This window comes from Corynebacterium sp. HMSC064E08, assembly GCF_001811805.1.
Lineage (GTDB): Bacteria > Actinomycetota > Actinomycetes > Mycobacteriales > Mycobacteriaceae > Corynebacterium > Corynebacterium jeikeium_D.
Genome location: NZ_KV806691.1, coordinates 57,672 through 114,270 on the forward strand (window position 1 = coordinate 57,672; position 56,599 = coordinate 114,270).

General features: G+C 60.1%; 49 protein-coding genes and 3 tRNA genes (2 of these 52 only partly in view). 27 read left to right on the plus strand and 25 right to left on the minus strand.

Annotated features, from left to right (window positions below; genetic code table 11):
- On the plus strand, positions 1–1,671 hold the 3' portion of the coding sequence (locus HMPREF2820_RS00280) for an alkaline phosphatase family protein (protein WP_070602167.1). It extends 282 nt beyond the left edge of the window; the window shows 1,671 of its 1,953 coding nt (coding positions 283–1,953); its start codon lies beyond the left edge, outside the window; it ends in the stop codon at positions 1,669–1,671.
- Positions 1,672–1,684: 13 nt separating this feature from the next.
- Here the strand turns inward: HMPREF2820_RS00280 and HMPREF2820_RS00285 are convergent, their stop codons facing one another.
- Together HMPREF2820_RS00285 and HMPREF2820_RS00290 are read right to left on the minus strand one after the other, a co-directional pair.
- Positions 1,685–2,023, minus strand: coding sequence for a hypothetical protein (locus HMPREF2820_RS00285; RefSeq protein WP_070595880.1), 339 nt, complete (start codon positions 2,021–2,023; stop codon positions 1,685–1,687).
- The gene (locus HMPREF2820_RS00290; protein ID WP_049170125.1) at positions 2,020–2,247 is read right to left on the minus strand and encodes a hypothetical protein; all 228 of its coding nucleotides are present in this window, start codon (positions 2,245–2,247) and stop codon (positions 2,020–2,022) included. The genes HMPREF2820_RS00285 and HMPREF2820_RS00290 overlap by 4 nt, the downstream gene beginning before the upstream one ends.
- Before the next feature lie 257 nt (positions 2,248–2,504).
- Between HMPREF2820_RS00290 and gyrA the strand changes: the two genes are divergently transcribed.
- From gyrA to HMPREF2820_RS00310, 4 genes are all read left to right on the plus strand, one after another.
- Positions 2,505–5,021, plus strand: a complete 2,517-nt coding sequence (gene gyrA, locus HMPREF2820_RS00295) for a DNA gyrase subunit A (protein ID WP_246822173.1) — start codon at positions 2,505–2,507, stop codon at positions 5,019–5,021.
- A gap of 4 nt (positions 5,022–5,025) precedes the next feature.
- Entirely contained in the window at positions 5,026–5,358 is a 333-nt protein-coding gene (locus HMPREF2820_RS00300) for a DUF3566 domain-containing protein (RefSeq protein WP_049189406.1), read from the plus strand.
- Between the two features lie 203 nt (positions 5,359–5,561).
- Positions 5,562–5,635, plus strand: a tRNA-Ile gene (locus HMPREF2820_RS00305).
- Between the two features lie 31 nt (positions 5,636–5,666).
- Positions 5,667–5,739 (plus strand) — tRNA-Ala (locus tag HMPREF2820_RS00310).
- A 278-nt stretch (positions 5,740–6,017) separates the two neighbouring features.
- Here the strand turns inward: HMPREF2820_RS00310 and HMPREF2820_RS00315 are convergent.
- Complete coding sequence (locus HMPREF2820_RS00315; protein ID WP_070602171.1) at positions 6,018–6,911, minus strand: hypothetical protein; 894 nt, start codon at positions 6,909–6,911, stop codon at positions 6,018–6,020.
- A gap of 304 nt (positions 6,912–7,215) precedes the next feature.
- Between HMPREF2820_RS00315 and HMPREF2820_RS00320 the strand changes: the two genes are divergently transcribed.
- Entirely contained in the window at positions 7,216–7,752 is a 537-nt protein-coding gene (locus tag HMPREF2820_RS00320; protein WP_369707163.1) for a peptidylprolyl isomerase, read from the plus strand.
- 698 nt (positions 7,753–8,450) lie between these two features.
- On the opposite strand, the gene crgA is transcribed toward HMPREF2820_RS00320, so the two are convergent.
- On the minus strand, positions 8,451–8,720 hold the full coding sequence (gene crgA, locus HMPREF2820_RS00325) for a cell division protein CrgA (protein WP_005511903.1): 270 nt from the start codon (positions 8,718–8,720) through the stop codon (positions 8,451–8,453).
- Positions 8,721–8,855: 135 nt separating this feature from the next.
- Here crgA and HMPREF2820_RS00330 point away from each other — a divergent pair, with 135 nt between their 5' ends.
- Complete coding sequence (locus HMPREF2820_RS00330) at positions 8,856–9,527, plus strand: aminodeoxychorismate/anthranilate synthase component II (RefSeq protein ID WP_048731900.1); 672 nt, start codon at positions 8,856–8,858, stop codon at positions 9,525–9,527.
- 3 nt (positions 9,528–9,530) lie between these two features.
- Here the strand turns inward: HMPREF2820_RS00330 and pknB are convergent, their stop codons facing one another.
- From pknB to HMPREF2820_RS00365, 7 genes are all read right to left on the minus strand, one after another.
- The gene (gene pknB / locus HMPREF2820_RS00335) at positions 9,531–11,594 is read right to left on the minus strand and encodes a Stk1 family PASTA domain-containing Ser/Thr kinase (protein WP_070602173.1); all 2,064 of its coding nucleotides are present in this window, start codon (positions 11,592–11,594) and stop codon (positions 9,531–9,533) included.
- Positions 11,595–11,647: 53 nt separating this feature from the next.
- Positions 11,648–13,132, minus strand: coding sequence for a serine/threonine-protein kinase (locus HMPREF2820_RS00340; RefSeq protein WP_070602175.1), 1,485 nt, complete (start codon positions 13,130–13,132; stop codon positions 11,648–11,650).
- Between the two features lie 2 nt (positions 13,133–13,134).
- Complete coding sequence (locus tag HMPREF2820_RS00345) at positions 13,135–14,571, minus strand: penicillin-binding transpeptidase domain-containing protein (RefSeq protein ID WP_070602177.1); 1,437 nt, start codon at positions 14,569–14,571, stop codon at positions 13,135–13,137.
- Positions 14,572–15,933 (minus strand): FtsW/RodA/SpoVE family cell cycle protein, encoded by a 1,362-nt coding sequence (locus HMPREF2820_RS00350; RefSeq protein ID WP_069358904.1) that lies wholly within the window; start codon positions 15,931–15,933, stop codon positions 14,572–14,574.
- A complete protein-coding gene (locus HMPREF2820_RS00355; RefSeq protein WP_049193413.1) occupies positions 15,930–17,264 on the minus strand; it encodes a PP2C family protein-serine/threonine phosphatase in 1,335 nt (444 codons plus the stop codon). The genes HMPREF2820_RS00350 and HMPREF2820_RS00355 overlap by 4 nt, the downstream gene beginning before the upstream one ends.
- Entirely contained in the window at positions 17,261–17,722 is a 462-nt protein-coding gene (locus HMPREF2820_RS00360; protein WP_016421758.1) for an FHA domain-containing protein FhaB/FipA, read from the minus strand. Before HMPREF2820_RS00360 ends, HMPREF2820_RS00355 begins: the two co-directional genes overlap by 4 nt.
- A gap of 149 nt (positions 17,723–17,871) precedes the next feature.
- On the minus strand, positions 17,872–18,771 hold the full coding sequence (locus tag HMPREF2820_RS00365; protein ID WP_070602178.1) for a DUF3662 and FHA domain-containing protein: 900 nt from the start codon (positions 18,769–18,771) through the stop codon (positions 17,872–17,874).
- 309 nt (positions 18,772–19,080) lie between these two features.
- Here HMPREF2820_RS00365 and HMPREF2820_RS00370 point away from each other — a divergent pair.
- A tRNA-Leu gene (locus HMPREF2820_RS00370) sits at positions 19,081–19,164 on the plus strand.
- Positions 19,165–19,540: 376 nt separating this feature from the next.
- Here the strand turns inward: HMPREF2820_RS00370 and HMPREF2820_RS00375 are convergent.
- On the minus strand, positions 19,541–19,957 hold the full coding sequence (locus HMPREF2820_RS00375) for an iron chaperone (RefSeq protein ID WP_070602180.1): 417 nt from the start codon (positions 19,955–19,957) through the stop codon (positions 19,541–19,543).
- A 59-nt stretch (positions 19,958–20,016) separates the two neighbouring features.
- Between HMPREF2820_RS00375 and HMPREF2820_RS00380 the strand changes: the two genes are divergently transcribed.
- Entirely contained in the window at positions 20,017–21,399 is a 1,383-nt protein-coding gene (locus HMPREF2820_RS00380; RefSeq protein ID WP_070602182.1) for a DHA2 family efflux MFS transporter permease subunit, read from the plus strand.
- Here the strand turns inward: HMPREF2820_RS00380 and HMPREF2820_RS00385 are convergent.
- Together HMPREF2820_RS00385 and HMPREF2820_RS00390 are read right to left on the minus strand one after the other, a co-directional pair.
- Positions 21,383–22,075, minus strand: coding sequence for an AAA family ATPase (locus HMPREF2820_RS00385; RefSeq protein ID WP_070602184.1), 693 nt, complete (start codon positions 22,073–22,075; stop codon positions 21,383–21,385). The two genes, HMPREF2820_RS00380 and HMPREF2820_RS00385, sit on opposite strands and share 17 nt — an antisense overlap.
- Positions 22,072–23,085, minus strand: a complete 1,014-nt coding sequence (locus HMPREF2820_RS00390; protein WP_070602186.1) for an App1 family protein — start codon at positions 23,083–23,085, stop codon at positions 22,072–22,074. Before HMPREF2820_RS00390 ends, HMPREF2820_RS00385 begins: the two co-directional genes overlap by 4 nt.
- Positions 23,086–23,178: 93 nt before the next feature.
- On the opposite strand from HMPREF2820_RS00390, the gene HMPREF2820_RS00395 reads away from it, so the two are divergent.
- A complete protein-coding gene (locus tag HMPREF2820_RS00395; RefSeq protein ID WP_005511827.1) occupies positions 23,179–23,505 on the plus strand; it encodes a transglycosylase family protein in 327 nt (108 codons plus the stop codon).
- Here the strand turns inward: HMPREF2820_RS00395 and HMPREF2820_RS00400 are convergent.
- A complete protein-coding gene (locus HMPREF2820_RS00400; RefSeq protein ID WP_070602188.1) occupies positions 23,502–24,731 on the minus strand; it encodes an HNH endonuclease signature motif containing protein in 1,230 nt (409 codons plus the stop codon). The two genes, HMPREF2820_RS00395 and HMPREF2820_RS00400, sit on opposite strands and share 4 nt — an antisense overlap.
- Before the next feature lie 281 nt (positions 24,732–25,012).
- Between HMPREF2820_RS00400 and HMPREF2820_RS11100 the strand changes: the two genes are divergently transcribed.
- Positions 25,013–25,171 carry a GNAT family N-acetyltransferase gene (locus HMPREF2820_RS11100; RefSeq protein ID WP_371455570.1) on the plus strand — a complete coding sequence of 53 codons (159 nt, stop codon included), beginning with the start codon at positions 25,013–25,015 and terminating at the stop codon, positions 25,169–25,171.
- Positions 25,150–25,389 carry a GNAT family N-acetyltransferase gene (locus tag HMPREF2820_RS00405; protein ID WP_371455572.1) on the plus strand — a complete coding sequence of 80 codons (240 nt, stop codon included), beginning with the start codon at positions 25,150–25,152 and terminating at the stop codon, positions 25,387–25,389. Before HMPREF2820_RS11100 ends, HMPREF2820_RS00405 begins: the two co-directional genes overlap by 22 nt.
- On the opposite strand, the gene HMPREF2820_RS00410 is transcribed toward HMPREF2820_RS00405, so the two are convergent.
- Positions 25,346–26,263, minus strand: coding sequence for an NAD(P)-binding domain-containing protein (locus HMPREF2820_RS00410; RefSeq protein WP_070602190.1), 918 nt, complete (start codon positions 26,261–26,263; stop codon positions 25,346–25,348). The genes HMPREF2820_RS00405 and HMPREF2820_RS00410 overlap by 44 nt on opposite strands.
- A 54-nt stretch (positions 26,264–26,317) precedes the next feature.
- Here HMPREF2820_RS00410 and HMPREF2820_RS00415 point away from each other — a divergent pair, with 54 nt between their 5' ends.
- The gene (locus HMPREF2820_RS00415; RefSeq protein WP_070602192.1) at positions 26,318–27,316 is read left to right on the plus strand and encodes an LLM class oxidoreductase; all 999 of its coding nucleotides are present in this window, start codon (positions 26,318–26,320) and stop codon (positions 27,314–27,316) included.
- On the opposite strand, the gene HMPREF2820_RS00420 is transcribed toward HMPREF2820_RS00415, so the two are convergent.
- Positions 27,300–28,337 carry an aldo/keto reductase gene (locus HMPREF2820_RS00420; RefSeq protein WP_070602194.1) on the minus strand — a complete coding sequence of 346 codons (1,038 nt, stop codon included), beginning with the start codon at positions 28,335–28,337 and terminating at the stop codon, positions 27,300–27,302. The genes HMPREF2820_RS00415 and HMPREF2820_RS00420 overlap by 17 nt on opposite strands.
- 145 nt (positions 28,338–28,482) lie before the next feature.
- Here HMPREF2820_RS00420 and HMPREF2820_RS00425 point away from each other — a divergent pair, with 145 nt between their 5' ends.
- From HMPREF2820_RS00425 to HMPREF2820_RS00435, 3 genes are all read left to right on the plus strand, one after another.
- The gene (locus HMPREF2820_RS00425) at positions 28,483–29,811 is read left to right on the plus strand and encodes a PepSY-associated TM helix domain-containing protein (RefSeq protein ID WP_070602196.1); all 1,329 of its coding nucleotides are present in this window, start codon (positions 28,483–28,485) and stop codon (positions 29,809–29,811) included.
- 79 nt (positions 29,812–29,890) lie between these two features.
- Complete coding sequence (locus tag HMPREF2820_RS00430) at positions 29,891–30,295, plus strand: hypothetical protein (protein WP_083308381.1); 405 nt, start codon at positions 29,891–29,893, stop codon at positions 30,293–30,295.
- 108 nt (positions 30,296–30,403) lie between these two features.
- Positions 30,404–30,739, plus strand: a complete 336-nt coding sequence (locus HMPREF2820_RS00435; protein WP_049189837.1) for a YciI family protein — start codon at positions 30,404–30,406, stop codon at positions 30,737–30,739.
- A gap of 1 nt (position 30,740) precedes the next feature.
- Here the strand turns inward: HMPREF2820_RS00435 and HMPREF2820_RS00440 are convergent, their stop codons facing one another.
- A complete protein-coding gene (locus tag HMPREF2820_RS00440; protein ID WP_070602200.1) occupies positions 30,741–31,592 on the minus strand; it encodes an SDR family NAD(P)-dependent oxidoreductase in 852 nt (283 codons plus the stop codon).
- Positions 31,589–32,806 carry a saccharopine dehydrogenase family protein gene (locus tag HMPREF2820_RS00445; RefSeq protein ID WP_070547004.1) on the minus strand — a complete coding sequence of 406 codons (1,218 nt, stop codon included), beginning with the start codon at positions 32,804–32,806 and terminating at the stop codon, positions 31,589–31,591. The genes HMPREF2820_RS00440 and HMPREF2820_RS00445 overlap by 4 nt, the downstream gene beginning before the upstream one ends.
- Positions 32,807–32,912: 106 nt before the next feature.
- On the opposite strand from HMPREF2820_RS00445, the gene HMPREF2820_RS00450 reads away from it, so the two are divergent.
- Positions 32,913–34,121 (plus strand): MFS transporter, encoded by a 1,209-nt coding sequence (locus HMPREF2820_RS00450; RefSeq protein ID WP_049172559.1) that lies wholly within the window; start codon positions 32,913–32,915, stop codon positions 34,119–34,121.
- Between the two features lie 200 nt (positions 34,122–34,321).
- Positions 34,322–35,536: a Fic family protein gene (locus tag HMPREF2820_RS00455; protein ID WP_065421712.1), complete on the plus strand. Its 1,215-nt coding sequence runs from the start codon at positions 34,322–34,324 to the stop codon at positions 35,534–35,536.
- A 14-nt stretch (positions 35,537–35,550) separates the two neighbouring features.
- On the opposite strand, the gene HMPREF2820_RS00460 is transcribed toward HMPREF2820_RS00455, so the two are convergent.
- Both HMPREF2820_RS00460 and HMPREF2820_RS00465 read right to left on the minus strand, forming a co-directional pair.
- Positions 35,551–35,937 carry a Rieske (2Fe-2S) protein gene (locus HMPREF2820_RS00460; RefSeq protein WP_049172555.1) on the minus strand — a complete coding sequence of 129 codons (387 nt, stop codon included), beginning with the start codon at positions 35,935–35,937 and terminating at the stop codon, positions 35,551–35,553.
- 30 nt (positions 35,938–35,967) lie between these two features.
- The gene (locus HMPREF2820_RS00465; protein WP_049189826.1) at positions 35,968–36,690 is read right to left on the minus strand and encodes a YggS family pyridoxal phosphate-dependent enzyme; all 723 of its coding nucleotides are present in this window, start codon (positions 36,688–36,690) and stop codon (positions 35,968–35,970) included.
- 84 nt (positions 36,691–36,774) lie between these two features.
- Between HMPREF2820_RS00465 and HMPREF2820_RS00470 the strand changes: the two genes are divergently transcribed.
- Positions 36,775–37,941 (plus strand): glycosyltransferase 87 family protein, encoded by a 1,167-nt coding sequence (locus HMPREF2820_RS00470; protein WP_224784082.1) that lies wholly within the window; start codon positions 36,775–36,777, stop codon positions 37,939–37,941.
- Positions 37,942–37,953: 12 nt separating this feature from the next.
- Here the strand turns inward: HMPREF2820_RS00470 and HMPREF2820_RS00475 are convergent, their stop codons facing one another.
- On the minus strand, positions 37,954–40,371 hold the full coding sequence (locus tag HMPREF2820_RS00475) for an ATP-dependent RNA helicase (protein ID WP_070602204.1): 2,418 nt from the start codon (positions 40,369–40,371) through the stop codon (positions 37,954–37,956).
- A 43-nt stretch (positions 40,372–40,414) separates the two neighbouring features.
- Here HMPREF2820_RS00475 and HMPREF2820_RS00480 point away from each other — a divergent pair, with 43 nt between their 5' ends.
- From HMPREF2820_RS00480 to HMPREF2820_RS00495, 4 genes are all read left to right on the plus strand, one after another.
- The gene (locus HMPREF2820_RS00480) at positions 40,415–41,308 is read left to right on the plus strand and encodes a cation diffusion facilitator family transporter (protein WP_070602206.1); all 894 of its coding nucleotides are present in this window, start codon (positions 40,415–40,417) and stop codon (positions 41,306–41,308) included.
- A 109-nt stretch (positions 41,309–41,417) separates the two neighbouring features.
- Positions 41,418–42,365, plus strand: a complete 948-nt coding sequence (locus HMPREF2820_RS00485; RefSeq protein ID WP_049189819.1) for an alpha/beta hydrolase family protein — start codon at positions 41,418–41,420, stop codon at positions 42,363–42,365.
- Between the two features lie 12 nt (positions 42,366–42,377).
- Positions 42,378–42,878: a methylated-DNA--[protein]-cysteine S-methyltransferase gene (locus tag HMPREF2820_RS00490; protein WP_070602208.1), complete on the plus strand. Its 501-nt coding sequence runs from the start codon at positions 42,378–42,380 to the stop codon at positions 42,876–42,878.
- A 3-nt stretch (positions 42,879–42,881) separates the two neighbouring features.
- On the plus strand, positions 42,882–43,544 hold the full coding sequence (locus HMPREF2820_RS00495; RefSeq protein WP_070602210.1) for a nitroreductase family protein: 663 nt from the start codon (positions 42,882–42,884) through the stop codon (positions 43,542–43,544).
- Between the two features lie 11 nt (positions 43,545–43,555).
- Here HMPREF2820_RS00495 and HMPREF2820_RS00500 read toward each other — a convergent pair whose 3' ends face one another.
- Positions 43,556–45,616 carry an oxidoreductase gene (locus tag HMPREF2820_RS00500; RefSeq protein WP_049193381.1) on the minus strand — a complete coding sequence of 687 codons (2,061 nt, stop codon included), beginning with the start codon at positions 45,614–45,616 and terminating at the stop codon, positions 43,556–43,558.
- 183 nt (positions 45,617–45,799) lie between these two features.
- On the opposite strand from HMPREF2820_RS00500, the gene HMPREF2820_RS00505 reads away from it, so the two are divergent.
- Both HMPREF2820_RS00505 and HMPREF2820_RS00510 read left to right on the plus strand, forming a co-directional pair.
- Positions 45,800–46,561, plus strand: coding sequence for an SDR family oxidoreductase (locus HMPREF2820_RS00505; protein ID WP_049193380.1), 762 nt, complete (start codon positions 45,800–45,802; stop codon positions 46,559–46,561).
- 24 nt (positions 46,562–46,585) lie between these two features.
- Positions 46,586–47,317 carry an SDR family oxidoreductase gene (locus HMPREF2820_RS00510; RefSeq protein WP_016421787.1) on the plus strand — a complete coding sequence of 244 codons (732 nt, stop codon included), beginning with the start codon at positions 46,586–46,588 and terminating at the stop codon, positions 47,315–47,317.
- A gap of 82 nt (positions 47,318–47,399) precedes the next feature.
- Here HMPREF2820_RS00510 and HMPREF2820_RS00515 read toward each other — a convergent pair whose 3' ends face one another.
- A complete protein-coding gene (locus HMPREF2820_RS00515) occupies positions 47,400–49,097 on the minus strand; it encodes an AMP-binding protein (protein WP_016421788.1) in 1,698 nt (565 codons plus the stop codon).
- 539 nt (positions 49,098–49,636) lie between these two features.
- Positions 49,637–50,482: an HNH endonuclease family protein gene (locus HMPREF2820_RS00520; protein WP_049172614.1), complete on the minus strand. Its 846-nt coding sequence runs from the start codon at positions 50,480–50,482 to the stop codon at positions 49,637–49,639.
- 326 nt (positions 50,483–50,808) lie between these two features.
- Between HMPREF2820_RS00520 and gltB the strand changes: the two genes are divergently transcribed.
- Positions 50,809–55,431, plus strand: a complete 4,623-nt coding sequence (gene gltB, locus HMPREF2820_RS00525; RefSeq protein WP_070602275.1) for a glutamate synthase large subunit — start codon at positions 50,809–50,811, stop codon at positions 55,429–55,431.
- A protein-coding gene (locus HMPREF2820_RS00530) for a glutamate synthase subunit beta (RefSeq protein ID WP_070602212.1) crosses the window boundary here: on the plus strand, positions 55,424–56,599 show its 5' portion. It continues 366 nt past the right edge of the window; 1,176 of the gene's 1,542 nt are visible here — the first part of the coding sequence; its start codon is at positions 55,424–55,426; the stop codon falls past the right edge of the window. Before gltB ends, HMPREF2820_RS00530 begins: the two co-directional genes overlap by 8 nt.

Below are 56,599 nucleotides of genomic sequence, written 5' to 3' on the forward strand. Positions count from 1 at the left end.
AGTCCATACCTGATTCGCAACGCCGCTAATCGCGGTGATCTCTCGGTGGAGTACATTGCAAGTTTGCCGCACGGTTGGGAAGACGGGCAGGTTGCACTAAATGGCGGCCGCTGTAACGGCTGGATCGAGGCCAAGGGTAAGGGCACGATGGCCTGTTATGACCGCCAGGACATCGCGTTCCAATTCGCTCTCGCAGAGACGTTCACTATCTGCGATGGTTACTTTTCCTCGATGCCTACGTCGACAAGCCCGAACCGCAACTACCTGTTTTCAGGTGATACCCGAAGGGAACCGTGGGGGACTGGAGCGGTTGGCAATGCGGCGTACGAGCCGACGCACCCGGGGTACAGGTGGCGCACGTATGCCGAGGATCTCTCGGCGGCTGGGGTGCCATGGCGCGTTTACCAGGAGTGGGATAACTACACGGACAACAACCTGGATTTCTTCGCCGCGTTTCGAAATATTGGCCGCAAGGTCATTCGTGAGGCCGGGCTGCCTGGGCTCGACATGACGGGTTTCCACGAGAAGCTGCTGGAACTGGGCGATGGGATGCCGCCAACTGCAGAGCAGCAGGAGATGGTCGACCGCCTGAATGCCGCTGTGGAGAAGCTGCCTGAGGCGGAACGGGATCTCTATGATCGCGCGCTGGACCGCCGCCAGCCGGGCACGCTAACCGACGCTTTCCGACGGGATGTTGAATCCGGGCAGCTGCCAAAGGTGTCCTGGATTGTGCCTTCGTCTGCGGAAAGCGAGCACCCGGGAGCGTCCTCGCCGATTCAGTCGGCGAATATCACTTACCGCCTGTTGGATGCGTTGGCCTCCAACCCGGAGGTGTGGGCCAAGACCGTCTTCCTGATTAACTTTGACGAGTTTGATGGTTACTTCGACCATGTGGTGCCGCCGTTGCCGCCGAAGAATGAGCCGGGGGAGTGGTACCTGGGCAAGCCGAAGGGGCTCGGTTTCCGCGTCCCGATGACTGTCATTTCACCGTGGTCGGTGGGTGGTTTGGTGTCCTCAGAGATCTTCGATCACACTTCGGTGATCCGTTTCCTGGAGCAAGTCACCGGCGTGAGCTGCGGAAATATCACTGATTGGCGTCGTCGGGTATGTGGTGATTTGGTATCCACACTGGACTTCTCGGCGTCTACGGGAATGCAGCTTCCAGAGCAGCCGGGACCAGCGCCGGAGTTTGTGAAGCGCTGGGAGGCGGAGCCGGCCGGTGACTATCCTGTGCAGGAGTCCGAGCAGGCGACCGCGCTGCCGACACCGTACCGGCTGCACGCCTACCTCAAAGACGGCAATCTTGTACTGGTCAATGACGGTTCCCGTGAGGCTGTTTTTGCTGTTTACAGTGGCAATAGGGTGGAGCATCACACGGTGCTCGGTACGTTAGAGCTGCGAATTGGACTCCTGGAGCGCGAACTTACCGTGTGCGGCCCGGACCGCTTCCTGCGTGTATTCAGCAAGACGGCGAAGGCGTTGCCGGAAGTCACTTTGGAGCACGCGGCGGGACGTGTTCTGGTTGGCGGGCAAGACCGGACGGCTGATTATGTCCGTGATGGCTGGTACGAGGTCGAGCTGACTGAAGGTGAGGCCACGGCGTATTACACGGGCCGGCTGGAGTCCGGCAATCGCATTCCGACGAGCCCGTTTACCCGAAAGGGTGACTAGGCCCTGTCCCCGGCTAAGTGCCACCTTTGACTAGCTCCCACGTCTCTGCGAATGACAGCTCTTCGCCGTTGGTGGTGAGGAGTATGTGTGCAAGTAGTGCGCCCAGTGCGGTGTTGCCAAAACTTAGTGGTTTCACGTGAAACGTTGCGTAAGCGACCGCCTGCGCTGCCGCAGAAATCGCGGGAAAGCTACGGTGACCAGCAATGACTCCTGAGCTGGCGGCGACAATAGCGCTGATTGTCCACGGCCTCGCAAGTGTAGCGTCGGCCAATTCCGGCACTGTGGCCACCAGTTCATCGGTAGCCGCCAGGATAGCGGCCTCGCTGAGAGGCTGAATCTGGGGCGCGCTCATTCTTGTACTCCGCGGGGCCTTGGGGAGCTCAACTTTCGCAGCAGCGCCATGTCGGTATCAATTACGCTTGCCGTAATTTCCCGGGCCTGACCTTGTTGAAGGGCTCTCGTGGCGGCGGATTCGATGGCGCGAATGACGGCCTCGTGTTTAGACACGCCCTCCATGTGCGCCAGCAGCGCCAGAGCGGTGTCCTGTTCTTTCGTGAGTCTCAAGGTCATCGCCATCGCATTTGCTCCTTGCTGCCTAGCTTGTGCCGTCTTATTCGTCTCTACTAGGCCTAAAACCCCAGATTTGATACCACAATGGTATCGAAAAGTTGCACACGGCGTCGTAAAGCGGGCTCTAAAGCCCTGTAGAATGGATGCGAACCTCTTTTAAGTAAAGGAAGCAGTCATTGAGCGACGATAACAACAACGACGGCTCATCTTTCGGAAGTGGAGTATTGGGCCACCAGGTTCGCCCGATCGACATCAATGAAGAGATGCAGTCGAGCTATATCGACTACGCCATGAGCGTGATTGTTGGCCGTGCGCTGCCGGAGATCCGTGATGGTCTCAAGCCGGTGCACCGCCGCATTCTCTACGCCATGTTCGACAACGGCTACCGCCCGGAGCGCGGCTATGTGAAGTCCGCAAAGCCGGTTTCGGACACGATGGGTAACTACCACCCGCACGGCGACAGCGCTATTTACGACACCATGGTGCGCATGGCGCAGCCGTGGTCCATGCGCTATCCGCTTGTCGACGGTCAGGGTAACTTCGGCTCCCGCGGTGACGACGGCCCCGCAGCTATGCGTTACACCGAGGCTCGTCTGACGCCGTTGGCCATGGAAATGGTGCGCGACATTCGCGAAAACACCGTCGATTTCCAGCCGAACTATGACGGTCGTACGACAGAGCCGGTTATTCTGCCGTCGCGTGTCCCGCAGCTGTTGATGAACGGCTCTGGCGGTATTGCCGTCGGTATGGCCACCAATATCCCACCGCACAACCTGCGTGAGGTCGCGGATGCCATCAACTGGTGCCTGGACAACCCGGAAGCGGATGAAAAGACCACGCTGGATGCGGTCATGGAGCGCATCAAGGGCCCGGATTTCCCAACTGCCGCCCAAATTGTCGGCGATAAGGGCATCAAGGAGGCCTACACCACCGGCCGTGGTTCGATTCGCATGCGCGGTGTGACCTCGATTGAGCAGGAGGGCACTCGTCAGTCGATTGTCATCACTGAGCTGCCGTACCAGGTCAACCCGGACCGCATGATTGCCAACATCGCGGATCAGGTCAAGGACGGGCGTCTGCAGGGCATTGCCTCGATTGATGACGAATCTGACCTGAAGTGGGGCATGCGTATCGTCGTCAAGCTCAAGCGCGACGCCGTACCGCGTGTGGTGCTGAACAACCTGTACAAGCACTCCCAGCTGCAGACCAGCTTCGGTGCGAACATGCTCGCCATCGTCGACGGTGTGCCTCGTACGCTGCGCATTGACCAGATGGTGACGCTGTATGTCGCCCACCAGATTGAGGTCATTGTTCGACGGACCCAGTTCCGCCTGGACGAGAAGGAAAAGCGCGCCCATATCCTGCGCGGCCTGGTCAAGGCTCTGGATATGTTGGACGAGGTCATCGCCCTGATTCGCCGGTCCGCCACGGTTGATACCGCGCGCACGGGCCTGATGGGTCTGCTCGACATCGACGAGATTCAGGCTGACGCCATTTTGGCGATGCAGTTGCGTCGCCTGGCTGCTCTGGAGCGCCAGAAGATCATTGACGAGTTGGCTGAGATCGAGCTCGAGATCGCCGACCTGAAGGACATCCTGGCCAAGCCGGAGCGTCAGCGCGCCATCGTTAAGGAAGAGCTGGGCGAGGTCGTGGAGAAGTACGGCGATGACCGTCGTACCCAGATCGTGGCCGCTGAGGGCGACGTCACCGAAGAGGACCTCATCGCCCGCGAAAACGTGGTCGTGACCATTACCTCCACGGGCTACGCCAAGCGCACCAAGGTCGATGCCTACAAGGCACAGCGCCGTGGTGGCAAGGGCGTGCGCGGTGCGGACCTGAAGCAGGACGACATCGTCCGCCACTTCTTCGTCTGCTCCACGCACGACTGGATTCTGTTCTTCACCAACAAGGGGCGCGTCTACCGCCTCAAGGCCTATGAACTGCCGGAGGCCACTCGCGCCGCCCGCGGCCAGCATGTCGCCAATCTGCTGGAGTTCCAGCCGGAGGAGCGCATCGCCGAGGTGCTGCAGATTCAGAGCTACCAGGACAGCCCGTACCTGGTGCTGGCTACCAGCGAGGGCAAGGTCAAGAAGTCTCGCCTGGAGGACTACGAGTCCGCTCGCTCCGCTGGCCTGATTGCCATCAACCTGCGCGAAGGCGACTCCCTCATCGGTGCTCGTCTGTGCTCTGCTGACGATGACCTGCTGCTCGTCTCCGAGCGTGGCCAGGCCATTCGCTTCACCGCCTCCGACGACGCGCTGCGCCCGATGGGCCGCGCCACTGCCGGTGTCCAGGGTATGCGCTTCAAGGGCGACGACAAGCTGCTCAGCATGGTCGTGGTCGAGGAAGAGCACAACCTGCTGGTCGCCACGACCGGTGGCTTCGGCAAGAAGACCAAGCTCAGCGAGTACACCCCGCAGAACCGTGGCGGTATGGGCGTGCTGACGCTCAAGTACGACCCGAAGCGTGGTCCGCTGATGGGCGCCCTGGTGGTCGACAACGACGACGAAATCTTCGCTGTCACCTCCGCCGGCGACATCATCCGCACCAACGTCAACGAGATTCGCGCCACCTCGCGTGCCACTAAGGGCGTGCGCCTGGTCAACCTCGCTGACGGCGTGGAACTGCTGGCTATCGACCGCAACGTCGAGGATGAGGGCGAAGAGACCGCTTCTAAGGTCTCTGAGGCCGGAACCTTGGACGTAGTCCCGAAGCGCACCGGCGCGACCAAGAGCACCGGTGCCGCTGAGTCCGGTGACTCGGAGGCGGAGAAGGAGTAAGCGTATGGCCGAAACTAACTTGGTAGTCGACAAGGTGAGCCCCTGGTCCGCCATGCGCATTACGGCGGCCACTGGTTTCATTGGCTTCCTCGTCTGGCTTGCCGCGGTTGGCCTGCTCTACCTCTTGCTCTCCGGGATGGGATTGCTCGCTCCGATTAGTGAAATGGTCGGCGGGGAGGATTCCATCAGCGCGGGTCTCGTCCTTGGCCTGGCGGCCGCTGTAGGAGCGCTGTGGTGGGTGCTGTCGATTGGGCTCATGGCCCTCGGCGCGGTCATCTACAACGCTTGCGGCGGTCTCGTCGGAGGTCTCAAGATTTCGCTTGCCGACGACGACTAGGCTGCCTAGCCTCCCGCTGGCCCCGGTGTCACCCCCGTTCGGTGGCCCCGGGGCCGCGTTGGTTCAGAGGTGTTTTCAGTGATCTGGTTATGGAGTAGCCGTAATGACTACTTAATGACTGCTTTTTAACTCAATATTTAGGCCTCTGACCAGGCGATTTGTGAAGTGTCATGGTTACGGGTTAAGTTATATCTCGTTCCACGGGGCCTATAGCTCAGGCGGTTAGAGCACTTCGCTGATAACGAAGGGGTCGGAGGTTCAAGTCCTCCTAGGCCCACTGCCGAACAAGGTATAATTGCTCGGTGTACGGGGCTTTAGCTCAATTGGTAGAGCACCTGCTTTGCAAGCAGGAGGTCAGGGGTTCGATTCCCCTAAGCTCCACAAGGAACAAAATCCCCCGGTCGTAAGGCCGGGGGATTTTTGCGTTTTGGGGATGTAGACGGGGAGGGGGCAAGAACGCCGAGTTACTGACTGCGTTTATGACAAAAATGGCGTGAAAAATGGCTTGAAACTGTCATAAACTTGCACAGTTTCACATTTGCAGCCCGTCTTTCTGAAGTTGTCAGGTTTGCTGCTTAACCAAAAACGCCCGACCGCCTGCGCATCAACTGCACAGAACAATCGGGCGTGAAAAGGCTTTTGGCTATCTAGCCGCCTATTTACTTCTTGCGAGCCTGACCCGGCTTCGGAGCCGGCTTGGACGGCTTGGAAGAGATCTTCTTAGCGTCGTCAGCGTTCTTCTTCTCGGTCTTGACCTCGTCGACCTTGATTTGAGCCTGCTTGGAAGCCTCTGCGGCCTTCTCCTCAGTGGTCTCCTTGGCCTCAGCAGCCTTGTCCTTGGCCTCGTCGGCCTTGTCGGCTGCCTTGCCCTTTACCTCTTCAGCCTTTTCCTTAGCCTCAGAAGCCTTCTCTTCAACGGTCTCCTTGACCTCTGCGGCCTTCTCTTCGACCTTGTGCTTAACTTCCTGGGCCTTCTGCTGGTATGGAGCTGGGTCAACCGGGAGCTTGTCGTCCTTGCGCAGCTTCCAAACGATGACACCGACGATTGCTGCAACAACAGCGAAGACCAGGGAAGCGGTTGCGATGCGACCGTTCTTGGCGCGCTGCTCTTCCTTACCGGTTACCTTGTCGATAGCCTTCTGGGTGCGCACCTCGAGGTCCTTGCGAGCCTTCTTGGCCTTCTTTTCAGCCTTCTTAGCCTCGCAGCGAGCCTTGCAACGGGTCTTCTTGCCCTTGCGCTTAGCGTCCTTCTCGGCCTGCTTCGCAGCCTTCTTAGCCTGCTTCTTGGTCTCCTTGGACTTCTTCTCAACCTTGCCGGTCAGTTCTTCGGCCTGCTCAGCGAGCTGATCGCGGGCGTCGGAAACCTTTTCCTTAACGTCTTCCGCCCAATTGGTTGCTGCGTCCTTTGCTGCCTCGTTCTGTGCAGCTGCCACCTTCTTAGCCTCCTGCATCGTGTCGTAGAGCTCTGCAGCCTTCTTGTCCCGGTAATCCGAGTAGCTGTCGTAAGCGGACTTCAGTCCCTTGACAGCCAGCGAGATTGCGTTGGGGTTCATGACTCTCCTTTATTAGTGCGTCGCCAACAGGCATCGCCTTTAATTCTCAATCAATGATTAATACTGCTGCGGCGCCAGTGCCTCTGAGACCAAGATGCTTCTAAGTCCAAGAGCTAGGGCCCAGTTAGGCCTAGCGCCGAAATATTTGCAGCAGGCTCACATTCCAGCTTAGGCACTATTTGGCCTCCATGGGGGTCAACGAAGAACTCTTTTCCTTATCTTGAGAAACATTTTCGCTGGTTTCTGCCACGGAGAAACTCACCAGTAGGAGCAATTGGCCACCAAGGTCGGTATCCTAAGGAACGTGACTATTAAGACTGCTACTGCAACTGTGCACACCAACCATGGCGATATCGTGATTGACCTGTTCGGCAACCACGCGCCGAACACCGTCGACAACTTCATCGGCCTGGCAGAAGGCACGAAGGAGTACAAGGGTCAGAACGCCTCTGGCACCGAGTCCGGCCCGTTCTACGATGAGGCCATCTTCCACCGCATCATCGCTGGATTCATGATTCAGGGTGGTGACCCGCTGGGCACCGGCACCGGCGGCCCGGGCTACATGTTCGACGACGAGATCCACCCGGAGCTCCAGTTCGATCGTCCGTACCTGCTCGCTATGGCAAACGCCGGCAAGCGCGGCGGCCGTGGTACCAACGGTTCCCAGTTCTTCATCACCGTTGTTCCGACCCCGCACCTCAATGGCGCTCACACCATCTTCGGTGAGGTCGCTGATGACGCCTCGAAGAAGGTTGTCGACGAGATCGCTCGTGTGGCTACGGATCACTGGGATCGCCCGTTGGAGCCGGTCGTGATTACCTCCATCGACATCGAGAAGTAATCCGCTAGCTTCTACGCTCTTTAACCCGTCCGGTTGTTCCGGGCGGGTTTTTTCATGCCCATTTTCGCTTTACGACGGCCCGTAACCTCAATGTTGTGTTTAGGGGTAGTGGGGGTAGTAGCAAATCGTGTTGATTCTCCACATGTCCACAGCCCTGTGGACAAAATACTCCACTGTTCACCTAGGTGAACACGGGCCAAGAAGCACGTTACGGGTCCCAATTTTCACAAATTACAACAATTCACAGTTGTCCACAGACTTGTGCACATGTGTGGATAATTCCATTCTTGTAATTTACGAACCAGCGTTCGAAAGTGGTCGAACTCCGCAGAATATTGGAGTTACGCACAACTTGACTTGCAACTATGTTACTTGTTCACAGAGTTATCCACAGGCTGTGGATACTGTGGACACAGGGGATAGAACCAAAGTTGTCATGCTTTACGGTTTCTGTTACGTAACCCGTGAGAAATTTGGGACGAAATCTCTCCACAGTTATCCACAAATTACATGATTGTTACACAGGTTTCTGTGGATAACTTTTTTGCGCGATCAGTAGGAGGGAAATCCTCATTCGTCGAAAAACGTGTGGGAAACGGGTGTATTGACGGGGGTGAATTGACCTGGGTTTTTAGGTATGAGAAAAAGGCGCATCCAAAAGTGGATGCGCCTGAGGGGGTGCGATGTATTAGAGCTGACTAACGCCAACCCATAGTCATCAGCAGACCAACAATGAAAAGACCAAAGCCGATGACGTAGTTCCATGCGTTCAAAGTCACCATGAACGGAATATGCGGACCCGCGATGTAGTTGACCAGCAGCCAGCCCAAACCAATCAGCATGAACCCGAACATCAGCACCTTGTACCACACTGGTGTCTGAGTGCTATTGATTTTGACCGGGGTACGGCTGACAGAGGAGCCACCGGATTGTGGTGAATTAGTGCTTTCAATCTTTGCCTTAGGCATAGCGCTTTAAACTCCTTAGGTTGTGGTCAGCAGGTTGCGATCAGCGCGGTATCTACACTCCCGCGGTATATGCATAATTGTAAACTTTGCATCCGAACTTACCAGTGAAGTTCGCAGGCAGTAGAATTCCCAGTTATGCAGATTCTCGTCGTCGATAACTATGACAGCTTCGTATTCAATCTGGTCCAGTACATAGGCCAGCTCGGCGAAACGGTTACTGTCTGGCGCAATGATGATGCGCGTCTCCGCGATGTTGACGACGTCGTAAAGCAATTTGATGCAATCCTACTGTCGCCCGGTCCCGGTGAGCCGTCCAATGCGGGATGGACAGAGGACATTATTCGCGCGGTGAGCAGGCAGGACGAGCCGACACCGGTGTTGGGTGTGTGCTTGGGTCACCAGGCGATTGGTGAGGTCTTTGGTGCGCAGGTCGTGCGTGCCGACGAGCTGTTGCACGGCAAGACCTCCCCGGTCACTCATGACGGCACGGGTGTTCTGGCCGATGTGCCCAGTCCTTTTATTGCCACGCGCTACCACTCGTTGACGGTGGATCCGAAGACGTTGCCGGAGGAACTCATTGCCACGGCATTCACCGATTCGGGCATGCTGATGGCGATGCGCCACCGCGACCTGCCGATTCACGGCGTGCAGTACCACCCGGAGTCGGTACTCACCCAGTACGGGCACCGCATGCTGGTCAATTGGCTGCGACTGGCCGGCGGCGAGTACACCGAGGAACTCCTGGCGGAGTTGGAAGAGCAGCAGGCGGTGTACCAGCGCGCCTTCTCAGACGTGCTGGCACACTAGCCGTTAGTTAGGCAGCAGATCCGGCAGCCTTATGGGAGGTTCCGGAGCAGGCCGTTCCTCTGAAGAGCTCTCCGGGGCGACCCCCAGCCGGTAGACGCGTAGGGTGACCTCGCCGTCCTTGTTGAGCTTGGATCCGGCCGACGGGTTGGCTTTCTCCACGTGGTCGACCTTGGACAGATCCAGCGTGGTGACTTCCTCGGTGCGGATAGTTCCCTCGAAGCCGGCATCGGTGAGTGCCTTCTCCGCATCACTGCGAGTCTGGCCCTCAACTCGTGGCATCTTAATTTGGTTGCCGCGCGAAACGTGCAGCTCGACAGTCGTTCCGACGGTGAGCTCCGTGCCCTTCTGGGGAACCTCAACAACGGTTCCCTGTTCCTCAGTGGAGTCAACCTCCACCACCTCGACAACGAAACCAGCGGATTCGAGGGTCGTGCGGGCGGAATCCAACCTCTGACCAGTGACATCCGGAACAGTCTTGGTCTCGATACCGGAGGAGACAGTCAAAGTTACGCGGGTTCCCTTCGACACCTGAGAACCGGCAGCTGGAGACTGCTCGATGACATTGCCGCGCGGAACGTCCTCACTCGGTTCCTCTTGCAGCTTCGGATTGACGACAAGCCCCGCCTCCTCGAGCAGGCGGCGAGCTTCCTCTGCCTGTTTGTCGCGTACATCCGGCACATTGGTCAACTCTGGGCCCGAAGATACGCGCAGCTTGATACGAGATCCCTGCGGCAACCCCGATCCGACACCCGGTTCGGTGGCAATCACCGTGTCTCGGGGCACATCTGGGTTCGGCTCGTCGACGCGGTTGACCACGAAACCAGCCTGCTCGAGAACCTGCGTTGCCTCATTGACATTTAGGCCCTCGACCTGCGGAATGGCGACGGTCTCGACCTCGGTGGACGAGTTGAAAAGCTGGTAGGCGCCGTAGCCGACACCGCCGAGAGCGACCAGCGCAGCAGCCGCCAGTGCGACAGTCTTTCCTGCGCCACCCTTCTTTTTCTCAGGCTCGTCAGTGTTAGCGATCTGAGCAGGGGCTTCCGGCTGGGCAGCCACTCTCTCCGGTTCCGGAGCCGGAGCCGGAGCAGGGACAGCGGCCGGAGTTGCCTGCTGCGCAGGGGTCACCCGGGTCTCAGCATCCGACGGAGTTGCCGGAAGGAATTCGGTGGTCTTCGCGTCGTCGTCATGCGCGCCGTGGTGCGCCAGCGCCAACGGATCCTCGCCGCGTGCAAGACGACGCAAATCCTGGGCGAAGTCCTCTGCAGAGTCGTAGCGCTCCATCGGATCCTTGGCCATCGCGGTCAACAACACCGCGTCGAGGGCCTGAGCCGTGTTCGGGTCGGTGTTGAGCTTCCCCGAAGGCCGCGGCGGCTGGTCCTGAACGTGCTGGTAAGCGACAGAAAGAGGGGTTTCGCCGGTGAACGGCGGGGCGCCCGTGACGGCCTCGAAAAGTACGCAGCCGACAGCGTAGATATCGGAACGGGCGTCGGCGGTCTTACCGCGCGCCTGCTCCGGCGAGAGGTATTGCGCGGTACCCAGCACCGCCGCAGTCTGCGTCATCGTGGTGGAATCACCGAGCGCGCGAGCGATGCCGAAGTCCATCACCTTCACCTTGCCGGTGTTGGTCAGCATGATGTTCGCTGGCTTGATGTCACGGTGAATAATGCCCGCATGGTGGGATGCCGTCAGCGCATCACACACCGATGCCATGATCGATGCGGCCTTCTTCGGGTCGAGCCGCCCCTCACGACGAACAAGATCACGCAGGGTCTCGCCCTGAATCAGCTCCATGACAATGAAAGGCACGCGCCCCATCGGGCTATCCGTCTCGCCGGTGTCGTACACCGACACGATCGACGGGTGATTCAGCAGCGCTGAATTTTTCGCTTCACGACGGAACCTTGCGAGGAAGTTCTCATCCCTGGCAAGGTCGGCCCTCATCATCTTGACCGCGACAGAGCGACCGAGAACAGTATCTTCAGCGCGGTAGACATCGGACATGCCGCCAACGCCAATGAGCTCGCCGAGCCGATAACGGCCGGAGAGGAGATCGTCATTGCCAGACATTGTTCGTCAGTCCCTTCGGAAGGATTTCCACCAAAACATCTTGTACCTGAATATTACTGTGCATCTGGAGTCCCCAAGGTATTACCGGAGTCATTTCCCAGGGGCAATTGAATACCGGGCAGACCACCGCCGCTGGAGTCGTCGCCACTGTCGTTGCCATTGTCGTTGCCCGAATCCTGAGTCGGTTCGGACGTATCCGGAGCGGTCTCGCTGGTGTCCTGCTCAGTGGAGCTGTCAGAGGCACCGTCATTGTTGCCGCCGTAGTTTTCCCCAGAGTTGCCGCCGTCGTTATTTCCCCAGTTACCGGAATTGTCGCCCGACCAACCGTAACCAGAACCGTCGTTGGGGTCGGTGTTTTCCTCTGTGGTCTGCTGCTGTGACTGGTTCGGAATGTACTGCTCCAAGTTCGGAATGGTTGGCAGTGAACCGGTAGTCGACAGCGAATAGACGACCGCGATAGCACCGGCCAGCAACACTAGCAGCACCAACAGCACAATGCTGCCGCAGCCACAACCGCAGCCGCTGCGCTTCTTTGCCGGCTTACGCTGTCGGGCGGGTTGCTGCGGTGGCCGCTGCGGTTGCTGCGGTGGCTGCGACACCGGCATGGGCGGTCGCGTCATGGCACCGAGTTCGGTGGTCGCCGGGTTGGCAGCGTTGGATTGACGGTGCACCGTTGGGGTCACACCACGCGGCTGCGGTGGGCGGTGCCCCGCGCGCACTCGCAAAACAGCCTGTGCCAGCTCACGGCCATCGGCATAGCGACGCTGCGGATCCTTGCGCAGCATAATGCCGATAAGTTCGCGGATATGCGGATTGACCGTCGGCGCCAACGCAGGTGGTGCCTCGTTGATGTGTGCCACGGCAACCGCGACGGTGGAGTCGCCCTGGAAGGGCCGGGCGCCGGCCACCATTTCGTAGGCGACACAGCCAAGCGAGTAGATGTCTGTCGCCGGACTCACCTGTTTGCCCTGCGCCTGCTCCGGTGAGACATACTGCGCGGTACCGACGACCATGCCGGTACGCGTCAGAGGCACCGCTTCAGCGGCTTTGGCAATGCCAAAGTCGGTAATTTTCACCGTGCCCTCCGGCGTCACCAGGAGGTTGCCTGGCTTAATGTCGCGGTGGACAAGGTTCGCAGCGTGAATTGCCGACAGGCCGTGTGCAGTCTGCTCCAGAACGTCGAGCATCAGGTGCTCTGGCAGGGTGCGACGCCGCTGCAGCACCTGCGACAGAGATTCGCCACGGATGTACTCCATGACGATGTAACACGCGCCGTGGCTGCCGATATCGCCTTCCTCGTAGGTGACAATCTTCACCACGTTTGGGCTGTTGACGCTGCGCGCAGCGGCGGCTTCGTTCTGGAAACGCTGCCGGAACTCGTAGTTGTCCGAGTACTCCTGGTTCAGAAGTTTGATTGCAACCAGTTCGCCGCTGGTGGCGTCGTCGGCAAGCCAGACGGTGGACATGCCGCCACGGCCGAGCAGACGGCGAACGTGATATCGGTCGCCAACGATGTCTTGAACTTGGTGGGCATCCATGCTTATCGACCCGCCTGTTCGACCGCGTCAATGAGTGCACGGCCAATCGGGGCAGCAACGGAGGCGCCGGTAGCGCCCTGGCCCTGGCCGCCACCGTTTTCCACGACGACAGCCACGGCGACATCGGAGTCCGGCGCGAAGGCGATGTACCAGACGTGCGGTGCGTACTCGCCGCGGACAGCACCGTGTTCGGCGGTACCGGTCTTGGAGGCAATACGCGAACCGTTACCGCCCGAGTGCGACTCGGAGCCGCGCATCAGCTCAGTTACGGTCTCCGCGACCTCCGGCGAAATCGCCTCGCCGGCTTCAATCGGCTTGAAGGATTTGATCTCGGAGAGGTCGGCACCGCGCACCGATTTGATGATCTGGGGTTCCATGCGCACGCCGCCGTTGGCAATCGTGGCGGCGATGATGGCGTTGTCCAGCGGCGTGAAGGACACGTCGCGCTGACCAATGGAGGTCTGACCCAGCGAGGACTGATCCGGAATATCACCGACAGCGGAGGGCTGAATCGGCAGGCCCGCGTCATCGTGGGTCTCACCGATGCCGAATCGCTTAGCGACGTCCTTGAGCGCATCGGCCCCGTACTGCATACCGAGCTCAGCGAATGCCGTATTACAGGACTGCGCGAAAGCCTGGCGGAGAGTTGTAGTAGCCCCACCACAGGTCGAGCCACCGTAGTTCTCCAACGTAGTGGTGGTATCCGGCAGCGTAATCTGCGGTGCGCCAGTGACCGAGGTGTCCGGGGAAGCGCCTTGCTCCAGTGCCGTGACCGTGGTCAACACCTTGAAAGTGGAACCCGGCGGCAGCGGACGCTGAGTGGCGTGGTTGAGCAGCGGTGCGCCCTCATTGTTGTTGAGGGACTGCCAGGTACTCTCGTCGCCGGCGGTGATGTCATTCGGGTTGAACGACGGTGTGGAGGCCATCGCGAGAATTTCACCCGTCGATGGGCGAATGGCGACGGCGGAGCCGACGTAGCCGCGTTCAGCGAGTTGTTGGTACGCAGTCCGCTGAGCGTTCGGCAACAGCGTCAGCTCCGTGGAGGCCCCAGAGGGTTCCTTGCCCGTGACCATGTCGAGGGCGCGGGAGGTAAACAGCGAAGGGTCGCTGCCGTTCAAGATCTCGTTCTGAGAGCGTTCGATACCGGCGGAGCCGTAGATGTCCGACAGGTATCCGACCACCGCGGCATATGCCTCCGGGTCGGTGTCGTAGCTGCGGTCATAGAAGCCGCTCTCGCCCTTGACCGAGTGGGCCAGAATGTCGCCGTCAGTGGTGATTTGGCCGCGAGGTTTGGACTTTTCCTCCAGGAACTGACGGCTATTCAGCGGATTGTGGGCGTACTTATCCTGCTGGAAGCCCTGGATGTAGGTCAGGTTCGCCAGTAGAAGAACGAAGAGTCCGAGAACGACAACAAAGATTTGGCGAATGGTCTTATTCATCTACTGGTTCACCTCCTGAGATGCGTTGACATTGTCGTTGAGGCCCGAAGGGTTGCTTGGAATACCCCAGGGGCGGTTGGCCTCGTCAGAGACGCGCAACACGATGGCCAACATGATGTAGCTGGCCAACAGTGAGGAACCACCGGCTGACATGAACGGAGTAGTCAGACCGGTCAGCGGCATCAGCTTGGAAACACCGGCTGCAACCACGAACAGCTGAATGGCCATCGAGAATGCGACACCGGCCGCCAGCAGCTTGCCAAAGGAATCACGTACCGCCAAGCTCGCCGAAATACCGCGGGAAATCAGAATCGCGAACAGCAGGATGATGGCACTCAGGCCGGTAAAACCGAGCTCCTCACCAAAGGCCGAGAGGATGAAGTCAGAGTGTGCCACCGGAATGTTCTGTGGGTAGCCCTGGCCCAGACCGGTGCCACCGATGCCACCCCAGCTCATGCCGAACAGACCCTGGGAGAGCTGGTAGCCACCCTCGTCGTAGGAGCCCAACGGATCCAGGAAATGCGTGACTCGCGCCTGAATCTTGTCCGAAACCATGTAGACACCGACAACGCCGACGGTCACCAGCACCATGCCGATGATCAGCCAGGAACCACGACCGGTGGCAGCGTAGAGCATTGCCAGCACAGTGCCGAAGAGCACCAGCGCCGGGCCAAAGTCATTCTGCAGAGCCATGATGACGGTAGCGATGCCCCAGATCAGCAGAATCGGACCCAGGTCGCGAACACGCGGGAAATCAATGCCCAGGAAACGCTTGCCCGCCACATTGAACAGCGAGCGCTTATTCACCAGCAGCTGAGCAAAGAAGATCAGCAGCATGACCTTGGCAAACTCACCCGGCTGCATGGAGAACGGGCCGATGGAAATCCAGATGCGGGCATCAGCATTAATCGACGACGGCCACACCAGCGGTAGCGCCAACAGAATCAAGCCGCCGAGACCCAGCAGATACGAGTACTGCGACAGCGAGTGGTGGTTGCGCAGCAGGACAATCACGCCGATAAACAGTGCGACACTGAGTACGGTCCACATGATCTGATTGCGCACCAACGAGGTGTCATTGGCCAGGTCGAGGCGGTGAATCATCACCAGCCCCAAGGCATTGAGCGTTGCTGCAACCGGCAGCATCACCTGATCGGCGTTGGGCGCCACAAAGGTCAGCGCGATATGCGCCACTGCAAAAATCACAAAGAATCCGCCAATGATGTAAAAGACATCTCCGGTCAGAGAGTTACCCTGAGCCAGTTCCAGCGAAATTAGTGCCAAAAGCAACAATCCTGCCGACAGCAGCAGCAGGAGCATTTCCTTCATCCGAAGCTGTCGCTTCGTGGTAGTTTCACTCATTTTCGCACCTGCCTACAGTTGACTCCTGGCTTCGAGCCCAGCTTTTCATCCTTCTTGTCATCGTCGGAAACGGACAGACACACCGGCAGCGCCGACTCCGCCAAACGTCCAATCTGGTCGCTGACACCGTTGTAGGAATCAGCTGGCAGACCTTCCAGCGAATTGCGTGCCGCCGGTGAGAGATCTTCCGGCGTCATGATGTGGCAGTCGACCTTCTCCTTCGCCGTCCCAGCCGGAGGAAGCTGAACTTTATTGTCATCGGTCAAACAGATGAACTGATGTGGCTCTTGCAGATCGAAGCCCAGCAAACTGCCGGGCACGCCGTGCATCAGCTGCACCTGCCCGTCGACCACCGCGAGATGGTACATCGACTCCTTCTTCTGCCAGCCCCAAATACCAAGGCCGACCAACCCGGCCACCAGCACCAGCACCACAGAAATAACTAGCCACTTGCCCTTGGAAGCTTTCTTCTCCGGCGCCGAAGTCACTGCAATTTCCTGTGACTTCCGCGGGCGGAGTGCCGCCGCGCGTCCCGCTGACGTATTGGGGCGGGGGAGTTCCTCCTCCGCACTCTGCAGGGCACCGGCCAGGGCGGGCTCGTAAGGCGTGCGTGCCGACGAATCGACAACATCGGCAACCACCACGGTGATGTTATCCGGACCACCGGACTTCAACGCGTAGTCAATGAGCTTGGTAGCGGCCTCGTCCGGAGTGCCCTCCGAGAGCACATCCTTGATGGTGTCCGCGGACACTGGATCGGATAGACCATCCGAGCACAGCAGGTAGCGATCGCCCTCGTGAACATCGCGATAAGACAAAGTAGGCTCCACCGGGCGACCGGTGAGAGCCTTCAAAATCAGTGAGCGCTGAGGGTGAATTGCCGCTTCTTCTTCGGTGAGATTGCCCTCATCCACCAGGGACTGCACATAGGTGTCATCCCGGGTAATGCGGATGAGCTCCCCGTCGCGCAGCAGATAGCCACGCGAGTCACCGACATGGCACATGCCCAGGCGGGTGCCGTCGAAAAGCAGAGCAGTCAGCGTAGTGCCCATGCCTTGCGTAGAGGGGTTCTGCTCAATTTCATCCGCGATGGAGTTATTGCCCTCCATGCAGGCGCTGCGCAGGGACTCGAGCAAATCGGGGCCGGGCTGATCATTGTCCAGCCGAGAGACGGCCGCAATCATCAGCTGAGATGCGATTTCTCCGGCGGCGTGGCCACCCATGCCGTCGGCAAGCGCGAGCAGACGCGAACCCGCATAGGCGGAGTCCTCGTTGTTCTGTCGGATGAGGCCGCGGTCAGAGCGGGCCGTGTAATTCAGAGCAAGACTCATGGTTGCAACCTCAAAGTTGTACGGCCAATACGAAATTCCATACCCGAAGCCAGGCGTTCCGGCTGTTCCACGCGCTGGCCATTGAGGAATGTGCCATTGCGGGAGTCCAGGTCTTCCAGGTACCAGATGCCGTCGCGGTTGATGACGCGAGCGTGCTGGCCCGAGGCGAAGTCATCGTTGAGAACGAAGGCATTCGACTCTGAACGGCCAATAGTGATGTCGCGTTGGTTGTTTAGGTTCATGCGCGAACCCGCCAGCGGCCCGGAGGTGACAAGGAGCTGATGTGGAGTCTGCGAGCGCTGGAAACGCTTGGCCGGAGCACTGCTGGCCTGCCGAAGTGGGCGCAGCGGAGCCGAGCCTGTTGTTTCTGTACGCAGGGTGCGAAGCGTCATCCAAATGAAAAACCACAGGACGACCAGCACGCCGATGCGCGAAAGCAGAAAAACGATAGCTTCCACGTCCGAGGAACCTCCTTATGTAGAGCTGGTGGGTCCGCAAACCGAACACACGGACGTAATTATTCCAGGAATGTGTCGGCAAACCTAGGGCAGTGGCATGTGAACCTGGTGAACCTCACTACTTAGCGGATCTGAATCAGCGGATTTAACTAGCGGATCTGAACTTCGAGAACAGAATGCCCCAGCGAGATTTCGTCGCCGTCAGCCAGCAGCCAGTTCTCAATGGGTTCGCCATTGACAATGGTGCCGTTGGTCGAATGCAAATCGACGAGCACAGCGTCCTGGCCATCCCACGTGATTTCGGCATGCTGGCGGGAAACACCAGTATCCGGGAGGCGGAAGTCGGAAGCGGTGCCGCGGCCGATGATGTTCGAACCATGGCGCACCTCAAATACGCGCGAGGAGCCGTCCTGCAACAGCAGGGTGACGGTCTTTTCCTGGGGCTGGTCTTCGCCCACGGTCGCGCTGCTCAGCTCAGTTGCCGCTTCCGGGTCGACTGCGGGGATGGGGCGGGAAGCAGTGGGGAACTGCTCAGCTTCCGGCTGCGGGTGGTAGGCGGCAGAGGTCTCTGCAGCTTGGGGTTCCTCATCGCTTTGCGACGGGGCTGCGTCAGTGTTGGCATCATCGGCACTGTCCTCGAATGGGACGAACTCCGAGGTGCCCACGGTGTCCTCGGTGAAAGTGCTGGCCGTCTTCAACTGGCCGGTGTGGAGAGACTCCACTGCCTGCAGGTGGACGCTAATGGAACCGGTGAAGCCCCAGCCGTTGTTACGGCAGTAGCGCGTCATGCGGTCAGCCAACTGATTCGGCAGGTTGGGCTCGGACGCAGAAAGGTTCTTGTAGTCGGCAGCGCTGATGCCAATGCGGAAATCATTGGGTGCCAAGTACTGACCGTTGGCGTCCTGCATCAGGAAGTCTTCAATTTCCTGCTTCAGGCATTCTTCTAACTCATTCGGGACAACCTTGCCGCCGAACACGCGCGCAAAGCTGTTATCGAGCCCGCGCTGAAGCGAGCTATCGAGCTTGCGGATGCGTCCTAGGAAATCCATCTGACTAAAGAAATTCGCCTTCTCCCGCCAACCCGCGGCGGGTTACGTGAAAAAAATGTGCACAAAAATTATCGATACTTAAGCAACAGTATAGAGCCCTACACCTTCAGTTAAGGGCTAGGAACTGCTGAGGTTTATCAAATAGTGACGACGGTTGTGGGGGAAGTTGCTGGTACTAAGGGTGAAAAAGGCGTCTTAAATGCCGTTGGAAAGTGCTTGAAAAGTGGTGAAAAGTTGTGAAAAACGCGCGCTGGCCTGGGGATTTGGTGGTGTATTAGCGCAGGGTGTTATAGTTCTATTCGTTCCCACGGGCGAGTGGCGGAATGGCAGACGCGCTGGCTTCAGGTGCCAGTGTCCTTTACGGACGTGGGGGTTCAAGTCCCCCTTCGCCCACAGCGAAGATCCTCGGAAGTTTAAAAGCTTCCGAGGATTTTTTTGTTTGCGGTGGCGGTTCGAGCGGGGCTTGGGTTGAAACAGGGCAGATGCTGAGCTGAGGTTGTTGGCTTGTTCTTTAACTCTCCCGTAACCCTGTCCGGCACTTATGGCCAGGTTTCGGGGACTTATCGAGGGATTCCCCTGACTTATCGATGGTTTTTCGGCACTTATGCGCACGCTGTGGGCCAGGCCCTCTCACTTGTCGATGCGCTATTCACTTGTGGACACGCTGCAGCGCATCGATAGGTGAATAGCGTGGCCACAAGTCGTCGGATGCGTCGGCTAGCTGGCATTGCAACTGGCTCGCGTTCCCGGGCTGGTAATTAACCCCGACCTACCGCCAGAACTTGGTCATCCCGCGCTTGTCCTCGATGTTGAACTCAATCATTTTGGCCAGCAGGTCCAGCGGCATGGACTCGGCCTTGCCATCCTTTGGCCAGGGGAAGCGGACCATCATTTTTCCGTAGGAGAGGCCGCGGGCATCGAACTCGTCGGAGAACTTCACAATGCCGTCGCGCTCTGGGGCGATGGACATGTGTTTCTTGGCGTAGGAAAAACCGATGATAAAAGTGCCATCGAGCGTGAACATCGGCTGATTCCAGGCAATGCGAACGCCGAGTTCCGGGTACTTTTCATGAACCCATTCCAACACCTCGAGAGCGACAGCGCGCTGCGTGTCATCATCTACCCGCGAGAGGTGATTGGCGAAGAACTCGGCGATGGTTTCATCGGTCATATGCTGAACAGCCATAGCCTGGATTTTACTGTGCCATCAACTAACACCCGAGCCATCAACTAACATAACTCCGAGTGGCTACAGATTTGAATACTCAGTTTGATCCCAAAAAGGCGTGGCCAGCGCTATGGACCGTGTTACTCGGCTTCTTCATGATCCTGGTCGACGCCACCATTGTCACCGTTGGTATCAACACCATCCAGCATGAACTGGGCGGTGAGCTCAACCAGGTCATGTGGGTGACCAGTGGTTATCTGCTGGCCTATGCCGTGCCGTTGCTCATTACTGGCAGGCTCGGTGACCTCTGGGGAGTCAAGCACACCTATGTAGCGGGCCTGGTTATCTTCGTGTTGGCGTCGCTGGCGTGTGGGTTGGCGCCGTCGTTAAGCATGCTGATCATTGCCCGCGTGGTGCAGGGACTGGGGGCCGCGCTGCTGACGCCGCAGACGATGGCGCTGATTACGCAGATGTTTCCGCCGGCGCATCGCGGTGCGGCGATGGGCCTGTGGGGTGCGGCGGCCGGAATTGCCTCGCTGACGGGGCCGCTGGCCGGTGGCGTGTTGATTGAGCTGCTGAGTTGGCGCTGGATTTTCCTCATTAATGTGCCGATTGGGCTGATCGGGCTCGTTTTTGCGTTCCGCTATCTGCCGACCTTTGAGACGCACCGCAACAAGATTGATTATCTCGGTGTTGTACTCAGCGCGATTGGTATGTTCCTGCTGGTCTTCGGCATTCAGGAGGGGGAGAGTGCCGACTGGTCCGGTTGGATCTGGGCACTGATTGCCGGTGGCGTGGTGGTTCTTGGACTATTCACCGCGTGGGAGGCCAAGACCACGGCCGAACCGTTGATGCCGCTGTCCCTTTTTAAGGATCGCAACTTCACCATCTCCTCGCTGGCGATTGCTGTGACGGGGGCGCTGGTGGTCGCGGTTGGTTTCCCAATCATCCTCTTCGCCCAGAATGCCCGCGACCTATCGACCATCCAAGCCTCACTACTGCTCGTGCCGCAGGCGGTCATCTCCGGTGTCATGGCACCGTGGACTGGGCGAATGCTAGACCGGCTGAAGTTCCGTGAGTTCGCGCTGATTGGTTTTGGGTCCTCACTGGTGGGCATGCTCGGGTTCCACTACCTCATCCACGAGGACCTTTCCGTGCTGTGGCTGCTGCTGCCGGGCGCCGCATTCGGTGTGGCAAACGCGTTTATTTGGGGCACGCTGTCGACGGCTGCCACCCGCAACATCGACCCGTCCCTCGCCGGTGCCGCTTCCGGTGTGTACAACACCATCCGCCAGATTGGCAGTGTGCTGGGCAGCGCACTGATTGCCACCGTCATGGCCGCGGCGCTCAGCAGTAACCGTGGCGACTTCACCACCGCCATGAGTGACGCGATGTGGCTACCGGTGGCACTGTCGGCCGTGGGTGTCGTGGCGGCGCTGGGGCTTAAGAATCCGAAGTAAAACGCTCCACCATGTAGTCCGCGATGCCGACGGGATCGGCTAGGAAGTCCCTGGTTGCCCGTACCGCGAGGGTGTCTTCGAAGTGGGTGGTGTCGGCGTCGTCAAGCGAAATAATCGTTGCTTCTGGCGCGGCGAGCAGGATGGGGGAATGCGTCGCCATGATGATCTGTGCGCCGGCTTCCGCGAGCGCGCCGAGGCGGCCGAGGAGTTCCAGCTGACGCAGTACCGACAGGCCGGCTTCGGGTTCGTCGAGGAAGATCAGTGATTCGGCGTTGAAGCGGCGTTCGGCCAGCGTCATGATGGATTGGCCGTGGCTCATCTGGGTGAGGTCTGCCATTTCTCTGCCACCTGGTAGCTGCCCAAGCGACTCGTAATAGCGCGCGAGGTTCAGGTGCGCGTCGCCGCGAAAGAAAAATGTATCCGGGGGATTGCGCCTGGTCAGCGCCAGTGGGACCGGGGAGGTGCGCTCTTGCGTCTTGTATCGCGAGCCGCCGTCTGTATCGACCCCCATCGCCGATGCCAACGCCTCCAGCACCGTCGACTTTCCCTTGCCGTTTTCTCCGGTCAAGATGGTAATCGGCGTGGTGAAGGTCATGGGGAAGGGCAGCGCGAGCTTTACGACGTACGCCGGGAGCTCGGCATCATCGTGAATACGGGCATGGCGGAGGTAGATCATGGTTGCGGCAGCTGGTCAATCTGTTTGAGCAGTTCATAGCCGTCGGCGCCCTCGATGAACGGGACCTCCTTGTTCTCCAGCTTTTCAATTGGCACTGCCGTGCCGTGAGAGAGCACGTGCTCGCTGGGAGTGAGGTTGCGGATTGCGATGGCCGCGACCTTGTCCGGATGCTCCGCCGCGGCCGTGCCGTAGATGAGCGGGTCGTACTGGCCATCATCGCCGACGAGGATCCAGTTGATTTCGGGGAAGTCAATAAACAGGTCGCGAAGTCGCACCTTCTTGTGTTCCTTGCCCGAGCGGAATAGGCCGGTGGGCGTTGGCCCCCAATCGGTGAGAAGCAGCGGACCCTTCGGCAGGTTGTTGCGGTGTAGGAATCTTTTTAGTGTGCTGAAGGTGTTCCACGCTCCGGTGGAGAGATAGATGACGGGGACGTCCGTGTCCTCGTCGGTTTTGCTCGCGTAACGACGGCGAAGCTGCGCATAAAACTCGCTGAAGCCAGCGACGGCCTTGCGCTCATCTGTCTCTTTGACCCAGGAGTTGTAGGCGGCGATGAGGGCGCGCGGCAGCATGGTGACCAACACGGTGTCATCAATATCGGAGACGATGCCGTATTTGGTCTCCGGGGAGAGGATGAGGACCTCTGCAGGAGTGTCGTTGATGGTGATTTCGTGCCAGCCGGGTTCCAGACCGTGATTCCTGATTAGTACCTCGATATAGCCGTTGCTATCCGTGTTGGTTTCCACCGTGCGATTGCCAGCAGTGATGGTGACAGGAAAGTCCGCGAGTTCGACGGTAAAGAACTGCCAAAATCCGCGTTTTTTGTTTCGTTCTTCGTCTCGTTTTTTGGCCGGATCCTTCAGGAGGACACGGCCGAATACGCGCACGCGCTCTGCATTTCCGTACCCGGTGAAACCGATGATTTCCGGTTCCCAACCAGCGTTTTTGGAACGCTTGGCGGCCAGCGCGTTGATCCTTCTCTCGGTCTTGCGGACGACATCTGCCACGGACATGCTTTCCAGGATACGGGTTGACAGGACGGGGGAGGGTGCGCGTAGGTTGGTCGCCCAAGAGAAAAGTCAACCCTTTAGGAGTGTTCTCTTTTTATGCGTTTTTCCGGTAAGTTCATCGCATCCGCCGCTGTGGCAGCAGGCATGATTGCTGCCCCGACCGCGGCCGCTAACGCTGCATCAGTTAGCGCCTGGGATCAGGTTGCGGCTTGTGAGTCCGGCGGAAATTGGCAGACCAATACCGGTAACGGCTACTACGGCGGACTGCAGTTCTCGCAGCAGACCTGGAGTGGCCACGGCGGTGACCAGTACGCACCGACAGCTGACCAGGCCACTAAGGAGCAGCAGATTGAGATTGGCGAGCGCGTGCTTGCCTCCCAGGGTGCTGGCGCATGGCCGAACTGCGGTGGTCCGCTGGGTTAATCCTCCCCATCATCAAAGACCAGATCTGGTACAGCCGCGAATGACAGCCACCACTTCATGTAGTGGTCATGGCGTGCTTTCGTCTTCTGAGTAGCGCGTTTGTCAAAAGTCTGTCGGCCGAACCCGGCTAATGGTCCGGCCGGGACGGTCGCCGCGGTAACGCCGTCGGCAGAGGACCACACCTCTGAGCCGTCCTCATAAGCGGTGATATCCCAGAGCTTGTGGGTTTTCAGGTTGTGGTGCTTCCTGCATAGGCAGTGCAGATTCTGCGTGTCGGTGGGACCACCGGCTTCGGGGTCTTCCTGGTTGTACGGCGCGATATGGTCAATATCGCACTTGTACGCTGGGACTTCGCAGCCGGGGAAGCGACATGTTCCATCGCGACCGTGGACGCGGGCGACCTGCGCTGGAGTTGGGCGGTAACCATTGGTGGCGCTGTCTGCTGAGAGGCGGACATGCGTCACCTTTTGCATCCACTCCTCCGTGACCAGCGCGCCTAGCCAGCCGGCCCCGTCCAGCCAGGCGTCATCACTGTGGGGCTCGCGGAAAACATTGAGCACAACTTCCGCATTGGTGCGCTGGTGGATGAGTTCCACAAATGCATCCGCCTGCGTCATTTCCTCATTCGCGCGGAAGACCGTTTCAATTGCGCACATGGCAAAATAGGCGCGGTCCGGCCGCAGGGTGAGAATGATTTGGGAGTAGCTGTCGGGACGTTCCACCAGAGTCACCGATTCCGTATCGGTGATGGTGGGAATTGTGCCGTCGGCACGAGCGCGGTCATCCAAATCCGCAGCAATATCACCAATTTTGGTGGTGAGCGTGCGAGGACCAATCATTGCTTGACGACGCTTCCGTGGCGTAACCAATGCCAGAATCTTCTTCTCTGCATCGGGTATTTGATCAGGCTCGATGCCGACTACGCCATGTGCAATGATGCCGAGTTGCCGCATGGATAATGCGCAGCTTTCCCGGGCATATTCCGCCAACTGTGGCATTTTCTCCAGCAACAGGCCAATGTCACAGATACGCAGTGCCTCACTGCGAGTGATTCCCAACCGAACGCTGATGCGAGCGGCATGGTTTTCAACGTCATCATCACCTGCAGGGCAGCAGGCTTCAATTAACTCAAGTTGGGCGCGGTTGGTAGCCCGCGCGAGTGCTGAGAGCTCATCTTCAGAATTCTCATGAGCCCAATATGGTTCGGGTACTTGTTCGGACTTCATTGGATCCCCCTGGTGCTCCAATGGTTGTCGGTTTTCTTTCGAACTTACTTGCTATCTTACAGACGCCTTTCTGGCTTGTAAAGAGAAATGAAAGAGAATTTTGAGGAGTTTTCGAAGGTGGTTAGGCGACCATAAAAGCACACTTTACCTGGGTTTTTGTGGGTTGTTCGCGGGGTGGCGTACCAAAATACAAATAAAACACCCGTTCGAAAACGAAAGCTTGGTAATCTCGCTTTCATAAAAGCGGAGCTGTAGAAAACAGCACAGAAACAGCGCAGACAATGGGGAGCAAAACCGTGATCATCCGGCACGCAACGCGGGACGATGCCGCGGCAATCGCGGAGATCTACAACGAAGCCGTAATCAACACCGTCGCCATCTGGAACGATGACACGGTCAGTGCGGAGAATCGCATCGCATGGATGGTGGCGCACTGTTAAGCGCGACCATCGATGCTGCTCGCGAGGCGGGAAAGCATGTCTTGGTTGCGGCGATTGAAGGCAGCAACGAGGGGTCGATTGCGCTGCACAAAAAGTACGGCTTCCAGCGTGTTGGGCTACTGCCGCAGGTGGGGACGAAGAACGGGCGCTGGTTGGACATGATGCTAATGCAGGTCATGCTGACAGACGGGCAGCCACCCGCTCGGCCGCGCGCTTAGCGAAGGGGCCAACGCCCATAATCGTGGCGGCGCCGGGGCCAACCCAGTCGCCGTAGCCGACGAACTCGATGAGGTCAGAGTCGACGCTGCGGAAAGGGCCGAGCGCTGGGCGGAAACCGGTGCACCAGATGAGGTGGTCCGCGTGGACGTCGTCAAGCGAGGAGAACATGGGCGTCCAGGTGAGTGCGCCGGAGTCGCGGGCTTTGCGGACGGGCGGTAGGACGACGATGTCGCCGATGCTGTCGGTGGAGCCCTGGCGGTAGCGTTTGAACAGGACGCGGCCGTCGACGTCGTCGGGCATCCAGCGTGGTTCGTGGCGGGTGAACCAGGTGGCGTCGATGTTGGAAAGTACCAGTTCAGAGGCTATTTGGGCGCCGGAGTTCGCCGCGCCGACAACGGCAACGCAAGAGCTTTCGAATGGCTCGGGACCTGGGTAGTTGGCCGAATGCCACTGTTTTGCGGCGGTCGTGCCGGGGTAGTGCGGGACGAAGGGCCGGTTGCCGGTGGCGGCGATGAGCTGGCGGGATTCGAGGTCACCGGCATCGCTGGTGAGGTGGAAGGTGCCGTCATGGGAGACGTGCGTGACGGCGACCGGGCGCTGAACGCGCAGTTCGTAGCGCTTTTCGTAGGAGCTGAGGTAGTCAATCACGTGGGAAGCGGGCGGGAAACCGTCATAATTGGGCATCTGGATGCCCGGAAGGTTGGAAAAGTCCGGGGTGGAAAAGAGCGTCAGTGAGGGCCAGACATTGCGCCAGGAGCCGCCGGGAGCGGGCTGATTGTCCAGAATGAGCGGATCAATGCCGTGTTTGTGCAAGTAATAGGCGGTAGCGAGGGCAGCTTGGCCGCCACCGACGATGATGACATCCTCAAGCATGCTCCCAGCTTAACGACGAGTGCCGCACCTCGAGCTGTACTACCGTGGAGCACCATGAGCTCGCTGTTTGATCTTTCGGACAAGCCCATCGACGAACTACCCGGTTACCAGCGTACATTCGCGCCGGGCCGACTCACGGTAGGGCTGAGTCTGCCCATCGAGCAGGACGCCGAAGCCGAGCCCAAGGACGCGCTGAGCAACCAGATTCGGCTGATTCAGAAAGTCGAACGCGCAGGCATCGCGGCGGTGTGGGCACGCGACATCCCGCTGCGCGTGGAAACATTCGGCGACGTCGGCCAGGTCTACGACCCCTGGATGTACCTCAGTTACATCGCCGCACACACCACCGATATCGCGCTCGGCACCGGTGCAGTCGTCGTGCCCTTCCAGCATCCGCTGGTGATGGCCAAGCGCGCTGCCACACTGGACAGGCTTTCCGATGGCCGTTTCCTCTTTGGCGTTGCCACCGGTGACCGACCCGAGGAGTTCCCCGCCTTTAACCAGGACAAAGGCAAGCGCGGTGAGCGTTTCCGCGAGCATATCGAGGTCTATGAAAAAGCCCTCAGCACCAGCTACCGGCCTATCCGGTGGTCCGAGGGCAAGATGGGCGGATCCGATGTGGTGCCCAAGCCGCTGGCACGCCGAGTTCCGCTGTTGGCCACCGGCTCCTGTCAGCAGAGCCTGGAGTGGAAGGCCGCGCATACCGACGGTTGGTTCATGTACCACAAGGGTTTGGAGATGCAGAAGAAAAACATCGCCAACTGGCAGGAGGCGGTAGCGCAGGAGTGCGGTGAGGACGTGTTCAAACCATTCCTGGAATCACTGTGGATTGACCTGCATGAAGACCCCGACGCCCCCGCGCAGGGTGGCCACTTCGGGTACCGCCTTGGCCGCAACAAGCTCATTGAACTGCTGCAATCCCAGCGACAGCTCGGAATCAACCACGTCAGCATCAACTTCCGCACCTCGAAGCGGGATGCGGAAGAGCAGATTGATGAGCTGATTGAGTATGTGCTGCCGGCGCTCGATGAGCTCCCTACACAGACTCCGTAGCGCCCTGCCACTGATTAATCCCGCGGTCGACGGCCCACTTGTCGATCTCCGCGAGTTCTTCATCGCTAAACGGTGCAGCGTCCAGGGCGCCGAGGCTGTTCTTCAGCTGCTTCACCGAGGATGCACCGATCAGGGCTGAGGTCACTTCGTCACGGCGGAGCACCCACGAGATGGCCATCTGTGCCAGGGACTGGCCTCGTCGTGAAGCAATGGCGTTGAGCTCGCGGATGGCGGTGAGCGTGTCGTCGTTGAGGAACCCCGAGTTCATCTTGTGTGCCCCGAGACGCGAGGACTCCGGCACGCCATCCAAGTAGCGGTCGGTGAGAAGCCCCTGCGCAAGCGCGGAAAAGGCGATGACGCCCATGCCTTCGTCGGCGCAGGTTGCCAGCAGCTCGTCCTCGATCCAGCGGTTGAACATGGAGTAGCTCGGCTGGTGAATGGTCAGCGGTGTGCCCAGCTCACGGGCGATTTTCTGCGCGCGGCGAGTGAGCTCGGGGGAGTAGGAGCTCACGCCGACGTAGAGCGCGCGACCCGACCGGACGAGGAAATCGAGGGCGGCGACGGTTTCCTCGATAGGCGTATCCGGGTCGGGGCGGTGGTGGTAGAAAATGTCCACATAATCCAGGTCCATGCGCTTCAGCGAGGCATCGCAGCTGGCCACGAGGTACTTCCGCGAGCCGCCGAAGCCGTAGGGGCCATCCTGCATGTACCAACCGGCCTTGGAGGAAATAATCATTTCATCGCGGTAGGGAGCGAAATCCTTGGCCATGATGCGACCGAAATTCGCCTCCGCAGAGCCCTGCGGTGGGCCGTAATTGTTGGCGAGGTCGAAGTGTGTGACGCCGTGGTCGAACGCGGTGCGCAGGATTTCACGCTGCGTCTCGAGCGGTCGGTCATCACCAAAGTTATGCCAAAGTCCCAGTGTAATGGCTGGAAGCTTCAGCCCTGTACTGCCGGAGCGGTTGTACGGCATCGTCTCATAGCGGTTGTCATTGGCGTGGTACACGTCTGGATAAGCCATGTATTCGAGGGTACGCGGGCTTTACGACGAGTAGTTGTGCACAAGGTGGCCGACAACGAGGCGCGTGGCCGAATGGCTACCCCTGGAAGTAATAAAAGTGAGCTTGCTGGGGAACAACTGGGGCAGTTCGTCCGACTAATAAGGCATGACTTCAATAGCCACAGGCGATGCCGCTGGAACGCCAGCCGCAAACCCCGTCGCACAGACTCAGAAAAATGGTGGGCCACGAGCATTACTGCACCGAATCCATGTCGTTGCAGGCATCCTCGTTGCGCCACTACTTGTTATTGCAGCTATCACAGGCGTGGCGTATGCCCTCGCCCCGAGCATAGAAAAGGTGGTTTACCACGAAGAACTAACTGCAACATCAAGCCTTCCCGCACAACCACTGGAAAAGCAGGTTGAGGTCGCGCAGCGCGTGCACCCTGACCTGCCGGCGACCGCAGTGCAGGTCCCGGAAAAGCCGGGGCAGACAACGCGAGTCATGTTCAATGACGAGCAGCTGAAGTCGGAGTCCTACCGACATGCGGTGTTCGTTGACCCAGGCGACTTGAGCATCAAGGGTGACCTGGTGCAATACGGTTCCTCGGCGGCGCTGCCACTGCGGGCGTGGATCTCGGAAGGGCACCGCAGGCTCTGGATTGATAGCAACTTTGGTCGCCTCTACTCCGAGACGGCAGCATCCTGGATGGGCGCACTGGCTATTGGTGGCCTCTGGCTCTGGTGGGATCGTTCGCGTCGTAAGCGGACACAGGGAACAAGTAAGAGGGCACATCATATGCGTCGTCACGCGAATGTTGGCGTGGCGGTTAGCGTTGGACTTTTATTCCTGACTGTCACCGGCCTGACGTGGTCGTGGGTGGCTGGAACGGGCATCGCAAAGCTGCGCGAGACGATGGACTGGTACGCGCCGAAACCAGCTATGACTGCGACTGCACCAGCGAATTATGACTGGTCAGAGGCGGATAGCGTTATGAACCTCGCACGTGCCGAGGGCCTGTCCGGGAAAGTCGAACTGACACCACCGGAAGCTGGCACGGTGTGGATGGCCAAGGAAGCCCGCGAGGAATGGCGGATGGGTATTGAGACCGTCACCGTTGACGGCTCGACCGGAGCGATGGTCGATCGGATTCACTTTGCGGACTGGCCGCTGCCGGCGAAGCTGACTGAATGGCTGATCAACGCGCACATGGGCATCCTGTTCGGTTGGGTGAATCAGCTGGTCCTGGCACTGATTGGTGTCGCTCTGGTGGCGATGATTGTGCGCGGTTACGCCATGTGGTTTGGACGTGGTCGAGGTGGCCGCCCTGGCAGGCTCCCGGCGCCGACGCGTTGGCGGGACATTCGCCCGGGAGTTGCAGCGGCCGTTGTGGCGCTGCTGATTGCCTACTCGGTGGTTGCACCACTGTTCGGTGTGACGCTTGTTGGCTTCGTGATTGTTGATTGGGCCTGGCGGAAGCTGCGGAGAGGTTAGTGTAGGTTCTGTCGCCTTCGGGTTCCCTGTACCTAACGGCGTAGTCACACCCATGAAAAACACTCAGGAGGGTAAACGCATGACAAGGTATTGGGATCACAGCGGCAGTATCTACAAAGACGACGGTCAGGAAGACTGGTGCGACCCCATCACCGAGCAGCAAGCACTCGCTGAGATCGCAGAGCAGCAGGAACAGCATGACGAAAGGGTGAAGAGCAAAATCAAGGAACTGCGCGCGAGAATGAAATCGGTCGGTGCGCAGGCCAGGCAGGCTGACGAACAGCCGTATCCAACTTTTTCTCAGCAGTCCGCCGCATACCGTGAGGGCGCGCAGGCCTACAACGAGGGCAAATCTTGGCGCGATAACCCGCATGCCCCCGACTCAGGTCTAGCCGCCCCGTGGCGCATGGGTTTCAATACCCGCAAGCAGCAGGTAGCGGAGATTAGGGCACAGCGAGCCGCCGCCGCGCAACAGGAGAACTAGGCCCTGGCCGCAAAAACGCTCAACCAAAGCTCTAAATTCCTCACAAATTCCCGGTTCCATCCCCACTCAATCTGTTACACTTAGCAAAACGAAACCCAGGAGCTTGGTGTGCAGTACTTTTTCACGGTCCATGGCCGCAGAGATATCAACGCGTATGACTCTGATGAGGAAATGCACGCTGCCTTTGAACGGATTGGACGCTTCAATCAGAAGCTCCAGGACGAAGGCCACTGGGTTATGTCCGGCGGGCTGGTACCGCCGGAGGATGCCATGACGGTGCTGCCGGATGGTTCACATAGCGATCTGCCGTACTACAACGCGATGACGTTCCCGTCAGCTTTTTGGATTGTCCAAGTCGCAGACGAGCAAGAGGCCATCAACCTGGCTCACGAAGCCGCGGAGGCGTGTGCGCAGGCCGTTGAAATGCGCGCCGTCGCCGATTAACTCACCGCAGCCCGTGCACCCGGCGCATGATGGTCAACATCGCTTGCGTCGGGATTCGCCGCATGAAGGGCACCGCAACGCTTGCCGACGACCCCCGCGCCACCAGAGCCAAAGGTCGCTCGGCAGATACCTCGCGCATAACCACCTCAGCAATCTCCGAAGCGGGAATGCCATCTTCCTCATTGGCATTCAACTTCGTCAGCATGCGGTGGACATCAGCAGCGTAAACGGAACCCTCATCGCCATACGTCGTCCGACGTGTAGAAATCCCCGTGTTGATGGCACCCGGCTCGACAACCGTCACCCCAATACCGAACTGCGCGACTTCACCGCGCAACGAAAGCCCAAAGCCGCGGATAGCGGCCTTCGTCGCCACATAGGAAGAACGGTAGGACAGCGGCAACCCGCCGAGCATCGAGCCAACCAGCACAATTCGGCCACGACCGGCCTCGCGCATGCCAGTCAGCAGCTGCTGTAACAGCTCCACCTGCCCCAGAACATTGACTTGGAAGAGACGCTCAATCGCCTCGCGGGGTAGCTCCTCGAAAGCGCCCGACTGGCTCTCACCGGCGTTGGCGACGACGACGTCGTAAGGCCCGTGGGCGACCACAGCAGCGATGTCGTCGGCGCTGGACATGTCGAGCGCCACCATCTGCACGCCCTCGGGGTGCGGCGCCTCCGCGCCCCTGCGGGACGTACCAACGACCTCGAAACCGGCCTCGACCAGTGCCTCTGCGCATGCCCAGCCGATGCCGGAGGAAGCGCCGGTCACTAACGCACGGCCGCCACCTACACTCGGCAGTTTCGGTCCGCGGGTGAGATTCGCAAAAGCACCGGTCAGGCCGCCAATCATCGAGCCTGCACCGCCTCAATGGTCATGCCGCCCGCGCGGAGACGGCGGGACAGGGCGTCGCCAAGCGCGACAGTAGGAGTGAGCACGCCGGTAGCGTCCGGCAGATCGTCGTGGACGAGTGCGAGGGCGGCGCTGGAAATCATAATCGCGGTGCCTGCGTACCCCGGGTCTTCCTCGAGAGACACCTTGGAACGCCAGTGAATACCGGAAGTATCGACGGTGTAGGCCTCGATGGTGAAGCGTCCCTCGGCCTGTTCTTCAGCGCTCGGGCCCTCGCCCGGCTTCGGCAGCTTCTTATCAATGAGCTTGGCCGTCGGCCCGAACGCCATCGCCGCCAGCGCCAACCTGCAGACAGCCGCGAAAATATTTGCGCGCACGAAAGCCCTCGGACCACGGCCGACATTGAGTAGCTCGCGGTAGCGGAAGGAATCACCGTAATCCGCCAGCATCGCCGAGCGCTGAACAATGCGGGTGTTGAATGGCGACATGAAGAAGGGTGCTCGCCAATGGCGGCGGAAGCGCGCCGGGCGCAGGTCGACGCCAAACTTACCCTGGTCGGGACCCGGCTCAGCCAGGGCGTACTGATCGGCGATGATGCGACGCAGCTTGGGGTCCTTCTTGGCCTGTGCTAGCTGGACGCGGACCGAATCGATAGTGCCGCCGGAGACCCCGCCCTTGACGTGCTTGAACAGCAGGGTTGTCTCACCGAGCTTGGTGTGGGCCGCCTCGTGGAGCTCGCGGACAGCGACGTCGGAAGGAATCGAGTCGAAGCCGCAAGAGTGAACAATCTTCGCTCCGGTCTGCTGTGCCACCTCGTGGTTATTCGCGATGGAGTCGTGGACGAACAGCACCTCGCCACACAGGTCGACGTAGTGAGTACCGGCCTTGGCGCACTCGGCCACCAGGGTGCGACCGTACTTCGCATACGGCCCCACAACGGTCAGCACCACCTTTGTACTGGCCGCAAGCTGAGCCACCGCCGGCTGGTCGGCAGCATCCGCAACAATGACCGGCCAGTCCGATACGCCTGCGTTCTCCGCGACGTCGGCAAGCTTCTGGGCGTTCCTGCCTGCGAGCGCCACCTTCGTCTGACCGGCGTGTTTAGCCAGATAGTCCACAATCAAGCGGCCCACGAAACCCGTGGCACCGTAGACGACGATGTCGTACTCGCGGTCGTGGTTGCGACTCTGTGGCTGTGCGGAAGAAGTAGTCATGCCTACGAAACTAATAAAACGAAAGCGATACCGCGGGCGAATTAAAAAGGTTTTCTGAATCCGTGTATTCAGCGAGGGGTTTGGAGGGAGGGCTAACGTAGGACAAGTGACTAGCGCTAACGAAAACCCCGAACAGATCGAAGGACTGCGGCCAGAAGATCCCGGATTCCGTCGCGCGCTTATTGCTGTGCTTTTCGCTGGCCTGGCATCGTTCCAAGCGCTCTACGCAACGCAGGCGCTACTGCCCACGCTTTCCGACGAGCTATCGGTCGACCCCGCCACCGCCGCGCTGACGGTATCCGCCACCACCGGTGGCTTGGCCTGTGCGATTATCCCGGTGTCCATTTTGTCGGAACGCTTTGGGCGCAGGCGCGTCATCGTCATCAGCGCATTTGTGGCAACGCTACTGGGGCTCGTGGTGTCAATCGCGCCGGGCATCGGTTCGATGATTGCGCTGCGCCTGTTGCAGGGCATTGTCATTGCCGGTGTGCCCGCAGTGGCTATGGCGTATGTCAGTGAGGAAGTCCACGCCGACCACGTCAGTCGCGTGATGGGGCTGTATATCTCGGGCACGACGGTCGGTGGCCTGCTCGGCCGTATCATTCCGTCCATTGTGCTGGAGTTCGCCTCCTGGCGGGTGGCGATTGCGGTCTCGGCGACGGTGGCGTTCATCTTCGCCATTCTGACCTGGTACTTCCTGCCGCAACAGCGCAGGTTTAAGCCGAAGAAACTGTCGTTTGCAGGGGAGGGGCAGGCCATTGCGCGACATTTGCGCGACCCGCGCATCCTGGCGCTGTGCGCCCTGGCGTTCCTGTTTATGGGAGCGTTTGTCTCCCTGTACAACTACCTGGGCTTCCGACTGGGCGATAAGTTCGGGCTCTCCCCGGCACTGGCAGGGTTCGTATTTATTCTCTACCTGTCGGGCACGTGGTCGTCGGCACGCGCGGGTGTGTGGGCGAAGACGGTGAGCCGCCGTCGCCTCATCGCCATTGCGACTCTGGCGGCGTGCATGGGCCTGGGGCTGGCGCTGCTGCCGTGGTTGTCCGCGCTGATCGTGGGCGTGCTCGTGTTCACGGCATCGTTCTTCGTGGCGCACTCGCTGTCCTCGTCCGGCGTGGGCCTGGTGGCACAGCGCGACCGCGCCGAGGCGTCATCGATGTATCTGTTCAGCTACTACGCGGGCTCGTCCATTGTCGGTTGGGTATCCGGCATGGTGTTCAGTCGCTTCGAGTGGGCAGGGCTGATTCCGTGGCTGGTGGCGCTGTCCTTCATCGCTGGTGCATGTGCCGTGGCCGGGTTGAAGCCGCGGCGCTAAGGGTAACGCGGTAGGGGGAAAATCGCCAGCAAGGTACATTTAGACACCAAGAAACGAACCCTTAATGTAAAAAACGGTGATTTTTTACATTAAGGGTTCGTTTTTAGGGCACTATATGTAGAAAGCATCATGTAAAAAGCATTGGAAACAGAAGGGGGAGACTCGCCGTGAAGCACTATCCGCTTAAGAGGATCTTCCACATGTCTGCACACGATGCGGAACAGGCAGTGGAGAGCGAGTACCAGTCACGCAAAGACTCCCCGTCGACGATTCAGTGGCACTTTCCGCTGGGGCAGTGGCCACTCTTTTGCTGCATTACAAGCGATCTCGCAGCCAAGGTTGAAAAGATTCTGTCTCTAGAGCTGCAGATTTCACAGTTGTGGAATCGTCTGCCGGGTGCAGCGCGGACTCACTATCTCTTCAATCTGCTCCTGGCCGAGGTGGTAGCCACCAATGAGATTGAGGGAATCCACTCCACACGGCGAGAAGTCGCCGAGGCGTTGGACAACACTTCGGGAACCCAGCACAAGCGCTTTCATGAGTTCAGTCAGCTCTATTTCCGGCTGGCAAACGATGAGCGGATTGAGTTTCCGACAACACTCACAGGGATCCGGCAGCAGTACGATCAACTTCTCGGCGATGAAATTGGCGCCGAGGACGAGTTAGACGGTGAACTCTTTAGAGCATCAACGGTCACAATTACCGATGGGCAGCGACAGATTCATCGCGGTGTTGAAAGTGAAGCTGCCATTCACCAACTTCTCAATGAGTTCCTGGAAACGGTGAATTCCTCAGAGGACAATCGGCTTATTCGAATCCTGGCAAGCCATTTCATGTTCGAGTTCGTTCACCCGTTTTATGACGGCAATGGTCGGATGGGGCGTTTTCTGCTGTCAGTGGCTTTGCGGGAGACACTCTCACCTGCCACAGCGCTGACTATTTCTCGCCAACTCGCTGAGGATAAAGCGAAGTATTACAAGGCTTTTACCACTACGGAAGACCCAATGAACCGGGGCGAAGTCACGTTCTTCGTCGAGGTGATGGCTGATGTCATTCTGAATGCTCAGCAGTATTTGCTGGAAGAGCTGCAGATGAAGTCCCACCAGTGCGAGAAGCTTGAACAGCGGGTAGCTGAGCTAACCAACTCGCCCGAGCAGGCACTATCCGTGTCGCTGACAGACAACGAGATCGGGACGCTGTTTGTCCTGGCACAGGCTCGGTTGTTCGGACCTGATTATGGAATCAAGCTCGAACACGTCGCCGACACCATCGGCAAGGAGAAGCGGACAGCGCGAAAGTATCTCGCCGAGTTAGAGGCTCAAGGACTGGCAACGCCGACGAGCCGCCGTCCGCTGCGATTCCAGCTGGCGCCGGCTGGCGTAGATCTTCTAGGCCTTGAACCCACCGACCACTAATCTGCTTCCGGAACCTACTTCTGGCCCACAATCAGCTCAGTGCCTTCGGCTGAAAGCGATGCCTGACCAGCGGGCTTACGCGAGGGGCCAGAAACAACCTCACCAGTAGCAATATCAAAGTGGGAGTTGTGGTTCGGGCAAATCATCACACCATTGCTGACCTCAGTGATACGACCATTCTGGTGCGGGCAGGAGCTGGAGAAAGCGGCGAACTTGCCTTCCTCCGGCTGCGTGACGACGTAATTGCCGATCACCACACCGCCGCCAACCGGAATGTCGGCAGCGTCAACCTTCTCCACCGCAGACTTTGGTGCACAAGCGGCTACGAGTGCGCCAGCTGCAGTGGCGGCAGTTCCCAGGAGGAAACGACGACGGGAGCACGGGGAGACATCAGAACTCATGGCATTGAGATTACCTCTATTTCGCGACCTTTATTTCTGATAGGAGCGCTCACCGAAGATGGCGCGTCCCACACGCACGGTGGTCGCCCCCTCGGCGATGGCTTCGCGGTAGTCGCCGGACATACCCATTGACAGTTCGTTGAGGCTGACACCGTCCCGCAAATCCCCGAGCAGACTGTCCCGCAGCTCCCGCAGCTCCGCGAAGGTCTCGCGCACATTCGGATCATTCTGGGCCGCGATGGTCATAAACCCGCGCAGACGCAGGTTCGGGTATTCGCCATCGGGGCCAAACATGCGGACAAACTCCGCCGCGTGGCTCGGCGCCAGACCCGACTTCTGCGGCTCGCGGGAGGCATTGACCTGAATCAAGACATCGAGCGTGCGCTCGGAATCGGCCAAGCGACGCTGCAGTGCTCCGGCCACCTTCGGGCGGTCCAGAGCCTGAAACTCATCAGCACAACTGACCAAGTGGCCGGCCTTATTCGTCTGCAGTGGACCAATGATGGCCATATGTGGTGCCTTGTCGCCGAAGGCCTCCCGGAATGCCTCCGCCTTGGCCACCGCTTCCTGGACGCGGTTTTCCGCCAGGCCAGCGCAGCCGGCTGCTGCGAGCTCCGGCCAGGATTCCACCAGGGCGTCGACAGGCACAGTCTTGCTGACGGGCAGCAGGCGGACCTCGGAGGGCTGGCGCCCAGCTCGTCGGCAAGCGTCGTCGATCTCGGAGCGAACCTTGCGATAGTTTTCCACGAACATACCTCCCACTCTAAGGCCTGAGTAGGAAGAACTGTGCGGTAGTGTCGAATCATGCTCATGGACAGACTCTCGACGCTTTCCGTCATGCAGAGACGGATCTTGGCAATTGTATTTGGGCTGGTGTCGCTGGTCGTTGTCATCGACTTCATCTATCTTGCGGCAACTGCCTACATGATGGACCTCGAGGTCTTCCAAGACGCCGGCTGGGCACTACGACGAGACCAGGATCTCTACTCACCAGAGTTTCCCACCAGATCGGGTTTCCGCTTCATCTACCCACCGTTTGCGGCGCTGCTGTTTTACCCGCTGACCTGGGCGGGGCCGGTGACCCTGCAGATCATCTGGACGTTCGCCACGCTGGCGGCGGTGTGGGCGATGCTGTGGATGGTCTTCACTCGTCTCGGCTCTGAGCGTCCGAAGCTGATGGCTACCTGCGTGCTCGGTGTTGTGATGCTGCTCGACCCGCTGCGCGCCAACGTGCTCTTCGGGCAGATCAACGTCTTCCTCGCGCTGCTGGTGGTCTCCGATGTGCTGGGCTTTTTGCCCAAGAAACTGCGTGGACTGGGCGTGGGTATCGCGGCGGGAATTAAGATCACCCCCGCGGCATATGCGCTGGTGTTCCTCATGCGCCGTGACTTTGCGGCCGTGGCCAAGAGCTTCTGCTGGTTCCTGGTGACCGTCGCTATTGGTTTCGCCGTGCGCTTTAAGGAGTCCATCTACTTCTGGACCGATGAGTTCTTCGCCGGCAACCGCGGTGGCGCCCCGACCTATGAGGCCAACCAGGCGTTCAGTGGTCTGCTCGCCCGCGCCGGGGTGGAGGGTACCGCGCTCGATATTGGCATCTACGGTTTCTTCCTCATCGGTGCCATCGCTGCTGCTTTCGTGGCGTGGATCTACCACCGCAACGGCTATGATGTCGCAGCCCTTGGTTTCGTTGCGCTGGCGGTCAGCTTCGCCGGGCCATACGCGGTCAGCCACCACTGGTCGATCGTCATGGTCTTCGTGCCGCTGGTGCTCTTCGTCCGCGAGATTGGGCACATTATTGTCGGTGTCCTGTTCATGATCGCCCACTGGTGGGCACCGTACAAGGTGTTCGTGGGCAATGACTTCGGCCACGCTGCCAATGTGGGGCAGTGGTTCTACGGCAACATGCAGGGAATCATGGGGGGCGTGCTCTTCTTCACCTGCCTGGGCTACGCAATCTACCTCTGGCGCAAGCCCAGTCGCGTGCGGGCACAGGCAGCTGCTTAACGACGGGCTTGCTTAACGACGACGCTTCGTCCTCGCAGTAGCCTGCTCCTCCCACGGGTTCTCCGGCCACGGGTGCTTGGGGTAACGGCCCCGCATCTCGGAGCGAACCTGTGCGTAGGCGCCATTCCAGAAACTTTCCAAGTCCTGAGTGACCGCGAGTGGTCGCTGAGCCGGTGACAGCAAATGCATTGTCACCGGCTTTTCCAATACCTGCGGGGTCTCCGCCAGGCCGAAGCACTCCTGCAACTTCACGGCGAGCACAATCTTTGCCTCAGGGTCCGTGGGGTCCTCCGGGTACTCCAGGCGAATCTTCGAACCGGAGGGGACCTCCAGGCGTTCGGGCACCAGCCGGTCGAAGTCCGAAGCCTCCGGCCAGGGCAGCAGGCGGCGGAGGTGCTCGGCATCTAGCTTGGGTGGGGTCGGACGGTCCAGCTCGCCGGCAAAAAGGAGCTCGGCTTGGGCCGCGAGCCCTGCGGGGGAGACATCCGGCCATGGGGCACCGCGATGAGTGTGGAGAAAGGCCATGCGGCGGCGGAGCTGTTCGGTGTCGCGGTCGAGGTTGGGGGAGGCGTCGGTAAGCGCGTCGGCAAGCCAGGCGGAGTTGGCGGCGATGCACTGCTCGGGCGTCGGGGAGACCTGGCGGGAGGACAGCTCGATGGCGCCGAGCAGGTCGCGCTCGCGGGCGCGAACGCGGCCCTGTTCGACGCGCGCCGTGGTCTCCGTGCGGGCGAGGTGGCCGGCGGCGAGCATGGCGATTTCCAGGTCGATCGCCTCGCCGGTGCGGATGAGCGCACGACCGTGGGAGAGCCGCGAGATGTCGGCGGCCGCAATCCACTCGTGGCCGTGCAGGTCAGAACCGCGGGCGAGTTCCGCGGCGGTGCCGCCGGTGAAGAGGTATTCGTCGGAGTTCGCACTGCGGCGCCTCCCGATGAAATCCGGCCACGCCAGGGCCGTGACCAGCGCGGGGATGTCCGAGGGCAGCAGGTTGGCGGGGGCCTCAGTATCCAGCTCAATGCGGCGCACCTGCTTGGCCAAGCCGCGGGCATCGGTGAGTTTCTCCACCGCGCGTGCGACCGCGCCCGCGTGCTCCGGCATCATGGCCGTAGCCGTCAGCAGCGCGCGTCCCATGCGCGGATGCACCGGCAGGGTAGCCAGAGTACGGCCGAGTTCCGTGATGTCACCGTCCTCATCAACAGCGCCCAGACCAGCCAGAATGCGGTTTGCGACCTCCGCGTGGTGGGGTGGTGGGGCGTCGAGAAGCTTCAGTCCCTGCATCCCAGGCGTGCCCCACGCGGCGGCGTCGAGGAGCGCTTGGGTCAGGTCGGCGACCTCGATTTCCGGCGCGGGCCAGGCGGGAAAGGACGCGAATTCCGACTGGGAGACGCAGCGCACCACTATGCCCGGGCCCTCACGTCCCGCTCGGCCTGCGCGCTGGTTCGCCGAGGACTGCGCACACGAGCTGGTGACCAGGCCGGAGAAGCCACGCGCGATGTCGAGTCGCGGTCCGCGCGCGAGGCAGGCGTCGACAACGGCGCGCACGCCCGGCACGGTCACGGATGATTCCGCAATCGCGGTGGACACAATTACGCGTCTACCATCCGCTTGCCGACGGAACACGCGGTCCTGCTCCTCGGAGCTCTGCTGGCCGTGCAGCGTCAGCACCGCCACCTCCGAGGAATCCGCGATATAGCCTGCGCAGCGTTCCACCTCGCGGATGCCGGGGAGGAAAACCAGCACATCACCGGCGGCTTCTTCCGCGAGTGTGCTGGCCTGGGCGGCAACGTGCTGCAGGAAGTCGTCGGTCACACCGCGTGCATCCAGCCGCTGCGGAAAGGGCGCGTAGCGGATGTCCAGCGGAAAGATCTCCGCCTCCGCCGCCACAATGGGGGCCGGGGTGGAGCCGCCGAGCAAGGCCGCGAACTTCGGCGCGTCCACCGTTGCCGACATAGCGGCAATGCGCAGGTCATCGCGGATATCCCGCAAGTCGCGCACCATCGCCAACACCAGGTCGGTGTCCAAGCCGCGCTCGTGCACCTCATCGATGAGCACCGCGCTGGCATCCACGTCGCCGTCGCGCAGCAGTCGGCGCAGCAGCACACCGGGAGTGACAAACTCAACGCGGGTGGTGCGGGAAACTTTTGCGTCGCCACGCACCGAGTAGCCAACTTCCTCACCGAGCTTCGTGCCCGACAACTGCGCCAACCGCCGCGCCGCCGAGCGCACCGCCACGCGCCGGGGAGCCGTGACCACAATGCGGCCACCCAGGGTGTTGGCCACCGCCGGTGGAACCAACGTGGTTTTGCCGGTGCCCGGTGGGGCCTGGACTACTACGTCGTGGTCGCGCACGGCGTCGGCAAGCGAGGCGAGCTGCGACGCGAACGGCAGGCCTGCAGAAATGTTCTGCAAATTGAACTGGAAATCGGTGCTCATAGAACTGGTAGTAACTCCGGAAAGGCGGGTAAAGTGCCCGCATATGCAGGACTTATCTCGTTTTGGTTGGCTTTCAGTGGGGGCGGCGGTCGTCACCATCGCGCTGAAGTTTTGGGGCTACACTCTAACCGGATCGGTGGGCCTGCTTTCCGACGCGACGGAGTCGATTGTCAATCTGGTTGCGGCAGTTGTCGCAATTATCGTGCTCAAGGTTATCGCGCGGCCCGCAGACCGCGACCATGAGTTCGGCCATTCCAAGGCAGAGTACTTCTCGGCCGGGCTGGAAGGTGCCATGATCTTCGTGGCGGCGGCGGCCATTATTTATGTCTCCATCGAGCGGTTGGTGAACCCGCAGCCGATTGAGCAGATTGGCCAGGGCCTCGTCGTGACCGTAATTGCCTCGGTGATCAATGGTGCGGTGGCGCTGATTCTGCTTAAGGCCGGGCGCCAACACAACTCCCTGGCGCTGACCGCCGACGGCAAGCATCTGATGACCGACGTGTGGACCTCCGCCGGAGTGCTCGTAGGTGTGGCGCTGGTGTGGGTTACCGGCCTGTGGTGGCTTGACCCGATCATCGCGCTGGCCGTGGCCGTAAACATCCTGGTCACCGGCTACAAGCTGCTGCGCGATTCCGGTAACGGCCTGATGGACAAGGCCATGGAGGGCGACGACCGCGTGGCGGTGGATGAGATTTTGGCCTCGCACCGTGACCGGAGTCGTGGCATTGACGTCCACGAAATCCGCACTCGCGAGTCGGGGCATCAGAAGTTCATTGAGTTCCATGTGTTGGTGCCGGGCCCGTGGAGCGTGGAGCGCGGTCACGATGTGCTTACCGCGATGGAAGATGAGCTGCGGGAGCGTTTTCCAGGTGTGCATATCTCCTCGCATCTGGAGCCAATTGAGGACGAACGCGCCTATGGGGATGTGCAGTTGTAACGCGTGTGAGGCAAATTCCACGAAAGCGCTGAAAGTGATGAGCCTTACACTTTAAGATTGTGAATACAAAATCATGCACTGTTTAAGTCCACTCGAAGGAACTGCATAAATGACCTCCGAAGCCTCAACCACTTCCACTGGGGATAGCCGTTTTTCCGCGAAGAGCCCGAAGTTGCCGGAGCCGTGCCCTCGGCAGGACATCATTATTCCGGCAAATGACCGCGTCCTGCTGCGCGGAACCATGTTCCGCCCGAAGGAGAACCCAGAGAACATTCCCAACGGCATCATCACCGTTCACTCCGGTACCGGTGTGCCGCAGGGTTTCTACCACCGTTTCGCTGAGACCGTGGCAGAAAAGGGCTACGGCGTTATCACCTATGACTACCGCGGAATTGGCCAGTCCGCTCTGAAGACTGACCAGAACAATGAAGACATCCGGATGTCGGACTGGATCACCAAGGATATTCCGGGTGTGATTGAGTGGGCCAAGGAGACCTACCCGGACGTGCCGCACTTCGCTGTCGGTCACGCGGTTGGTGGTCACGGCATCGTCTACGCCGGCTCCGAGGGCACCTATGACGCAGCGGCGTTGGTCAACTGCCGCGGTATGCGTATTTCCAAGGTGCCGTCCGTGGCGGGCAAGGTCCGCGCATTCTTCATCTTCAATATTCTCGGCCCGATTAGCGGTTTCATCACTGGCCACATTCCGGCGTCGGCGTGGCGTCTGGCTGTCGAGCCGCCGAACGGTGTCATGCGTCAGTGGGCTCGCTGGGCTCGCAAGGAAGGCTACTTCTTCGACGACTCCGAGTTCGACTTCGCTAACCGCTTCTCCAAGGCTCCGCAGCCGTTCCTGTCCATCCGCGTTCCGGATGATTACTGGACTGAGGAGTCCTCGGCAGACCTGATCACCAATGTGATGAGCTCTGCGGAAAAGATTGAAAAGCGCCAGGCTCAGCCGGCTGGTGGTAAGGGCGTGGGCTACGGTGGGTACTTCCGCTCCGGTCACGAGAAGGAGTGGGACGAGCTGCTGGCCTGGTTCCAGGCCAACAAGGGCTAAGTAGGAGGTTTTATGGCGATTTCCCAGGTAGAAACGCCTTTCGGCGTGCTTGGAATCGCCACCTCCGCTCGCGGGGTCGTCGAAGTCAATCTCTTAGGCCCCGTGCTTGACGACGACCCCAGCGCCGCCGACCCCGAAGCGCAGGCGGTGGCGGAACTGGCGGCGCAGCAGTTCCGCGAGTATTTTGCCGGGCAGCGCCGTGAGTTTGCGCTGCCGCTGGACTGCGACGTATTCACGCAGGATTCTTTCCGCGCTCGTGCTCTGACCGCACTGCGCGATGTGCCGTATGGCCAGGTTGTGACCTATGGCGAGCTTGCCGAGATGGCCGGTTCACCCCGTGCCGCCAGGGCTGCCGGCTCGGCCTGTGCCACCAATCCGCTGGGTATTCTGATTCCCTGTCACCGCGTCGTTCCCGCCAGTGGGGGAGCGGGATCTTTCGGATCCTATGCCGGTGGCCGCGAAATGAAGCGCTGGCTACTCGAACTCGAAGGTTGGCCGCCCGCTAATCTCTAATGCATGACTTCACATTCTCCGCGCGACCAGTTCGCCACCGAATTTGAGAACATCGTCCGCAACCGCCGCGCCACACGCGTCTATGCTGACGAACCTCTTGACGACGCTGACGTGCGCCGCCTCCTGGAGCTATCTTTGGAAGCTCCCAGCGCCTTTAACATTCAGTCCCGCGCGATTGTGCGCATCGAGGACCCTGAGGTGCGCCAGAAGGTAGTGGAAGCTGCCGGTGGTCAGAAGCAGGTTGCCAATGCGCCGCTGCTGCTCGCCTTCATTGGTGAGCCGACCGGCTGGAAGCGCGGTATTCCGCGCCTGGTTGAGGCCAACAAGGCCACTGGCCTGTGGGACGAAGTCGCCGCTGCTGAGCGGGAGGCCTCGATGACCTCCTTCCATGAGGCCCGCGAGGAAAAGGGGCTCTCCCGCGAGTTCGCAATCCGCGACGCCATGATTGCCGCTTCTTTCGCTATGGTCACTGCCAGCGCCTTTGGTTGGGCTAGCTCCCCGATGACGGGCTTTAGTGAGCAGAAGGTCAAGGAAGCTATCGGTGCCGGTGACACCGATGTGGCGGTAGCGCTGTTGCTGGCCATCGGTGTCCCGGGTGAGTTCCCGGCTCACCCGGGCCGTTTCGAGTTCGAGCAGCGCGCCTACACCGACCGCTACGAGGCGTAGCAGCCCTAGCCCTACAGCGCGAGCGCTACCTCAACGGCCTGGCGGATGGCACGCTTTGCGTCCAGCTCAGCGGCCACGTCCGCGCCGCCGATGATGGTGACATTGGAGTTATCGCCGGTGACGCTCTCGCGATCCTTTCCGCCCAGGCAGTCCAGATTGGATACCTGACCAGTACAGACAATCACGTTGTCAACCGCGATGACCTGTGGCTTTTCATCGATGGTGATGTGCAGGCCCTCGTCATCGATACGGTTGTAGGTGACGCCGGTGTACTGCTTGACACCGGCCTTCTTGATTTCCGCACGGTGAACCCAACCAGTGGTCTTGCCCAGGCCCTTACCGATGCGGGAGGTCTTGCGCTGCAGCAGGTGCACCTCGCGCTCAACCTCAAACTCCTCAGCTGCGCCAGAGACCGTGCCCGGCTTGGTCAGACCCGCGCGGAACTCCGCAGGGTCACCGACGCCCCAGGCGTCCTTCCAGGCTTCGATGGTCTGGTTCGGCTTGCGAGTGAGGTACTCACACACGTCCACACCAATACCACCAGCACCGATGACGGCCACCTTGTTGCCGGCCTGCTTCGCACCCGAGAGCAGTTCGTCGTAACGAATGACCTTCTCGTGGTCGATACCGTCAATGCCCGGGATACGCGGGGTAACACCCGTGGCCACAATCACGTGGTCGAACTTGGCCTTGAGTTCGTCGACGTCGGCACGCGTGTTCAGGTGAACCGGAACTTCGAGTACCTCCAGACGGCGGGAGAAGTACTTCAGCGTCTCGCCGTAGTCCTCCTTGCCCGGAATCTTTGCGGCGAGGTTGAACTGGCCACCAATCTGGTCGGCGGCCTCGAAAATCTCCGGGTGGTGGCCGCGCTGAGCTGCGGCTTCCGCGAAAGCGAGTCCAGCCACACCAGCGCCGATGACGGCGACGCGCTTGGCCTTGTCCTTCGATACCGGCACGGATACCAACTCGGTTTCGTAAGCAGCCTTCGGGTTGACCAAACAGGTGGAGCGCTTGGCCGCGAAGGTGTGGTCCAAGCAGGCCTGGTTACAGGCGATACAGGTGTTGATCTGGTCAGCTCGACCATCGCCCGCCTTGATGGCGAAGTCCGGGTCAGCCAGCAGTGGGCGGGCCATGGAAATCAAGTCCGCATTGCCGTCAGCGAGGATCTTCTCCGCAACCTCGGGGCGGTTGATTCGGTTGGAGGCTGCCACCGGGACGTCGACAAGCGAACGGAGACGACCAGTCAGATCCGTGAATGCGGCGCGCGGCACGGACGTAACGATGGTGGGGACGCGTGCTTCGTGCCAGCCGATACCGGTGTTGAAGACATCGACGCCAGCCTCGACCAGACGTTGCGCGAGTTCAGTGGTCTCGGACCAGGTCTGGCCGTCTTCCACCAGGTCAAGAAGCGAAATGCGGTACTGCAGTAAGAAGTCCTCGCCCACTTCGGCGCGAATGCGACGGACAATTTCGATGGGCAGGCGCATGCGAGCCTCGGCGCTGCCGCCCCAGTTGTCCGAGCGGTGGTTAGTGCGCTCGGCCAGGAACTGGTTGAGCAGGTAACCCTCGGAGCCCATAACCTCGATGCCGTCGTAACCAGCACGTTTCGCGAGCTTCGCGGCGCGGACATAAGCGCCGATAGTGCGTGAGACATCAAAGCCGGTAAGGCGGTGAGCCTTAAACGGGCTAATCGGCGACTGACCGGTATTGGCGGAGCGGGCCAGCGGGCTGTAGCTGTAACGACCGGCGTGCAGCACCTGCAGCACGATGTGGCTGCCGTGGGAGTGCACGAGGTCAGTAACGCGGCGGTGATTGTCCGCCATGCGCTTTGACGCCATCATCGAACCGGCCGGAGTCAGCCAACCTTCGATGTTGGGAGCATAACCGCCGGTGACGATGAGCCCCACGCCACCTTCGGCGCGTCGACCCAGGTAGGCAGCCAGCTTGGGGATATCACGGGTGCGATCTTCCAGGCCGGAGTGCATTGAGCCCATGATGATGCGATTGCGCAGAGTTAGAGGACCGACGTCGAGAGGGGAGAGAAGATGTGGGAAGTGAGGCTGGTCAGACATGCAACCAGTATCGCGGTTTTAGCGGCTGTGTATGAGGTGAATCGGAAAAATTCCGGCACAGTTTTATATACGTTTCACGTGGAACATCAGGTGTAAAGCACACGCAGTCTTCGGCGCAGGAGGGTGTCGTATGACTACAGTCGGGGATATTAGTAGACGCATGTAGCAAGGAGTTGAGCCCCCATGACCTCTGAAACTTCAACTAATGGCAAGAAAGTAGCTGTAGTTACCGGTGCTTCTTCCGGTATTGGTGCAGCCACTGCCAAGCAGTTCGCAGCTGAAGGTTTCCGCGTTGTGCTGGGAGCCCGCCGCGAGGACAAGCTGGAGGCTGTCGCGGAGGAGATTCGCGCTGCCGGTGGTGAAGCGACGGTCTACAAGGTTGACGTCACCTCTGACGCCGATGTGGCGGCGCTGGCTAAGGCCGAACCGCGCGTCGACGTGCTGGTTAACAACGCCGGTGGCGCCTGGGGCATGGAATCGGTTGAAGGCGCTGTCGAGGAAAAGTGGCGCTGGATGTACGAGGTCAACGTGCTGGGCACCCTGCGCGTCACCCGCGCGCTGCTGCCCGCATTGAAGTCCACTAGCGGCATTGTGCTCACCGTCGGCTCGATTGCCGGCCGTCAGGTCTACACCGGCGGCGCCGGTTACAACGCAGCCAAGCACGCTGAGCGCGCGCTGGTGGAAGTCCTGCGTCAAGAGGTTGCTGCCGATGGCGTGCGCGTCACCGAAATCGATCCGGGGCGCGTCCACACCGACTTCTCACTCGTGCGTTTCGACGGCGACGAGACCAAGGCCGCAGCGGTCTACGATGGCGTTGAGTCGCTGACCGCCGATGATGTTGCCGACATCATTGTGTTCGCGGCCACCCGTCCGAAGCGCGTCAACATTGACTTCCTGCAGGTGACCCCCATCGACCAGGTGGGCGGCGCGAAGCCGAAGAAGTAAACCGACTACATAGAGGAGCCGTACATGAGCATCGATATTGCCGCTGACACCAAGATTGCCCTGGTCACGGGTGCAAGCCGTGGTATTGGCCTGGCGGTCGCCAAGGATCTCTCCCGTGACCACCATGTCATTGTGGGCGCTACCAGTGCTGAGTCTGCCGAGAAGGTGGCGTCGCAGTTGCCGTCGGCAAGCGTATTCGTTGCTGATCTGGGTGATACCGACGCCGTAAACGCGGAAGTGGCAAAGCTGTTGGAGGCGCTCGGTGGGCGCGGGCTGGATGTGCTCGTGCACTCGGCGGGCGTGTACGTCGATGGGGACGTGGCGGAGGTTTCGCGTGCGGACTGGTCGCGAATTATGGACATCAACGTCGTCGCCGTCGCCGACCTGACACGCCAGCTGCTGCCAGCGCTGCGCAAGGCGGAGGGCACGCTGGTAACCATCAACTCGGGCTCGGGATTCCGCGCTTCAGCTGGTACTTCACCGTATGCAGCGTCGAAGTTCGCGCTGCGGGCCTTCACCGATGCGCTGCGCGAGGAAGAGCGTGGCGCGGTTCGAGTCAGCTCCGTGCACCCCGGGCGCGTCGATACCGATATGCAGGTTCAGCTGCAGTCGAATTGGCACCGCGATGATGCTGATTGGCGTTACGACGGCACGAAGTTCATGCGGCCTGAATCGATCGCAGCCGCAGTACGTCTGGCCGTTGATACCGGAGCGGATGCCAACGTGGATGAAATCCAGGTGCGCCCGCGCGGATAGCCGCGCAAAAGGTAGCTGAGACAAGCAAAAAGTGTGCCCACCAGGCGGATAGCCGGTGGGCACACTTTCGTGTGCAGGCTTCTTACTGAGCGTCCAGATTCAGGCGCTCGTGCATCGCCTTGACCTCGCGCGGGACAACCTTGCCGATGGCGTTGCGCGGCAGGGAGTCGACGAAGAAGACGCGGTCCGGAGTGGAGTGCTCGGCCAGAGTTTCGCGGACGTACTCGCGCAGCATGTCCTCGGTGAGGTTCTTGCCGGCCTCATTGTCCTCGCGGACAACGTAGAGGAACAGGTCAGCGAAAATCTCGTCGTTTTCGTTGCTGCCGTGGCAGAAGACATCGGCGATGCCCGGCACCGGGCCCAGAATTTCTTCGACCTCGCGTGGGAAGACGTTCTCGCCGCCCTTGATCACCATGTCGTCGGAGCGACCACAGATGTACAGGTAGCCGTCCTGGTCGATACGGCCGAGGTCACCAATCTGGAACAGGCCATCGACGGTGGTGAACTTGTCCTTCTTGTTCAGGTAACCGATGAAGGAGAGCTCCTGAGCGGTGTGGATCATGCCAACCTCACCCGGCTCGACTTCCTTGCCGTCGTCACCCAGGATGCGAACCTTGGCGCCAATTGCCGGGCGACCTGCGGAGTCCGGGCGGGCTGCGAGGTCCGCGCCGGATGCGATGGAGCACAGGCCGGCCTCGGTGGAGCCGTAGAAGTTACAGATAACCGGACCGAAGCGGTGAGTCAGCGCGGAGACGAGCCAGCCCGGGATGGCGTTACCAGAGGAGACAATGAAGCGGAACGGGCCAATCTTGCGGTTCGGCTCCTCATCCAGAACATCCTTGATCTGGCGCAGGAAGAAGGCCGCGGAAATCATGCCGTTACAGCCGTACTGTTCACACTGGTCAACAGCCTTCTTCGGGTCGAAGACACGCATGGTGACAATGGTGGAGCCGGTAGCCATGCCAATCAGCACATTTGCCCAGCCCCAGGCGTGGAACATGGATGCGGACTGGTGAATGACCATGTTGCGGCGCCACGGAATACGATCGGCGATTGCACCCACGGTTGCCGGTGTCTTGGGCTCATTGCGCAGGACACCCTTCGGGATGCCGGTGGTGCCGGAGGACATGATGATGATGCGTCCCTGCTCCGGCTTCGGATCTAGCTTGGCGTTCGATGTACGACCTTCTTCAATGAGGTCTTCCATGAACACGAAGTTCTTGCCCGCGTTCTTGCGGGTCTCCGGCTTGGTCACGGAGGTAATAACGACGGTGACATCGTCGAGGTCTTCTGGCAGGTTGCCCAGGAACTCGTCATCGACGAACAGGAACTTGGCCTTATTCTGGTCAACGACACCGCGAATCTGAGTCGGGCCGGAGCCGATGTTCATCAGCATAATTTCGGAGCCGATGAATCCCTTGATGGCCATCGGCAGGATGATGCCGCGGCCGTTGCGTGCGATAACGCCGAAGCTGGACTTCTGGGTCATGCCACGGTCCATCAAGGCGCGAGCCAGGGCGTGAGAGTTGTCAAGCAGCTGAGAATAGGTGAGTTCGCCGTCATCATCGACAAGGGCGAGGCGATCCGGGTAGCGCAGCGCACTCATGGAAATCAGGCTGGCGACGGAGAACTTCAGGCGACGCAGGTAATCGAGAATCTTCGGCGCCGTCTTCGGAGTCATGTACAGGGCACCAGTACGCAGGAGTGGTGGAATCGACTGGGCAAAAGCCTTGATTTGGAGCCCAAGTGGTACTTCCGGAGCCTTCATTTCAGCTGCCATGGGTGAGAATCCTCCAAGATGATGGACAAGCGATTAATAGCGCCAAGCGACTCTTTAGTCACACTGACACCATCAGTCACGGTAGTGCGATTTTGTAACAATCAGACTTTAACAAACCTGTGCCGCGTCAAAAAGTAGTTTCCACGAAGAAAAGTAAAAAATACGCAGTCGGCGTGCGCAATGCTTTACGACGGGTACCTTTTCGCGTACGGGCTCGAGGATACAGTGTTATCAAACAGTTATAAACCGACAGGAAGCAGTGAATATAACGAAAAGATAACACTACGGTAACGAATTCAATTCTGATATTGACGTATATAACTCTATGAACCCAGGGGTTTTCGGTTGGTTTGTTTGACGGGGCGGGCAGTAGCTGAATGGCGGTCGCCCCCAGAAATTAGGGGGCTAGGAATCTTCAGAAAAATAGAAATGTTCGCGACTAGGAGGGGCGGAGGTTGCGAACACGTAGCTAAATAGGTGACATATTCGCCGGCTTGAGCCTCGGTGTGTGGCATCGGTGAGCGCCGGAGGAAGTTGCCCTAATTCAGGGTTAGGGCGGCAAGTGCGGGCTCATCCTCTGGTGTGCAGGTAGAGAGCCAACGGTCGATGGCATCGTACTCCGCCTGTGTGAGCCACAGGTGGTATTTCTGTTTTACTGCCACCTGGCGAGCGACATACTGGCAGCGAAATGGCTTATTGGCGGGTACCCAGGATGCGGCATCGCTATCCCGCTTCTGTTGATTGGCGGGGCCATCGACGGCCAAGAGGTTGAGGGGGTCATTGGCAAAGTCCTGCCGAACCTCGGGCGGGAGTTGCTGTGCCCCCTTTTGCCAGGCGTCGCTTAAGGCTACGACATGGTCGATTTGAACGGCAGAAGAGGTATCGCGGCCACGCTGGAACTCAATCATCGTGCCGGTATAGGGATCCAGTAATTGCCCTGAAAGCACGACGCAATCGTGGCTATTTGGTTTGTACTCCTTATTAATAAGGTCACGATTCAAAATATCGTTTCGCGTGTCACATCCGTTGTGCCCAAACTCGGCAGAGACGTCGTCGCTCCAACGTTGCCCGAACTCATCGCGCGCATAGCCGGTTTTCGGTGCGCGCCCTTTTACCTCCAGCTGGTTGAGGGCGCTACGGATGCCGTCGATAGGCGATGTGCCGGGCGCTGGGGTGTCCGGGGCGGCGGGGGTGTGGGGCGCTTCGGGAATCTCGGGCGCGGGTTCCTCTGGCTCGGGCGTAAATGCGGGTGCCGGTGCCGGGCTGTATGACTGGCTCTCTGGAGTGGGGGCTGTGGGGGCCGTGCAGCCGCTGAGGATTGTCGCTGCGCCGATAAGGAGGGCGAGGCCCTGCAGCGGCGAGCGGAAACGACGGTTGGCGAGCATGGAGCTAACCATAGCGGTGGGGGCGGATTGGGTATGGAGGGAGGTTTGCTAAAGAATCGAACAATTGTGCGTAGTTAGCGGGGGTGGTAGCTCGATTAGGGGGTTATGGCGTTAAAGCGGGTAGTAAAAGCCCGGTTTTAGTCGAACGGGAAGGGTGTTCTAGCTCCTTCGGGGGTGGGTAAATATAGCTAGTTCCCTAAATACGTATTGCAATACGCCTAGATGAAAGTGCATTGTTAAAACAGTTGGAAATATAGATAACCCGTGTCCCCCAATTGGCACATTGCACCTACAAGGGGAAAACAGCCATGACAGCTAAGACAGCCATGACTCTGACCGAAACAGCGACCACATTGCCTCGTGGTCCTCAGAGGGAAGGTCTCTACCACCCGTCGAACGAACATGATGCGTGTGGCGTGGCCTTTGTTGCCGACATTTACGGTCGCCAGACCCATGACATTGTGGAAAAGGGCATCCAGGCACTGGTCAACCTCGACCACCGCGGTGCCGCCGGCGCTGAGAAGACCACCGGCGACGGTGCCGGCATTCTCATTCAGGTTCCGGATGCCTACTACCGTGCTGAGCTGAGCAAGGAAGGCGTTATTTTGCCGCCGGCTGGCACCTACGCCACCGGTATTGCGTTCCTGCCGCAGTCGCGCATGGCCACCCTTGATGCCATCCGGGCTATTGAAGACATCTGCGCCGAAGAGGGCATCGAGATCTTGGCATGGCGCGATGTGCCGATTAACGCTGACGGGCTTGGCCAGATGGCTCGCCAGGCTATGCCGGTGCTGCGTCAGCTCTTCGTTACCGCGAAGAACTACGAGGGTCGCCAGCTCAGCGATATCGATCTCGACCGCAAGATGTTCTTCCTGCGTAAGCGCTGCGAGCGTGAGCTGGGTGAACAGGGCGCTGGCGAGGGCTCTGGTGGCGACACCGTGTACTTCCCGTCGCTGTCCAGCCGCACGATCGTCTACAAGGGCATGCTGACTACTCCGCAGCTGAAGGATTTCTACCTTGACCTGCAGCAGAAGGAAGTCACTTCCGCGCTCGCCATCGTGCACTCACGCTTTTCCACGAACACTTTCCCGTCCTGGCCGCTGGCACACCCGTACCGCTACGTCGCTCACAATGGCGAAATCAACACCGTGCGCGGCAACGAGAACTGGATGCGCGCCCGCGAGTCGCTAATTCGCTCTGGCAAGCTGGGCAACATCGACCGCGCGCTGCCGGTGTGCGACCCCAACGGTTCTGACACTGCGCGTTTCGACGAGGCCCTGGAGTTACTGCATCTCGGTGGTCGTAGTCTCCCGCATGCGGTCATGATGATGGTTCCGCAGGCCTGGGAGCACGACGACAATCTCAGCCCGCAGGTTCGCGCGTTCTACGAGTACCACGCCTGCCTGATGGAGCCGTGGGACGGCCCCGCTGCCATCTGCTTTACCGACGGCCAGGTCATCGGTGCCACCCTGGATCGCAATGGTCTGCGCCCGGGGCGCATCTGGGTGACCGACGAGGGCCTGGTGGTGATGGCCTCCGAAGCTGGTGTCCTGGATATCCCGCCGGAGCAGATTGTGCAGCGCACGCGCGTGCAGCCGGGGCGCATGTTCCTGGTGGACATGAAGGCCGGTCGCATTATTGAGGACAAGGAGATTAAGTCCACGCTGGCCGCCACCGGGCCATACGAGGAATGGATCAAAGAGGGCCTGGTCGACATCACCGACCTGCCACGAGAGCGCTACCAGTACATGCCGCATGCCCGCGCGGTGTTACGACAGCGCGTCTTCGGCATCACCGAAGAAGACGTTGACCTCATCATCCGCCCGATGGCACTCACCGGCGCGGAGGGCCTGGGTTCGATGGGCTCAGACACGCCGATTGCGGCACTGTCCAACCGCCCTCGCATGCTGTTCGACTTCTTCTCGCAGCGGTTCGCGCAGGTTACCAACCCGCCGTTGGACTCGCTGCGCGAAAAGTCCATCACCAGCATGAATACGTTGCTGGGTGCAGAGACCAACATCCTGGAGCCCACCGCCGATGCCGCCCGTCGCATCCGGCTTGAGCATCCAATCCTGGACAACCACGACTTTGTCACCCTGTGCCAGGCGGGCAAGAACGAGGAGTACTCCGAGTTCCGTGCCGAGGTCATCTCTGGCCTGTACCCGGTCGCCCGCGGTGGCCGTGGCCTGCGCAACGCTATCCGTCGTGTTCGCCGTGAGGTCTCTGAGGCCATTGACCGTGGTGCCCGACTGATTGTGCTGTCTGACCGTGAGTCCAACGAGCGCTTTGCCCCCATCCCGTCGCTGCTGCTGACCTCCGCGGTCCACCACCACCTGGTGGAGGAGCGCACTCGCACGCGCGCCAGCCTCATCATTGAGGCTGGCGACGCCCGCGAGGTGCACCACATGGCCATGCTGCTGGGCTTTGGTGCCGATGCCATTAACCCATACATGACTTTCGAAACCATCGATGAGCTGCGCATGAAGGACCAGCTCGGAGCTCTGACGTTGGATCAGGCCTGCTCGAACTACTGCAAGGCTGCCTCCAAGGGCGTGCTGAAGGTCATGTCCAAGATGGGTATCGCCTCACTGCAGTCCTACCGTGGCGCTCAGCTGGCCGACACCGTCGGTCTGTCGCAGGAGTTCCTGGACGAGTACTTCACCGGCGCTGTTTCTCCGCTGGAAGGTATTGGTCTCGACGAGGTCGCAGAAGATGTTGCCGCCCGTCACCGCAGCGCATTCCTGCCGCGTCCGGAAGAGCAGGCACACCGTGAGCTGGATCTCGGCGGCGAGTACAAGTGGCGTCGCGAAGGCGAGTACCACCTATTCAACCCAGAGACAATCTACACGCTGCAGCATGCGACCCGCACTGGTCAGTACGCGGTCTTCCGCGACTACACCAACAAGGTTGATGAGCAGACCAAGCAGCTGGCAACTCTGCGCGGCATGCTCGAGTTCGCCTCAGATCGCGAGCCGATCGACATTGAAGAGGTCGAACCGGTCTCGAGCATCGTCAAGCGTTTCTCCACCGGCGCAATGAGCTATGGCTCCATCTCTGCGGAGGCACATGAGACGCTGGCCATCGCTATGAATCGCCTGGGCGCCATGTCCAACTCCGGCGAGGGTGGCGAGGACCCAGACCGTTTCGAAATGGAGGCCAACGGCGACTGGAAACGCTCTGCCATCAAGCAGGTCGCATCGGGCCGCTTCGGTGTGACCAGCCACTACCTGTCCAACTGCACCGACATCCAGATCAAGATGGCCCAGGGTGCAAAGCCCGGGGAAGGTGGCCAGCTGCCACCGAACAAGGTCTACCCGTGGATCGCGGAAGTCCGCATCACCACCCCGGGCGTGGGGCTAATCTCGCCGCCACCGCACCACGACATCTACTCAATCGAGGATCTGGCACAGCTCATCTACGACCTCAAGAACGCCAATCCGCGCGCCCGCATTCACGTCAAGCTCGTCTCCGAGCAGGGCGTGGGTACCGTCGCCGCTGGTGTCTCGAAGGCGCATGCCGACGTCGTGCTGATCTCCGGCCACGATGGCGGCACTGGTGCCTCGCCACTGACCAGCCTCAAGCACGCCGGCGGTCCGTGGGAGCTGGGGCTCGCTGAAACCCAGCAGACCCTGATGCTCAACGGGCTGCGCGACCGCATCCGCGTGCAGTGCGATGGCCAGCTCAAGACCGGTCGTGATGTCGTGGTCGCGATGTTGCTGGGTGCTGAGGAGTTTGGTTTTGCTACCGCTCCGCTGGTGGTTGAGGGCTGCGTCATGATGCGCGTCTGCCACCTGGACACCTGTCCAGTTGGTATTGCCACCCAGAATCCGAAGTTGCGGAGCAAGTTCACCGGCCGTGCCGAGCACGTGGTCAACTTCTTCACCTTCATCGCCCAGCAGGTCCGTGAATACCTCGCTGAGCTGGGGTTCCGCACCATCGACGAAGCGGTCGGACATGCCGAGTGCCTGCGTCCGCGCAAGGATCTGGGCAACCTTCCGCGCGTCGCAAAGCTTGACCTGGAGCGAATCCTGCACGTTGCCGAGAGCCCCTTCTTTGCGGACCAGGATTCCTACTGCACGAAGGCGCAGGACCACGGGCTCGAGGGTGCGTTGGACGAGCGCCTCATCGATGAAGCGCAGCCCGCGCTGCGTACGGCGCGCGCGAATGGGCTGGCGCCGACACCGGTATCGCTGCACCACGCCATCAGCAATGTGAACCGTTCCGTGGGCACGCGCCTGGGGTACGAAGTCACTAAAGTCGCAGGTAAGCAGGGGCTTGCCGACGACTCCATCGTCGTCAACCTGCTCGGTTCCGCCGGTAACTCGCTGGGTGCGTTCCTGCCGGCCGGTGTGACCATCAAGCTGGAGGGCGATGCCAACGACTTCGTCGGCAAGGGCCTGTGCGGCGGCAAGATTGTGGTCCGACCTTCACGTTCGGCCCCGCCGACCGCGGATGTGGCTACCGACACCATTGCCGGCAACGTCATTGGTTTCGGCGCCACCAGCGGTGAAATCTTCGTTCGCGGCACTGTCGGTGAGCGCTTCTGCGTGCGTAACTCCGGTGCTACGGCCGTGGTCGAGGGCATCGGTAACCACGGTTGCGAGTACATGACCGGTGGCCGCGTCGTAGTGGCGGGCCCGGTCGGTCACAACTTCGGCGCCGGTATGAGTGGCGGTATCGCTTACCTGCTGGATAACGAGGCGACGCGGGCGAACATCAACACCGAGTTGGTCGATATTGTGCCGCTCGATGATGAGGACATCAGCTGGTTGGAGGCCACGCTGTCGAAGCACCGCAAGCTCACGGGTTCCAAGACTCGGTTCCCGGCTGCACAGTTCATCAAAATCATGCCGCGTGATTACGCCCGAATTCTCGACGTAGTCGCGAAGGCAAAGGACAACGACGCTGACATCAACGAAGCAATCATGGAGGCAGTAACCAATGGCTGATCCGAAGGGTTTCATGAAATTCCAGCGCGAAGAGCCTGCTCATCGCCCGGTTCCGCTGCGTCTGATGGACTGGAAAGAGGTCTATGAGGAGGCTAGCAACGAGCAGGTGCAACAGCAGGCGACCCGCTGTATGGATTGTGGCGTGCCGTTTTGTCACTCGGCCTGCCCGCTGGGCAACATCATTCCGGAGTGGAATGACCTGGTTCGTCAGAACCGCTGGCACGAGGCTTTCGAGCGCTTGCACGCCACCAACAACTTCCCCGAGTGGACCGGTCGCCTGTGCCCGGCTCCGTGCGAGGGCGGTTGTGTGCTCGGCATCAACGACGATGCCGTGACCATTAAGAACATCGAGCTGGCCATCGTTGAACGCGGCTTCGATGAGGGCTGGGTTCAGCCAATTGTGCCGACTTTCGACACCGGCCAGCACATCGCTGTCATCGGCTCCGGGCCAGCGGGCCTTGCTGCAGCACAGCAGCTTACTCGCGCCGGGCATGATGTCACGGTCTTCGAGCGCGACGACAAGATTGGTGGTCTGATGCGCTACGGTGTGCCGGATTACAAGATGGAGCAGCGCTTCCTCGACCGCCGTCTTGAGCAGATGGAAATCGAGGGCACCGAGTTCCGTACCAACGTCTCACCGACAGCTGCTGACCTGGCCGAATTCGATGCAGTGGTCCTAGCTACCGGCGCGTCACTGGCCCGCGACCTGCCTGTCGATGGCCGTGATTTGGAGGGTATTCACCAGGCTATGGAGTACCTGCCGGGTGCCAACCGCGTTGCCGCAGGCGAGCTCGACACCCCGCCGATTGATGCGAAGGGCAAGAAGGTCGTTGTCATTGGCGGCGGTGACACCGGCATTGACTGCTTCGGTACCGCGCTGCGCCAGGGAGCGGCGTCCGTCACGCAGTTCGATATTCGCCCCCGTGCACCGAAGTCCCGTGCGGCGTCGACTCCGTGGCCGATGTACCCGCTGGTCTGGCGCGTGGCGACTGCTCACGAAGAAGGTGAGTACACCATCACCGGTTCCGAACCGCCAGAGGTTACCGAGGCGCTCGGCCTTAACGCTCGCGTCACCGGCGAGACCCTGGGCAAGCGCGTGTTCAACGTCAACACCGTCTCCTTCCACGGCGAGGACGGTCACGTGACCGGCCTGTCCGCCAACGAGGTC

Coding starts and splice junctions, on each gene's coding strand:
- HMPREF2820_RS00285 (WP_070595880.1), bottom strand. CDS start 2,023: ATGAGCGCGCCCCAGATTCAGCCTCTCAGCGAGGCCGCTATCCTGGCG.
- HMPREF2820_RS00290 (WP_049170125.1), bottom strand. CDS start 2,247: ATGGCGATGACCTTGAGACTCACGAAAGAACAGGACACCGCTCTGGCG.
- gyrA (WP_246822173.1), top strand. CDS start 2,505: ATGCAGTCGAGCTATATCGACTACGCCATGAGCGTGATTGTTGGCCGT.
- HMPREF2820_RS00300 (WP_049189406.1), top strand. CDS start 5,026: ATGGCCGAAACTAACTTGGTAGTCGACAAGGTGAGCCCCTGGTCCGCC.
- HMPREF2820_RS00315 (WP_070602171.1), bottom strand. CDS start 6,911: ATGAACCCCAACGCAATCTCGCTGGCTGTCAAGGGACTGAAGTCCGCT.
- crgA (WP_005511903.1), bottom strand. CDS start 8,720: ATGCCTAAGGCAAAGATTGAAAGCACTAATTCACCACAATCCGGTGGC.
- HMPREF2820_RS00330 (WP_048731900.1), top strand. CDS start 8,856: ATGCAGATTCTCGTCGTCGATAACTATGACAGCTTCGTATTCAATCTG.
- pknB (WP_070602173.1), bottom strand. CDS start 11,594: ATGTCTGGCAATGACGATCTCCTCTCCGGCCGTTATCGGCTCGGCGAG.
- HMPREF2820_RS00340 (WP_070602175.1), bottom strand. CDS start 13,132: ATGGATGCCCACCAAGTTCAAGACATCGTTGGCGACCGATATCACGTT.
- HMPREF2820_RS00345 (WP_070602177.1), bottom strand. CDS start 14,571: ATGAATAAGACCATTCGCCAAATCTTTGTTGTCGTTCTCGGACTCTTC.
- HMPREF2820_RS00350 (WP_069358904.1), bottom strand. CDS start 15,933: ATGAGTGAAACTACCACGAAGCGACAGCTTCGGATGAAGGAAATGCTC.
- HMPREF2820_RS00355 (WP_049193413.1), bottom strand. CDS start 17,264: ATGAGTCTTGCTCTGAATTACACGGCCCGCTCTGACCGCGGCCTCATC.
- HMPREF2820_RS00365 (WP_070602178.1), bottom strand. CDS start 18,771: ATGGATTTCCTAGGACGCATCCGCAAGCTCGATAGCTCGCTTCAGCGC.
- HMPREF2820_RS00375 (WP_070602180.1), bottom strand. CDS start 19,957: ATGGCTGTTCAGCATATGACCGATGAAACCATCGCCGAGTTCTTCGCC.
- HMPREF2820_RS00385 (WP_070602184.1), bottom strand. CDS start 22,075: ATGATCTACCTCCGCCATGCCCGTATTCACGATGATGCCGAGCTCCCG.
- HMPREF2820_RS00390 (WP_070602186.1), bottom strand. CDS start 23,085: ATGTCCGTGGCAGATGTCGTCCGCAAGACCGAGAGAAGGATCAACGCG.
- HMPREF2820_RS00395 (WP_005511827.1), top strand. CDS start 23,179: ATGCGTTTTTCCGGTAAGTTCATCGCATCCGCCGCTGTGGCAGCAGGC.
- HMPREF2820_RS00400 (WP_070602188.1), bottom strand. CDS start 24,731: ATGAAGTCCGAACAAGTACCCGAACCATATTGGGCTCATGAGAATTCT.
- HMPREF2820_RS11100 (WP_371455570.1), top strand. CDS start 25,013: ATGGGGAGCAAAACCGTGATCATCCGGCACGCAACGCGGGACGATGCC.
- HMPREF2820_RS00405 (WP_371455572.1), top strand. CDS start 25,150: ATGGATGGTGGCGCACTGTTAAGCGCGACCATCGATGCTGCTCGCGAG.
- HMPREF2820_RS00410 (WP_070602190.1), bottom strand. CDS start 26,263: ATGCTTGAGGATGTCATCATCGTCGGTGGCGGCCAAGCTGCCCTCGCT.
- HMPREF2820_RS00415 (WP_070602192.1), top strand. CDS start 26,318: ATGAGCTCGCTGTTTGATCTTTCGGACAAGCCCATCGACGAACTACCC.
- HMPREF2820_RS00420 (WP_070602194.1), bottom strand. CDS start 28,337: ATGGCTTATCCAGACGTGTACCACGCCAATGACAACCGCTATGAGACG.
- HMPREF2820_RS00425 (WP_070602196.1), top strand. CDS start 28,483: ATGACTTCAATAGCCACAGGCGATGCCGCTGGAACGCCAGCCGCAAAC.
- HMPREF2820_RS00430 (WP_083308381.1), top strand. CDS start 29,891: ATGACAAGGTATTGGGATCACAGCGGCAGTATCTACAAAGACGACGGT.
- HMPREF2820_RS00440 (WP_070602200.1), bottom strand. CDS start 31,592: ATGATTGGCGGCCTGACCGGTGCTTTTGCGAATCTCACCCGCGGACCG.
- HMPREF2820_RS00445 (WP_070547004.1), bottom strand. CDS start 32,806: ATGACTACTTCTTCCGCACAGCCACAGAGTCGCAACCACGACCGCGAG.
- HMPREF2820_RS00455 (WP_065421712.1), top strand. CDS start 34,322: ATGTCTGCACACGATGCGGAACAGGCAGTGGAGAGCGAGTACCAGTCA.
- HMPREF2820_RS00460 (WP_049172555.1), bottom strand. CDS start 35,937: ATGAGTTCTGATGTCTCCCCGTGCTCCCGTCGTCGTTTCCTCCTGGGA.
- HMPREF2820_RS00465 (WP_049189826.1), bottom strand. CDS start 36,690: ATGTTCGTGGAAAACTATCGCAAGGTTCGCTCCGAGATCGACGACGCT.
- HMPREF2820_RS00470 (WP_224784082.1), top strand. CDS start 36,775: ATGCAGAGACGGATCTTGGCAATTGTATTTGGGCTGGTGTCGCTGGTC.
- HMPREF2820_RS00475 (WP_070602204.1), bottom strand. CDS start 40,371: ATGAGCACCGATTTCCAGTTCAATTTGCAGAACATTTCTGCAGGCCTG.
- HMPREF2820_RS00480 (WP_070602206.1), top strand. CDS start 40,415: ATGCAGGACTTATCTCGTTTTGGTTGGCTTTCAGTGGGGGCGGCGGTC.
- HMPREF2820_RS00485 (WP_049189819.1), top strand. CDS start 41,418: ATGACCTCCGAAGCCTCAACCACTTCCACTGGGGATAGCCGTTTTTCC.
- HMPREF2820_RS00490 (WP_070602208.1), top strand. CDS start 42,378: ATGGCGATTTCCCAGGTAGAAACGCCTTTCGGCGTGCTTGGAATCGCC.
- HMPREF2820_RS00495 (WP_070602210.1), top strand. CDS start 42,882: ATGACTTCACATTCTCCGCGCGACCAGTTCGCCACCGAATTTGAGAAC.
- HMPREF2820_RS00500 (WP_049193381.1), bottom strand. CDS start 45,616: ATGTCTGACCAGCCTCACTTCCCACATCTTCTCTCCCCTCTCGACGTC.
- HMPREF2820_RS00505 (WP_049193380.1), top strand. CDS start 45,800: ATGACCTCTGAAACTTCAACTAATGGCAAGAAAGTAGCTGTAGTTACC.
- HMPREF2820_RS00510 (WP_016421787.1), top strand. CDS start 46,586: ATGAGCATCGATATTGCCGCTGACACCAAGATTGCCCTGGTCACGGGT.
- HMPREF2820_RS00515 (WP_016421788.1), bottom strand. CDS start 49,097: ATGGCAGCTGAAATGAAGGCTCCGGAAGTACCACTTGGGCTCCAAATC.
- HMPREF2820_RS00520 (WP_049172614.1), bottom strand. CDS start 50,482: ATGCTCGCCAACCGTCGTTTCCGCTCGCCGCTGCAGGGCCTCGCCCTC.
- gltB (WP_070602275.1), top strand. CDS start 50,809: ATGACTCTGACCGAAACAGCGACCACATTGCCTCGTGGTCCTCAGAGG.